This window comes from Ruegeria meonggei (assembly GCF_900172215.1).
GTDB classification, from domain to species: domain Bacteria; phylum Pseudomonadota; class Alphaproteobacteria; order Rhodobacterales; family Rhodobacteraceae; genus Ruegeria; species Ruegeria meonggei.
The window spans coordinates 57672-113239 of record NZ_FWFP01000008.1; the positions used below are offsets into that span (position 1 = coordinate 57672).

General features: G+C 59.1%; 59 protein-coding genes (2 of these 59 cut by a window edge). 27 read left to right on the forward strand and 32 right to left on the reverse strand.

The window, feature by feature from the left end; all coding sequences use genetic code 11:
• From RUM8411_RS14010 to RUM8411_RS14030, 5 genes are all read left to right on the forward strand, one after another.
• Positions 1–552, forward strand: partial view of a DNA polymerase III subunit gamma/tau gene (locus tag RUM8411_RS14010; RefSeq protein WP_085823334.1) — the final stretch only. 1200 nt of this gene lie to the left of the window's left edge; only the last 552 of its 1752 coding nucleotides appear in the window; its start codon lies off the left edge, out of view; the stop codon is at positions 550–552.
• Between the two features lie 234 nt (positions 553–786).
• Positions 787–1131 (forward strand): YbaB/EbfC family nucleoid-associated protein, encoded by a 345-nt coding sequence (locus RUM8411_RS14015; protein ID WP_085823335.1) that lies wholly within the window; start codon positions 787–789, stop codon positions 1129–1131.
• A gap of 64 nt (positions 1132–1195) precedes the next feature.
• Positions 1196–1789 carry a recombination mediator RecR gene (gene recR / locus RUM8411_RS14020; protein ID WP_085823336.1) on the forward strand — a complete coding sequence of 198 codons (594 nt, stop codon included), beginning with the start codon at positions 1196–1198 and terminating at the stop codon, positions 1787–1789.
• Positions 1790–1932: 143 nt separating this feature from the next.
• Positions 1933–2592 carry a hypothetical protein gene (locus tag RUM8411_RS14025; RefSeq protein ID WP_159453904.1) on the forward strand — a complete coding sequence of 220 codons (660 nt, stop codon included), beginning with the start codon at positions 1933–1935 and terminating at the stop codon, positions 2590–2592.
• 99 nt (positions 2593–2691) lie between these two features.
• Positions 2692–3180 carry a hypothetical protein gene (locus RUM8411_RS14030; RefSeq protein WP_085823338.1) on the forward strand — a complete coding sequence of 163 codons (489 nt, stop codon included), beginning with the start codon at positions 2692–2694 and terminating at the stop codon, positions 3178–3180.
• Here the strand turns inward: RUM8411_RS14030 and RUM8411_RS14035 are convergent.
• Complete coding sequence (locus RUM8411_RS14035) at positions 3177–3818, reverse strand: ribonuclease T2 family protein (RefSeq protein ID WP_085823339.1); 642 nt, start codon at positions 3816–3818, stop codon at positions 3177–3179. The genes RUM8411_RS14030 and RUM8411_RS14035 overlap by 4 nt on opposite strands.
• Positions 3819–3945: 127 nt before the next feature.
• Here RUM8411_RS14035 and RUM8411_RS14040 point away from each other — a divergent pair, with 127 nt between their 5' ends.
• Positions 3946–4704 (forward strand): DUF1013 domain-containing protein, encoded by a 759-nt coding sequence (locus tag RUM8411_RS14040; RefSeq protein WP_085823340.1) that lies wholly within the window; start codon positions 3946–3948, stop codon positions 4702–4704.
• Positions 4705–4756: 52 nt separating this feature from the next.
• Positions 4757–5146 (forward strand): hypothetical protein, encoded by a 390-nt coding sequence (locus tag RUM8411_RS14045; RefSeq protein ID WP_085823341.1) that lies wholly within the window; start codon positions 4757–4759, stop codon positions 5144–5146.
• Between the two features lie 41 nt (positions 5147–5187).
• Here the strand turns inward: RUM8411_RS14045 and RUM8411_RS14050 are convergent, their stop codons facing one another.
• Both RUM8411_RS14050 and RUM8411_RS14055 read right to left on the reverse strand, forming a co-directional pair.
• On the reverse strand, positions 5188–6219 hold the full coding sequence (locus tag RUM8411_RS14050; protein ID WP_085823342.1) for a permease: 1032 nt from the start codon (positions 6217–6219) through the stop codon (positions 5188–5190).
• Positions 6212–6520: an ArsR/SmtB family transcription factor gene (locus tag RUM8411_RS14055; protein WP_085823343.1), complete on the reverse strand. Its 309-nt coding sequence runs from the start codon at positions 6518–6520 to the stop codon at positions 6212–6214. Before RUM8411_RS14055 ends, RUM8411_RS14050 begins: the two co-directional genes overlap by 8 nt.
• A gap of 134 nt (positions 6521–6654) precedes the next feature.
• On the opposite strand from RUM8411_RS14055, the gene pdxR reads away from it, so the two are divergent.
• From pdxR to RUM8411_RS14095, 8 genes are all read left to right on the forward strand, one after another.
• Complete coding sequence (gene pdxR / locus RUM8411_RS14060) at positions 6655–8115, forward strand: MocR-like pyridoxine biosynthesis transcription factor PdxR (protein ID WP_085823344.1); 1461 nt, start codon at positions 6655–6657, stop codon at positions 8113–8115.
• 126 nt (positions 8116–8241) lie between these two features.
• The gene (gene xsc, locus RUM8411_RS14065; protein WP_085823345.1) at positions 8242–10020 is read left to right on the forward strand and encodes a sulfoacetaldehyde acetyltransferase; all 1779 of its coding nucleotides are present in this window, start codon (positions 8242–8244) and stop codon (positions 10018–10020) included.
• 5 nt (positions 10021–10025) lie between these two features.
• Positions 10026–11045, forward strand: coding sequence for a phosphate acetyltransferase (pta, locus tag RUM8411_RS14070; RefSeq protein ID WP_085823346.1), 1020 nt, complete (start codon positions 10026–10028; stop codon positions 11043–11045).
• An 82-nt stretch (positions 11046–11127) separates the two neighbouring features.
• Positions 11128–13941, forward strand: a complete 2814-nt coding sequence (locus tag RUM8411_RS14075) for a molybdopterin oxidoreductase family protein (protein WP_085823347.1) — start codon at positions 11128–11130, stop codon at positions 13939–13941.
• Positions 13942–14050: 109 nt separating this feature from the next.
• Entirely contained in the window at positions 14051–14818 is a 768-nt protein-coding gene (locus tag RUM8411_RS14080; protein WP_085823348.1) for a 4Fe-4S dicluster domain-containing protein, read from the forward strand.
• On the forward strand, positions 14818–15690 hold the full coding sequence (locus RUM8411_RS14085) for a dimethyl sulfoxide reductase anchor subunit family protein (protein ID WP_085823349.1): 873 nt from the start codon (positions 14818–14820) through the stop codon (positions 15688–15690). Before RUM8411_RS14080 ends, RUM8411_RS14085 begins: the two co-directional genes overlap by 1 nt.
• Positions 15691–15795: 105 nt before the next feature.
• Positions 15796–16257, forward strand: a complete 462-nt coding sequence (locus RUM8411_RS14090; protein ID WP_085823350.1) for a carboxymuconolactone decarboxylase family protein — start codon at positions 15796–15798, stop codon at positions 16255–16257.
• Between the two features lie 2 nt (positions 16258–16259).
• Positions 16260–17135, forward strand: coding sequence for a sigma-70 family RNA polymerase sigma factor (locus RUM8411_RS14095; RefSeq protein ID WP_370738040.1), 876 nt, complete (start codon positions 16260–16262; stop codon positions 17133–17135).
• 39 nt (positions 17136–17174) lie between these two features.
• Here RUM8411_RS14095 and dapA read toward each other — a convergent pair whose 3' ends face one another.
• Entirely contained in the window at positions 17175–18047 is an 873-nt protein-coding gene (gene dapA, locus RUM8411_RS14100; RefSeq protein WP_085823352.1) for a 4-hydroxy-tetrahydrodipicolinate synthase, read from the reverse strand.
• 133 nt (positions 18048–18180) lie between these two features.
• Between dapA and RUM8411_RS14105 the strand changes: the two genes are divergently transcribed.
• Entirely contained in the window at positions 18181–20145 is a 1965-nt protein-coding gene (locus RUM8411_RS14105) for a lytic transglycosylase domain-containing protein (RefSeq protein WP_085823353.1), read from the forward strand.
• Here RUM8411_RS14105 and RUM8411_RS14110 read toward each other — a convergent pair.
• Together RUM8411_RS14110 and mnmC2 are read right to left on the reverse strand one after the other, a co-directional pair.
• Complete coding sequence (locus RUM8411_RS14110) at positions 20119–20988, reverse strand: DMT family transporter (RefSeq protein ID WP_085823354.1); 870 nt, start codon at positions 20986–20988, stop codon at positions 20119–20121. The two genes, RUM8411_RS14105 and RUM8411_RS14110, sit on opposite strands and share 27 nt — an antisense overlap.
• The gene (mnmC2, locus tag RUM8411_RS14115; RefSeq protein WP_085823355.1) at positions 20985–21650 is read right to left on the reverse strand and encodes a tRNA (5-methylaminomethyl-2-thiouridine)(34)-methyltransferase MnmC2; all 666 of its coding nucleotides are present in this window, start codon (positions 21648–21650) and stop codon (positions 20985–20987) included. The genes RUM8411_RS14110 and mnmC2 overlap by 4 nt, the downstream gene beginning before the upstream one ends.
• Positions 21651–21699: 49 nt before the next feature.
• Between mnmC2 and RUM8411_RS14120 the strand changes: the two genes are divergently transcribed.
• A complete protein-coding gene (locus tag RUM8411_RS14120; protein ID WP_200818582.1) occupies positions 21700–22740 on the forward strand; it encodes an NAD(P)/FAD-dependent oxidoreductase in 1041 nt (346 codons plus the stop codon).
• On the opposite strand, the gene RUM8411_RS14125 is transcribed toward RUM8411_RS14120, so the two are convergent.
• The 4 genes from RUM8411_RS14125 to RUM8411_RS14140 form a co-directional block, all read right to left on the reverse strand.
• Complete coding sequence (locus RUM8411_RS14125; protein WP_085823356.1) at positions 22732–23532, reverse strand: HTD2 family dehydratase; 801 nt, start codon at positions 23530–23532, stop codon at positions 22732–22734. The two genes, RUM8411_RS14120 and RUM8411_RS14125, sit on opposite strands and share 9 nt — an antisense overlap.
• A gap of 49 nt (positions 23533–23581) precedes the next feature.
• Positions 23582–24124 (reverse strand): NADPH-dependent FMN reductase, encoded by a 543-nt coding sequence (locus tag RUM8411_RS14130; RefSeq protein WP_085823357.1) that lies wholly within the window; start codon positions 24122–24124, stop codon positions 23582–23584.
• 123 nt (positions 24125–24247) lie between these two features.
• Positions 24248–24913: a YiaD family glycine zipper/OmpA-like lipoprotein gene (locus tag RUM8411_RS14135; RefSeq protein WP_085823358.1), complete on the reverse strand. Its 666-nt coding sequence runs from the start codon at positions 24911–24913 to the stop codon at positions 24248–24250.
• A gap of 107 nt (positions 24914–25020) precedes the next feature.
• On the reverse strand, positions 25021–25725 hold the full coding sequence (locus RUM8411_RS14140; RefSeq protein ID WP_085823359.1) for a helix-turn-helix transcriptional regulator: 705 nt from the start codon (positions 25723–25725) through the stop codon (positions 25021–25023).
• Positions 25726–25828: 103 nt separating this feature from the next.
• Between RUM8411_RS14140 and RUM8411_RS14145 the strand changes: the two genes are divergently transcribed.
• Positions 25829–26014: a hypothetical protein gene (locus RUM8411_RS14145; protein ID WP_085823484.1), complete on the forward strand. Its 186-nt coding sequence runs from the start codon at positions 25829–25831 to the stop codon at positions 26012–26014.
• 2 nt (positions 26015–26016) lie between these two features.
• Here RUM8411_RS14145 and RUM8411_RS14150 read toward each other — a convergent pair whose 3' ends face one another.
• Positions 26017–26664, reverse strand: a complete 648-nt coding sequence (locus RUM8411_RS14150) for a pseudouridine synthase (RefSeq protein WP_085823360.1) — start codon at positions 26662–26664, stop codon at positions 26017–26019.
• Between the two features lie 98 nt (positions 26665–26762).
• Between RUM8411_RS14150 and RUM8411_RS14155 the strand changes: the two genes are divergently transcribed.
• Together RUM8411_RS14155 and RUM8411_RS14160 are read left to right on the forward strand one after the other, a co-directional pair.
• The gene (locus RUM8411_RS14155; RefSeq protein WP_085823361.1) at positions 26763–27173 is read left to right on the forward strand and encodes a nuclear transport factor 2 family protein; all 411 of its coding nucleotides are present in this window, start codon (positions 26763–26765) and stop codon (positions 27171–27173) included.
• A gap of 2 nt (positions 27174–27175) precedes the next feature.
• Entirely contained in the window at positions 27176–27880 is a 705-nt protein-coding gene (locus tag RUM8411_RS14160) for an SGNH/GDSL hydrolase family protein (protein WP_085823362.1), read from the forward strand.
• On the opposite strand, the gene rarD is transcribed toward RUM8411_RS14160, so the two are convergent.
• From rarD to RUM8411_RS14210, 10 genes are all read right to left on the reverse strand, one after another.
• Positions 27871–28776: an EamA family transporter RarD gene (gene rarD / locus RUM8411_RS14165; RefSeq protein ID WP_200818583.1), complete on the reverse strand. Its 906-nt coding sequence runs from the start codon at positions 28774–28776 to the stop codon at positions 27871–27873. The genes RUM8411_RS14160 and rarD overlap by 10 nt on opposite strands.
• A gap of 147 nt (positions 28777–28923) precedes the next feature.
• Entirely contained in the window at positions 28924–31377 is a 2454-nt protein-coding gene (locus RUM8411_RS14170) for a GcvT family protein (RefSeq protein ID WP_085823363.1), read from the reverse strand.
• Between the two features lie 89 nt (positions 31378–31466).
• On the reverse strand, positions 31467–32441 hold the full coding sequence (locus tag RUM8411_RS14175; RefSeq protein ID WP_234995240.1) for a GlxA family transcriptional regulator: 975 nt from the start codon (positions 32439–32441) through the stop codon (positions 31467–31469).
• 10 nt (positions 32442–32451) lie between these two features.
• Positions 32452–33345: a homocysteine S-methyltransferase family protein gene (locus RUM8411_RS14180; protein WP_085823365.1), complete on the reverse strand. Its 894-nt coding sequence runs from the start codon at positions 33343–33345 to the stop codon at positions 32452–32454.
• 12 nt (positions 33346–33357) lie between these two features.
• On the reverse strand, positions 33358–34410 hold the full coding sequence (locus RUM8411_RS14185) for an alcohol dehydrogenase catalytic domain-containing protein (RefSeq protein ID WP_085823366.1): 1053 nt from the start codon (positions 34408–34410) through the stop codon (positions 33358–33360).
• A 12-nt stretch (positions 34411–34422) separates the two neighbouring features.
• A complete protein-coding gene (locus tag RUM8411_RS14190) occupies positions 34423–34899 on the reverse strand; it encodes a cupin domain-containing protein (protein WP_085823367.1) in 477 nt (158 codons plus the stop codon).
• A gap of 16 nt (positions 34900–34915) precedes the next feature.
• A complete protein-coding gene (locus RUM8411_RS14195) occupies positions 34916–37363 on the reverse strand; it encodes a GcvT family protein (RefSeq protein ID WP_085823368.1) in 2448 nt (815 codons plus the stop codon).
• A gap of 15 nt (positions 37364–37378) precedes the next feature.
• Complete coding sequence (locus tag RUM8411_RS14200; protein ID WP_085823369.1) at positions 37379–37759, reverse strand: GFA family protein; 381 nt, start codon at positions 37757–37759, stop codon at positions 37379–37381.
• Between the two features lie 4 nt (positions 37760–37763).
• Complete coding sequence (locus RUM8411_RS14205; RefSeq protein WP_085823370.1) at positions 37764–38387, reverse strand: LysE family translocator; 624 nt, start codon at positions 38385–38387, stop codon at positions 37764–37766.
• Positions 38387–38956: a helix-turn-helix domain-containing protein gene (locus tag RUM8411_RS14210; protein WP_085823486.1), complete on the reverse strand. Its 570-nt coding sequence runs from the start codon at positions 38954–38956 to the stop codon at positions 38387–38389. The genes RUM8411_RS14205 and RUM8411_RS14210 overlap by 1 nt, the downstream gene beginning before the upstream one ends.
• A gap of 56 nt (positions 38957–39012) precedes the next feature.
• Between RUM8411_RS14210 and RUM8411_RS14215 the strand changes: the two genes are divergently transcribed.
• Positions 39013–39357: a DUF1294 domain-containing protein gene (locus RUM8411_RS14215; protein ID WP_234995241.1), complete on the forward strand. Its 345-nt coding sequence runs from the start codon at positions 39013–39015 to the stop codon at positions 39355–39357.
• A gap of 3 nt (positions 39358–39360) precedes the next feature.
• On the opposite strand, the gene msrC is transcribed toward RUM8411_RS14215, so the two are convergent.
• A complete protein-coding gene (msrC, locus tag RUM8411_RS14220; protein ID WP_085823372.1) occupies positions 39361–39813 on the reverse strand; it encodes a free L-methionine (R)-S-oxide reductase MsrC in 453 nt (150 codons plus the stop codon).
• 54 nt (positions 39814–39867) lie between these two features.
• Complete coding sequence (locus RUM8411_RS14225; protein WP_085823373.1) at positions 39868–41040, reverse strand: thiolase family protein; 1173 nt, start codon at positions 41038–41040, stop codon at positions 39868–39870.
• A 101-nt stretch (positions 41041–41141) separates the two neighbouring features.
• Between RUM8411_RS14225 and RUM8411_RS14230 the strand changes: the two genes are divergently transcribed.
• The 3 genes from RUM8411_RS14230 (at position 41142) to RUM8411_RS14240 (ending at position 43745) form a co-directional block, all read left to right on the forward strand.
• Positions 41142–41480 (forward strand): STAS domain-containing protein, encoded by a 339-nt coding sequence (locus RUM8411_RS14230; RefSeq protein ID WP_085823374.1) that lies wholly within the window; start codon positions 41142–41144, stop codon positions 41478–41480.
• A 32-nt stretch (positions 41481–41512) separates the two neighbouring features.
• On the forward strand, positions 41513–41953 hold the full coding sequence (locus RUM8411_RS14235; RefSeq protein ID WP_085823375.1) for an ATP-binding protein: 441 nt from the start codon (positions 41513–41515) through the stop codon (positions 41951–41953).
• Between the two features lie 214 nt (positions 41954–42167).
• Complete coding sequence (locus RUM8411_RS14240) at positions 42168–43745, forward strand: gamma-glutamyltransferase family protein (RefSeq protein ID WP_085823376.1); 1578 nt, start codon at positions 42168–42170, stop codon at positions 43743–43745.
• A 23-nt stretch (positions 43746–43768) separates the two neighbouring features.
• On the opposite strand, the gene hspQ is transcribed toward RUM8411_RS14240, so the two are convergent.
• Positions 43769–44095 carry a heat shock protein HspQ gene (hspQ, locus tag RUM8411_RS14245; protein WP_085823377.1) on the reverse strand — a complete coding sequence of 109 codons (327 nt, stop codon included), beginning with the start codon at positions 44093–44095 and terminating at the stop codon, positions 43769–43771.
• Between the two features lie 79 nt (positions 44096–44174).
• On the opposite strand from hspQ, the gene RUM8411_RS14250 reads away from it, so the two are divergent.
• Both RUM8411_RS14250 and RUM8411_RS14255 read left to right on the forward strand, forming a co-directional pair.
• Positions 44175–45056: an AEC family transporter gene (locus RUM8411_RS14250; protein WP_085823378.1), complete on the forward strand. Its 882-nt coding sequence runs from the start codon at positions 44175–44177 to the stop codon at positions 45054–45056.
• 60 nt (positions 45057–45116) lie between these two features.
• Positions 45117–45698 carry a transglycosylase SLT domain-containing protein gene (locus RUM8411_RS14255; RefSeq protein WP_085823379.1) on the forward strand — a complete coding sequence of 194 codons (582 nt, stop codon included), beginning with the start codon at positions 45117–45119 and terminating at the stop codon, positions 45696–45698.
• 12 nt (positions 45699–45710) lie between these two features.
• Here RUM8411_RS14255 and RUM8411_RS14260 read toward each other — a convergent pair whose 3' ends face one another.
• From RUM8411_RS14260 to RUM8411_RS14275, 4 genes are all read right to left on the reverse strand, one after another.
• Positions 45711–46307: a LolA family protein gene (locus tag RUM8411_RS14260; protein ID WP_085823380.1), complete on the reverse strand. Its 597-nt coding sequence runs from the start codon at positions 46305–46307 to the stop codon at positions 45711–45713.
• 40 nt (positions 46308–46347) lie between these two features.
• Complete coding sequence (locus RUM8411_RS14265) at positions 46348–49233, reverse strand: DNA translocase FtsK (protein WP_085823381.1); 2886 nt, start codon at positions 49231–49233, stop codon at positions 46348–46350.
• Between the two features lie 14 nt (positions 49234–49247).
• Positions 49248–50429, reverse strand: a complete 1182-nt coding sequence (locus RUM8411_RS14270) for an aminotransferase class I/II-fold pyridoxal phosphate-dependent enzyme (protein WP_085823382.1) — start codon at positions 50427–50429, stop codon at positions 49248–49250.
• A gap of 109 nt (positions 50430–50538) precedes the next feature.
• Positions 50539–51867: an amidase gene (locus tag RUM8411_RS14275; RefSeq protein WP_085823383.1), complete on the reverse strand. Its 1329-nt coding sequence runs from the start codon at positions 51865–51867 to the stop codon at positions 50539–50541.
• Between the two features lie 54 nt (positions 51868–51921).
• Between RUM8411_RS14275 and RUM8411_RS14280 the strand changes: the two genes are divergently transcribed.
• Entirely contained in the window at positions 51922–53184 is a 1263-nt protein-coding gene (locus RUM8411_RS14280) for an FAD-dependent monooxygenase (protein ID WP_234995242.1), read from the forward strand.
• Positions 53185–53209: 25 nt separating this feature from the next.
• Here the strand turns inward: RUM8411_RS14280 and RUM8411_RS14285 are convergent, their stop codons facing one another.
• The 4 genes from RUM8411_RS14285 to RUM8411_RS14300 all read right to left on the reverse strand — a co-directional run.
• Positions 53210–53395: a Trm112 family protein gene (locus RUM8411_RS14285; protein WP_085823385.1), complete on the reverse strand. Its 186-nt coding sequence runs from the start codon at positions 53393–53395 to the stop codon at positions 53210–53212.
• Positions 53392–54033, reverse strand: coding sequence for an LON peptidase substrate-binding domain-containing protein (locus tag RUM8411_RS14290; RefSeq protein WP_085823386.1), 642 nt, complete (start codon positions 54031–54033; stop codon positions 53392–53394). Before RUM8411_RS14290 ends, RUM8411_RS14285 begins: the two co-directional genes overlap by 4 nt.
• A 27-nt stretch (positions 54034–54060) precedes the next feature.
• Entirely contained in the window at positions 54061–54978 is a 918-nt protein-coding gene (trxA, locus tag RUM8411_RS14295) for a thioredoxin (protein WP_085823387.1), read from the reverse strand.
• 76 nt (positions 54979–55054) lie between these two features.
• Positions 55055–55568, reverse strand: the 3' portion of a protein-coding gene (locus RUM8411_RS14300) for an exodeoxyribonuclease III (RefSeq protein WP_085823388.1). 275 nt of this gene lie beyond the right edge of the window; only the last 514 of its 789 coding nucleotides appear in the window; its start codon lies beyond the right edge, outside the window; it ends in the stop codon at positions 55055–55057.

The following is a 55568-nucleotide window of genomic DNA, read 5'->3' on the forward strand; positions in this document are numbered from 1 at the left end:
GTACCCGTGCCGCCGCAAACGCCTTCTCAGGCCGCGTCGTCCGCCTATGCCGCTGCGCCGCGCGGCCCCGCCGGCGCCCCAACGGCTGCTCTGGCACAGGACACCCAAACGGCGCTTGCACGCTATCCGACATTCGAACATGTGGTCGAACTGATCCGAACGAACCGCGACGTGAAACTGCTGGTCGAGGTCGAAAACGGGGTACGCCTGATCTCATACCAGCCCGGTCGGATCGAGTTCACTCCGTCGGACAATGCCCCGACAGATCTGGCCCAAAGGCTAGGCTCGGCGCTGCAGCGCTGGACCGGCAACCGTTGGGCTGTGTCGATCGTGGCCGATGGCAACGCGGCCACAATTGCCGAGGTCAGGGACGCCGCCGATCTGGCGCTCAAGGCCGAAGCCGAGCAGCACCCGCTGGTTCAGGCCGTGCTGATGCAATTTCCCAATGCCCGTATCAAGCGGATCGAAACTCCTGAACAACGCGCGGCCAAGGTTGAAACCGAAGCCCTGCCTGAGGTTGAAGACGAATGGGACCCGTTCGAGGAAGATTGAAGCCTCAAACCGCTCAATTCGAACCCCTCCCGCGCCCGCCACGGGCCATCGGCTGACGCCGATTTCCCTGAGCGACCTTGGGCCCGGCAGCGCGGGCAAGGCCCGCGCTGCCGGGCCCAACGGGAGGAAAGGTCTTGCCAAAGACCTTGACGACGAGCGGGAGGGCGCTCTGCACTTGTGCCGCGCCAACCGCGCCCGTATTTAGGCCTCAAACCGGTTCATAGGAGAAAAACGATGCTCAAAGGTTTAGGCGGTCTTGGCGACATGGCCAAGATGATGAAATCCGCCCAGGATTTGCAGACCAAGATGACTGATATGCAGGAAGAGCTGAACACCATCATGGTCGTCGGCGAATCCGGTGCTGGTCTGGTCAAGGCAACTGCCACCGCCAAGGGTGAGTTGAAAGGTCTGGATATCGATCCGTCGATCTTCAACGGCGACGACAAGGAAGTGGTAGAGGACCTGATCCTGGCCGCGATCAAAGACGCGCAAACCAAGGCAGCGGAACGTTCGCAGGAAGAAATGGCCCGCCTGACCGAAAGCATGGGCCTGCCCGCAGACATCAAGCTGCCCTTCTGATAGACACTCCTGACGACACTTCGGCCGGGCGCATTTGCCCGGCCCTTTTGCAGGAGCACACGCAGTGAGTTCGAACAGCGATATCGACAATCTGATTGACCTGATGGCCAAGCTGCCGGGTCTGGGTCCGCGCTCGGCCCGTCGCGCTGTATTGCACCTGATCCGCAAACGCGCCCGGCTGCTGACGCCCCTGTCGGACGTAATGCAGCAGGTGGCAGCAACTGCCCGCGAGTGCCTGAATTGCGGTAATGTCGGCACCACCGATATCTGTGACATCTGCGACAGCGAGGTCCGCGCGACCGGAGAGCTGTGCGTGGTCGAAGACGTCGCCGACCTCTGGGCGATGGAACGCGCTGCGGTGTTCAAAGGTCGCTATCACGTTCTGGGCGGGACGCTGTCGGCACTGGACGGGGTTGGCCCGGACGAGTTGCGCATTCCTCGCCTCAAAGATCGGGTGACTGCCGAGGGGATTTCTGAGGTCATTCTGGCCCTGAACGCCACGGTCGACGGCCAGACCACCGCCCATTACATTGCAGATCAGTTGGAGGGGCAGGTGCGCCTGACCTCACTGGCGCAGGGTGTGCCGATTGGCGGAGAGCTGGATTATCTGGATGACGGGACGATTACGGCGGCGTTGAGGGCGCGGAAGGAATTGTAAGCCTTAACTCATTTAACTAATTCAATTAGCCCCGTCCCGATTTAATACCATCAAGAACTAAGGCACTATCTTTGTAAAAACTAGCATTCCACGTTTTTCGTATTTACTGGCTGCCAGTACTGTTTGCGTCAGTGATCTTGTTTTTGTTGGATATTTGGGGGCAAGGAAGTATTGGTCGATCTCTTGTGCCAACATTAATGGTTTATGGGTATCTGGCGTTCGCATTTCACTTCACGCTGCTCACCGGAACCACAGTTTCGGTTTTTCAATTTTTTCCCCAAAACTCTTCTCCAAGTTGGAGCTTCTGGGTCGCATTTCTACTTCCAATTTTTTTCCTTATTTTGGCAATGGTTACTACCATTTTCATAGTAAAATCCACGCTGCCAGACGAGGCGCTTTCCGGACGCGAAGCACTGGGTTACGCCATGCTCTTTTCCATTCCGTTGTTTGGCGTGTTACTCGCTGCGGTCGGCACAATGATTCCGGCTGCGACAATCCGGACTTCGACGGGTGTTCGCGCTGCTCTAAGGCGAGCCCGGAGGAGTTTTTGGTTTATTCTTTGGAGGCTTGTCACTGGACCTACGGTTTTTTCCCTGATTTTCATGGGCGTTGCGCTCACGTTGGATCAACAGGGCTTTGCCTCAGAAGTTCCAGAAACTTTCGCTGGTATCACAGTTTCAAATGCTGTGTACCAGACGGTGGCTGGGTTTCTGGGTATCTTCAACACCGCTCTTACTGCCTCTATCTTTTCAATGGCATACACGCGGGTCGAAGAAGGTAGAAAGCTACAGCTATCAAGTTGAACCTAAGCTATAGTTTGCGAAAGCGTTTATTGAAATCAACTCTGGAAGCTGGGTGATAGCTATCCGGATTCACAAGCTGCCATTCTAGGAAACGACCCCATGACCCGCCTTCTCGCCCTCACCTTCGCCGCCTTCACCGCTACCGCCGCATGGTCGCAGGAACTGATAGACAAAGGCTTTGTCGAAGGCTGGAACATCATGATGGACCCGGCTCTTGGCAACGGATGTCTGATCCAGACGATCTATCAGGACCTCTCGGTGGTGCGCATCGGATATGACGCACTGGATAATCGCGGGTATTTCGCCGTCTACAACAAGGCGTGGGGCGAGATCGAACAGGGTAAAAGCTATCCCATCCGGTTCGAACTGGACGGCAAGAGCTTTGACGCCAATGCTATAGGGTTCAATCAGCGCGACGTACCGGGGGCGACAGTGTTTTTCACTGACCGGAGTTTCGTCAAAGCCATCGCGCAGAACAAGACCATGACGGTGTACAATCCCGCCGGAGAGGTTGTCATGGCAATTGATCTGAAGGGCACTGCCAAGGCACTGGACTACGCCCGAGAATGCCAGAACAAAGAGCTTTAACGAATCGGATCAAACAGCGCGTCCTTGGCCGCGCAGTCGCGGATCACGTCTCGACCGCAAGGTACCGGCTCTAACTCGCGGGACAGGCACAGCCGCACTTCTTCGATATAGCCCTGCTTGCAGGTGATGGTGATCATGTCCGGCTCCAACGACGGATTGGCCTTGAGGAACGCATCTTCGACAACCGTGGCAGGCAGTTTGACGGAGGCTTCCAGTTTACGGAACACATCGGGCCGCCGGACCTGACCATAGGCTTGGCGGGACAATGCATAATAGTCCGGCGCGCTGAGGCCCGAACAGGTGCCATGCTTCTTCCACTGATGCCAGGCCAGCCCGGATGTGCCCTGAATATCCGTCATTTCCCGGGTCATGCGACGGGTCGGCGGGGCCTCGGACGTGCGGCAAAAAGCAGGCCAACCCTGATGGTATTGCGGCCAGAGCCCGTGCAGGATCCATCCGTGGTCATGGCGCGCGTCGCATTGATCTGAAGCGCGCGCATCGCCTTCGCGCGCGCACCAGTTCGGCGACCAGCTGAGCGCCAGCACGTAGTAGTCGAACTCACCCGCCTTTTCGCCATCCCCCAACGCCGCCATGGCGGTGACCATCCACAATATCAGCCCCAACTTCACCTGGCGCATTCACCTCTTCCCTTCTTGCCTTTGCGCGACTATATACGCCCCAAGTTCCCCGACAACGGAAACCTGCCCCAAGCCGGGGCCGCCGAATTCCGGCGACGGGAAAGATGTATTTATAGGAGACGGGCTGATGGCAAAACCGCTTATGGCCAAGGCGACAGCCGTATGGCTGGTGGACAACACCACGATCAGCTTCAAGCAGATCGCGGACTTCGTGGGGATGCACGAGTTGGAAGTGCAGGGCATCGCAGATGGCGATGTGGCCGCTGGCGTCAAAGGGTTCGACCCGATCGCCAACAACCAGCTGACCCAGGACGAAATCGACACTGCTCAGAACAACCCACTGTACAAGCTAAAGCTCAAGTTCAACCCGGCCGCCTCGGGCGAGGAAAAGCGCCGCGGCCCGCGGTACACGCCACTGTCCAAGCGTCAGGACCGTCCGAACTCGATCCTGTGGCTGGTCAAGTTCCACCCCGAACTCAGCGACGGTCAGATTGCCAAGCTGGTCGGCACCACCAAGCCGACCATCCAGTCGATCCGCGAGCGGACGCATTGGAACATTTCCAACATGCAGCCGATCGATCCCGTTGCCTTGGGCCTGTGTAAACAGTCCGAGCTGGACGCGATCGTACAAAAGGCCGCCGCCAAGAAAGCCGCTGAAGGTGGTGTGATGTCTGATGACGAACGCCGCAAACTGGTCTCGACCGAGCAGTCGCTGGAAATGGACGCCGCCCCCAAGATCCCGACCGCGATTGAGGGTCTGGAGACCTTCTCGCTGTCTGATGAGCCCAGCGAAGAGAAAGAAGAGCCCATCGTGGACGCCGACAGCTTCTTCAACCTGCCCAAAGGCGGAGCCGAGGATGAAGACGAAGACGAAACGCGCCCATAACGCTGGCATTGCCTCGGTCTGATCAGGCCGGGGCCTTTTCTATGAGACACCTATGTTGAACGTTCTGTCCAAAATCTTTGGTCCGCACCGCGCCGTTTCGATCTATGCCTTTGTGAAAACCTGGGGCCTGTCCGTGGTGGGCGGCGTTGGGGTGATCGTGGTTGCGGCCGCTTTGCTGCTGCTCAACGACAGTGGCGAGCACGAGCATGACTCGTTCATGACCGTTGCGGTCCTGTCGTCGACCGCGATCAACGGTGACCTCAAGAACGGCGTCATCGCGTCGGTGCGGCTACCAGATGGTTCGGCCACATCGATCACTTCGACCGAGGCCACCGTTTCGCAAACCGTCGGCACCAGCGCCTGTATCGAAAAACGCGTTTTTGTGGAAAGTGGCGAAGCCAGGTATCGCTTCAAACTGCCGCGCCATTGCGAAGCAAGCTAACAAGCAAAACCGCCCGATGGTCACACCGGGCGGTTTTTCATTCAGATCATTTGAAACAGGATGCCTGAAATAATGGCACCTGTAATCCCCAGCCCCAGATAGGTCGCAAAGACCCGTGGTTTGACCAGCGACCAGACTGCCGCCATGGCCGGGATGGAACTGACGGCGCCAGCGATCATGAAGGACATCGCAGCCCCGGCGCTCATCCCTTGTTCGGTCAATCCAGCCAAAAGCGGTGGCGCGACGTACGAGTTCAGGTATGCAGGCATTCCAACCAGTGCAGCGATCACGATGGGCACAATACCTTCGCCTCCGACCACGCGGGCAATCAGATCAGCCGGGACATAGCTGACCAACAGCGCCTCAAGCACATAGGCCAGTGCCAGCCATTTCAGCAGAAACAGACCGTTCTGGGCGAATTCGGCCCGGAACCGTGTGCGGCGCTCCGGCTCTTGCCAGAACTTCCAAACAGGTTTGTCGTCCTGCTTAGGGCCACAGCCGCAGCAGCTGGCGGGCTTGTATTCGCGCAGCGGCTGCGCAAATGCGCCGCCGCGCATCAAGGCCCGCACGGTGAACCCGCCAAACAGGCCCAAAGCCACGGCCGCAATCGCCTTGCCGATGGCAAAGGGCCAGCCCAACGCGCCCGCTGTGATCAGCAAGGTCGGCGGATCGATCAAAGGCGAGCTCAGCCAAAACGCCATTACTGCGGACAGTGGCGCGCCCAGCGCCAGCAATCCTGCGATGAACGGAATGACTTCGCAGGAACAGAATGGAGCCAACCCGCCAAACAGCGCCGCCAGCAGGATCATCCGCGTCTCGCGGCCCTCAAAGGCGCGGGCAACCATGACCTCGGCCCCGGTGGCCTTGAGGTAGGACAAAAGAAGAACGGCAAACAGGATGTACTGCCCGGTATGAGCCAATGCTTTGCCAGCAAAGATCACCACCTCGCCCCAGTTTCCGGGATCCAGAATGGCAACGGCGACCAGCATAGCCACAATCACCGCCCAAGGTGTCTTGATCAGGTCAAGCGCGGCCTTGGCCGAAACTTTCGGGTTTTGCGTCAGATCAGCCATCGTTTGCCGCCTTTCCAACCTCATCCGCGCAACATTCGCTGAGGATGAACTCTGCCAGGGTCCGCAATTCGCCGTAACTGGCGCGATTGATTGTGCTGCGCCCGATTTTCTCTTGTACGACCACGCCACCTGCCGCCAGAAATCGCAGGTGATGGGCCAGGGTCGACGGGGCGATGCCCGTCCGCTCTTGGATGTCACCAACGGTCAGACCGCCCTCACCGGCGCGGACCAGTGTCTTCAGAACCTTCAGCCGCGCCTCAGAACCCATGGCCGAGAATCCAGCTGCTGCTGTTTCCCACATCTTGCTTACTCCATTAAACTAGATTTATAGTTACTTAATTTTATAAAATTCTTCCGTCAACCGGCAGGGCGTATATTTTTGGCGAAAGTGTAAGTCCAGATTGCTCAACCTATAAGTCCACTCTATAAGGCCCTATGGGAATATCGGTCGACACCTTCTTTCTGGAACTTAACGGTCAGGGCACGCTGCAGGCACAGATCCAGCAGATGATTGCCGAGGGCATTCTGTCCGGCAGATTCCATGTCGGGGAAAAACTGCCCTCGTCGCGCAAACTGGCCGCACATCTGGGGGTCAGTCGGATCACCGTCACGCTGGCCTATACCGAACTGCTGGCCAATGATTACCTGACAGCAAAGGGCCGGTCCGGCTATTACGTATCGCAAAATGCGCCGGTCCCGCCGAAATACTCGCCGGTTCCGCGCGGCACAGAAACCGTGGATTGGGACAAAACACTGGCGCGCCGTTTCTCGGACGGGGACGTTCTGCCCAAACCCAGCAACTGGCGGGACTATCGTTACCCGTTCATCTATGGCCAGGCCGACCGGACCCTGTTCGATCATGCCAATTGGCGGCTGTGCGCAGTGCGCGCGCTGGGGCACAAGGATTTCGAATCCCTGACCGCCGATTACGTGGATCAGGACGATCCCCTTCTGATCGAGTTCATCGCCCGGCATACCCTGCCCCGCCGTGGCATCGCCGCCCGCCCCGAAGAGATTCTGATCACGCTGGGGGCACAAAATGCGCTTTGGCTGGCCTCGCGCATTTTACTGACCCACAACCGCAATGCCGTGATCGAGGACCCCTGTTACTATGCATTGCGGAGCCTTCTGGATCACTGGGACTGCACTGTAACCCCGCTCAGCGTGGATCGGGACGGTTTGCCGCCCGAAGCGCTGCCGGATCAGACCGACGTCATTTTCACCACCCCCAGCCACCAAAGCCCGACGACCGCAACCATGCCCGTCAATCGCCGCTCCCACCTGCTGGAGCGCGCCAAAGAGTTGGACGCCATGGTGGTCGAGGATGACTATGAATTTGAAATGGCGTTTCTGGGTGCGCCATCCCCCGCGCTGAAATCCATGGACCGGGACGGGCGCGTCGTCTATGTCGGCAGCTTTTCGAAATCGCTGTTTCCCGGATTGCGCCTTGGCTACATGGTCGGGTCCGAACCCTTTATCCGCGAGGCGCGGGCGCTGCGGTCGCTGGTGCTGCGCCACCCGCCGGGGCACATTCAGCGCACCGCAGCCTATTTCCTGTCGTTGGGCCATTACGACGCGCAAATCCGGCGGATGTCCAAAACACTGGCAAAGCGCCGCGATGCGATGGACACCGCCATTGCAGAACACGGGCTGACCGTTGCGGGGCGTGGTGTACTGGGCGGTTCATCCATGTGGATGTCCGCTCCTGACCATGTCGACATGACACGGCTTGCGCACAAACTGCAAAGTCAAAGCGTGCATATCGAACCCGGTGCTCCGTTCTTTTCTGGGCCTGAAAAACCGCAGAATTTCTATCGCCTCGGCTATTCGTCCATCGCAGCTGAGCGGATTGCGCCAGGTGTGAAGTTAATTGCGGACGCCATTCGCACCTCTTAGCGCGACACTGGACCTAAACCGCCGCACGTTCTGGCCCTAACGCCGCCCTGCCCCATGGGTCAAAACCATATCCAAGGGCTGGACTGATTATCCGGCTGCAACCCCTTTTGCGCGGAGAATACTCAGATGAAAATGACCACTGAAGAGGCCTTTGTTAAGGTTCTGCAATCGCACGGGATCGAACATGCATTCGGGATCATCGGTTCGGCGATGATGCCGATCTCGGATATTTTTGGAAAAGCTGGCATTACTTTCTGGGATTGCGCGCATGAAGGCTCGGGCGGGATGATGGCCGACGGATACACACGCGCCACCGGCAAAATGTCGATGATGATCGCGCAGAACGGCCCCGGGATCACCAACTTTGTCACCGCCGTCAAAACCGCCTACTGGAACCACACCCCGCTGCTGCTGGTAACTCCGCAGGCCGCAAACAAGACCATGGGTCAGGGCGGGTTCCAGGAAATGGAACAGATGCGCATGTTTGCAGACTGCGTCTGCTATCAGGAAGAAGTGCGCGACCCCTCGCGGATGGCCGAAGTTCTGAGCCGCGTTATCACCAAGGCCAAGCGCGCCTCGGCACCGGCACAGATCAACGTGCCACGTGATTTCTTCACTCAGGTTGTCGATATCGAACTGCCTGCCGTGGTTGAATTTGAACTGCCTTCCGGCGGCACATCAGCCGTTACCGAAGCCGCCGCGCTGCTGTCGGATGCCAAGAACCCTGTCATCCTGAACGGCGCGGGCACGGTTCTGTCCGCGGGCGGCATCGAAGCCTCGAAAGCACTGGCCGAGCGTCTGGACGCCCCGGTTTGTGTTGGCTACCAGCATAACGACGCCTTCCCGGGCTCGCACCCGCTGTTTGCTGGCCCGTTGGGTTACAACGGCTCGAAAGCCGGTATGGAGCTGATCAAAGAAGCGGACGTGGTTTTGTGTCTCGGCACCCGCCTGAACCCGTTTTCGACCCTTCCTGGCTATGGCATGGAATACTGGCCAGCGAATGCAAAGATCATTCAGGTTGATATTAACCCCGATCGCATTGGCCTAACCAAGAAGGTATCTGTCGGTATCGTTGGCGACGCAGCCACTGTTGCAACCAGTATCCTGGCACAGCTGTCGGACACTGCAGGTGACGAAGGACGCGATGCACGCAAAGCGAAGATCGCGGAAACCAAGTCGCGCTGGGCGCAGGAACTGACGTCGATGGACCACGAGCAGGACGATCCGGGCACCACCTGGAATGAACGCGCCCGTTCCGCCAAACCTGATTGGATGAGCCCCCGCATGGCGTGGCGTGCGATCCAGCAGGCCCTGCCGAAAGAAGCGATCATCTCGTCTGACATTGGCAACAACTGCGCCATTGGCAACGCGTACCCGTCCTTCGAAGAAGGCCGCAAATACCTAGCCCCCGGTCTGTTCGGCCCCTGTGGTTATGGCCTGCCATCGGTGATTGGCGCCAAAATCGGTTGTCCGGATGTTCCGGTTGTCGGGTTCTCGGGTGACGGCGCCTTTGGTATTGCCGTAACCGAACTGACCGCCATCGGACGTGACGAATGGCCCGCTGTTACTCAGATCGTTTTCCGTAACTACCAGTGGGGTGCGGAAAAGCGGAACTCGACCCTTTGGTTTGACGACAACTTCGTCGGAACCGAGCTGGACACTCAGGTATCGTACGCTGGTATCGCGCAGGCTTGTGGTTTGAAAGGTGTGGTCGCACGCACGCAAGACGAACTGACTGCAGCCCTGAATCAGGCCATTGAAGATCAGAAAAACGGTATCACCACTCTGATCGAAGCGATGATCAACCAGGAACTGGGCGAACCCTTCCGTCGCGATGCGATGAAAAAGCCGGTTGCGGTCGCTGGTATCTCGACCGACGACATGACCCCGCAGGCTGGGGCATAACCCGCGTGAAACCTCTGCGCGCCATTCTTGGCACGGCCTCCGCATCTGACAAAATCATCGCCCTGTCCGAGGGCGATGATCCACGTATTGTCGAAGGCGCGGTCATGGCCGTGAAAGAGGGTGTCGCGCAGATCGTTCTTGTGGGCAACTACGACAAGGTTTCGGCACTTCTTACGGCGCATTCGGGTTTCGACCCGAACCGGATTGAAATCCACGACCCCGATTCCTCTCCTTTGCTGCCTCAGTTTGCAGCAGCCTTGCTTGAACGCCGCAAGCACAAAGGCATGACAATTGAGATGGCGCAGGAGCAAGTCAAAAACCGCCTGTTCTATGCCGCCTTGCTGGTCGAAGAAGGCATCGTCGATGGTACAGTTGGTGGCGCAGTCGAGACCACGTCGGACACGGTGCGTGCCGCGCTGCAGATCATTGGGACAGCACCAGATGCCGCAATGGTGTCCAGTTTCTTTCTGATGCTGTTTTGTCAGGATCACCACGACGTCAAAGGTGTACGCGTCTTTGCGGATTGCGGCCTTGTGGTTGACCCGAATGCACAGGAAATGGCCGAAATCGCCCGCGCCTCTGCCGCGTCTTATACCGCGCTGACCGGAGACACTGCGCGTGTCGCCATGCTGTCTTTCTCGACCTCGGGCAGCGCCGAGCACCCAAAGGTATCCAAGGTTGTAGAGGCCACGCAGATTGCCCGCGCGTCAGACCCAGATTTGTTGATAGATGGCGAATTGCAGTTCGACGCGGCATTTGTACCCGAGGTCGCGGCTAAAAAAGCCGTCGGTTCACCGCTTGAAGGGCAGGCGAATGTCTTTGTGTTCCCAAGCCTGAACGCCGGTAATCTGGGTTACAAAATCGCCCAACGCATCGGCGGCGTCGAAGCTATCGGGCCGGTTCTGCAGGGTTTGGCCAAACCTGCCAATGATTTGTCTCGCGGGTGTACGTCCGAAGATATCCTGCACATGATCGCCGTCACTGCAGTGCAGGCACAAACGCACGAAACCGGAACAAAAAGCTAGAAGAGCCAGGGTATCGCGAAAAAATGTTCCGATTTGCGCCCAGATGTGGAAATGATCGAACCAAAGGCCGACAGGGGAAAAGATGAACCAGCCAAAAATTGACACGTCGCCCAAGGTCTCGGACGAAGTCCGCAAAACCACCTGTTACATGTGCGCCTGTCGCTGTGGCATCAATGTGCATATGAAGGACGGAAAGGTCGCCTATATCGAAGGCAACCGCGACCATCCGGTCAACAAGGGCGTGCTCTGCGCCAAGGGCAGCGCCGGGATCATGCAGGTTAATGCGCCGTCCCGGCTTCGCAAACCGCTGCGCCGTGTCGGCCCACGCGGATCAGGTGAATTCCGCGAGATAGAATGGGACGAAGCGATCAGCACCGCCGTCGGCTGGCTGAACGAATTGCACGAAACCGCGCCACAAAAGTTGGCCTTCTTCACCGGCCGCGATCAGAGCCAAAGCTTTACGTCGTTCTGGGCTCAGAATTTCGGTACGCCCAACTACGCCGCGCATGGCGGTTTCTGCTCCGTCAACATGGCGGCAGGCGGCATCTACACGATGGGCGGCGCGTTCTGGGAATTCGGCCAGCCCGACTGGGATCACACCAAGCTGTTCATGTTGTTCGGTGTGGCCGAGGACCATGACAGCAACCCGATCAAGATGGGGCTAGGCAAGATCAAGGCGCGCGGCGCGCGGGTGATCGGCGTCAACCCGATCCGATCCGGCTATAACGCAGTAGCCGATGACTGGGTCGGGATCACGCCCGGCACGGACGGGTTGTTCATCCTGTCGCTGATCCATGTGCTGATGAAGGCGGGCAAGATCGATCTGGATTACCTCAGCCGCTATACCAACGCGCCGGTTCTGGTGAATGCGTCAGATGGCCCAGAAAAGGGTCTGTTCCTGCGCGACGCGGATGGCAAGCCGCTGGTGATCGACCGAGTGACTGGCGAACCCACGGCCTTCGACAAGCCCGGTGTGCGCCCGGATCTGTCGGCCACCTATGAAAAGGGCGGCGTCACCCACCGCCCGGTGTTCCACCTGATGGCCGACAAGTACCTTAACGACGAACACGCGCCCGACGCCGTGGCCGAACGCTGCGGCATCCCGGCCAAGCGCATCCGCGCCATCGCGGCGGAAATTGCCCGTGTCGCCTTTGACGAGGCAATCGAGCTGGATCAGGAATGGACCGACTTCCGGGGTGAGACCCACTCCAAGATGATCGGTCGCCCGGTCAGTTTCCACGCCATGCGCGGGATTTCGGCCCATGCCAACGGGTTCCACACCTGCCGCGCCCTTCATGTGCTGCAAATCCTCCTCGGCACGGTCGAGGTGCCCGGTGGTTTCCGCTTCAAACCACCCTACCCCAAACCAGTCGAGGCGCATCCGACGCCCCATGGCGACCGCCGCCCCGGCCGCCCGCTGGAAGGCCCGCATCTTGGCTTCCCGCGTGGTCCCGCAGACCTGTTGCTGGACGAAATCGGCAACGCACAGCGCATCGACAAAGCCTTCACCTGGGAAAACCCGATGTCGGCCCATGGGCTGATGCATATGGTGATCTCGAACGCCGCTGCTGGCGATCCCTACAAGATCGACACGCTGTTTATGTATATGGCGAACATGTCTTGGAATTCCTCCATGAACACCAAAGGTGTGATGGAGATGCTGACCGCCAAGACCGAAGACGGCAAATATGTCATCCCGAATATCATCTACTCGGATGCCTATTCCTCGGAAATGGTTGCCTATGCCGACCTGATCCTGCCCGATACCACCTATCTGGAACGGCATGACTGCATCTCGTTGCTGGATCGTCCGATTTGCGAGGCGGACGCTGCCGCCGATGCGATCCGTTGGCCCGTGATTGAGCCCGACCGGGACGTACGTGGATTCCAGTCGGTGTTGGTCGAATTGGCCAACCGCATGAGCTTGCCGGGCTTTACCAACGAAGACGGTAGCCCCAAGTGGAAAGACTACGCCGATTACATCGTCAATCACCAGCGCAAGCCGGGCATTGGCCCTCTGGCCGGGTTTCGCGGAGAAAACGGCGACAAGGAAGGCCGCGGCGAGGTCAATCCGGACCAGTTGAACCGCTATATCGAAAATGGCGGTTTCTACGTCGCCCACATCCCCGACGGGGCCGATTACTACAAACCGTGGAATACCGCCTATCAGGACTGGGCCGTGGGGATGGGCATCTATGACAGCCCGCAGCCTTACCTGTTCCAGCTCTACTCGGAACCGATGCGCAAATTCCAGCTGGCCGCCGAAGGGCACGGAGACCGCCAGCCGCCCGAGAACCTGCGCCAGCGGATCAAAGACACGATGGACCCGCTGCCGATCTGGTACGAAACCGACCAGCAGGGCAACGAGGGCTTCACCATCAACGCCCTGACCCAGCGCCCGATGGCGATGTATCACAGCTGGGGCACCCAGAACGCCTGGCTGCGGCAACTGCATGGGCGCAATCCTCTCTATGTGCCGACCAAGCTGATGCGCAAACACGATCTGCAAGACGGCGACTGGGCTAAAGTCAGCTCGCCGCACGGCGAGATCACAGTGCCAGTGATGGAAATGGCCGCGTTGAACGACAACACCGTCTGGACCTGGAACGCCATCGGCAAACGCAAAGGCGCATGGGCCCTGCAGAATGATGCGCCCGAGGCCACCAAAGGCTTCCTGCTGAACCACCTGATCCACGAATTGCTTCCCCCCAAAGGGGACGGCATGCGCTGGGCCAATTCCGACCCTGTGACCGGACAAGCTGCGTGGTTCGACCTGAAAGTGAAACTTGAAAAAGCTGCACCGCCTTCAGATGCCGAAAGCCAGCCGGAATTCAACGCGCTTGAATCACCCGTTGGCACTGGCCCGAAAGATCTGGCGTGGAAGGTCGGCAAATGACCCGGATTCGCTCTTCATCTGGCCAAAAACATCCCGGGGGTGAATTGAGCCGCAGACTCAAGAGGGGGCTGGCCCCCTCCACCGCGCCCCAAAGCCGAGGTTTCCTGAAATGACCCAGCTACCGCAATCCACCGAGCGTAAAATGGGCCTGGTCATCGACCTGGACACCTGTGTCGGCTGCCATGCCTGTGTGATTTCCTGCAAGGGCTGGAACACAGAAAACTACGGTGCGCCCCTGTCGGATCAGGACGCCTATGGCGCCAACCCGTCGGGCACCTTCCTGAACAGGGTCCATTCCTACGAGGTACAACCCGCGCCGACCGACGCCCACCCCGCGCCCGCCGCCCAGTTGATCCACTTCCCCAAGTCCTGCCTGCATTGCGAGGACGCGCCCTGCGTCACCGTTTGCCCAACAGGCGCCAGCTATAAGCGGGTCGAGGATGGCATCGTTCTGGTCAATGAAAGCGACTGCATCGGTTGCGGATTATGCGCCTGGGCCTGCCCCTACGGCGCGCGGGAACTGGACGCGGCTGAGGGCGTGATGAAAAAATGCACCCTCTGCGTCGACCGGATCTACAATGAGAACCTGCCCGAGGTGGACCGCGTCCCATCGTGCGTACGTACCTGTCCAGCAGGTGCACGGCATTTCGGCGATCTCGGCGATCCCGACAGCGATGTCAGCAAACTGGTTGCCCAGCGTGAGGGCATGGACCTGATGCCCGAAATGGGCACCAAACCCGTCAACAAATACCTGCCACCGCGGCCCAAGGATCAGATTGAAGACCAGATCGACATTCTGGCCCCGCTTCTGGCCCCCATTGCCGAAGAACCCAAGGGTTTCCTCAGCTGGCTCGATAAGACTCTGGAGAAGCTCTGATGCATCCGGCCCCTTCTGTCATTCTATTCACCACCCTGTCGGGTCTGGGTTTTGGTCTGTTGTTCTTTCTGGGTCTCGGAATGCCGGACGTCAGCGGTTGGGTGGCGTTTGTGTTCTATGCCATCGCTTTTGGTCTGTCAGTAGGTGGATTGATGGCTTCGACCTTTCACCTGGGTCACCCGGAACGGGCGTTGAAGGCCTTTACCCAGTGGAAATCCAGCTGGCTTAGTCGCGAAGGCTGGTGCGCAGTCATCGCTCTGATCTTTATGGGCCTGTTTGCCATCGGCGCGGTATTCTTCGGTCAACGCTGGGGCGCGCTGGGTATCCTCGGCACACTGTTTTCACTGGCGACAGTTTTCACGACATCGATGATCTATACGCAGCTCAAGACCATCCCGCGCTGGAACATGAAACTGACACCCGCCATGTTCCTCAGCTTCAGCCTTGCCGGCGGTGCGCTGCTTGCGGGGCAGACAGGAGTTGCTGTGCCCTTGCTGGTGATCGCCGCAATGATACAGGCGCTGTACTGGTGGCTGGGCGACAAGGCTTTTGCGCAATCCGGAACCAATATGGGCACCGCCACAGGGCTGGGCCAGCGTGGCGCGGTCACAGCCTTTGAGCCCCCACATACCGGCACCAACTACCTGCTGCGCGAATTCGTCCATGTGGTTGGGCGCAAACATGCAGAAAAACTGCGGATCATCTCGTTTCTGCTGGCCTTCTTTGTGCCCGTTATCCTGCTGTTGCTGCCGTTCAACCACTTTTTTGCCCTGCTCGCCGTTCTGTCGCACCTGGCGGGGGTCGCCGTCTCTCGCTGGTTGTTTTTTGCGCAGGCTGAACATGTGGTCGGGTTGTATTACGGCAAACGCTGACTGAAAAAGAGCCTCAGATTCGAGGCTCTTTTTTTGTAACCCCATGTCACAAACCCAGTGACTCATACGTCCTGTTTTTGTTCAATCCCAAAACAGGAGAATACGATGTCCCCCCGGATCAATCACTTTGCCGTCGCACCCACTTTGCTTCAGCCCATGCTCGATATGGAGGAACGCCTGCGCGCCTCCGATCTGGAACACAGCCTGATCGAGCTGGTCAAACTCAGGGTATCGCAGATAAATGGCTGCGCCTATTGCATTCACATGCACACGCATGACGCCCGCAACAACGGCGAAACCGAAGATCGGTTGCATTTGTTGAACGCCTGGCATGAATCGTCGCTGTATTCGGAACGCGAACGGGCAGCGCTGATCTGGGCGGAATCCCTGACCCGCATCGAAACCAGCCGCGCGCCGGACGACGTCTATAACGCCATGGCGGTACAGTTTCCGCAGCCGGACCAGGTGGCGCTGACCCTGGTGATCACCACCATCAATGCATGGAACCGCCTGGCCATTGGGTTTGCGATGCCTCACCCGGAAACCAGAAAAGCCACGGCCGCGTGACCCTGCCCGGGGACCAGCCCAAGGACCGGGCCTTTGTCGACCTGCAACCGCGCCTGTTTGCGGTTGCATACCGCATGCTCGGATCGGTCAGCGATGCCGAGGATATTGTGCAGGATGCTTACCTGCGGTGGCAGCGCGTCGATCTCGAACAGGTGCGCGACAGGACTGGCTATCTCATACGTGTCGTGACCAGGCTCTGCCTGGATCACCTGCGCGCCGCCCGGACCATGCGCGAGGCCTATCCCGGAGAGTGGCTGCCGGAACCTCTGATTACCCCGGACGCGACCGAGCGATTGGACCGGGACGTATCCGTCGCGCTTTTGATGGCGCTGGAGCGGCTGTCGCCGCTGGAACGCGCTGCTTTCCTTCTGCATGACGTGTTCGAACATTCCTATGACGAGCTATCCCAGACGCTGCAACGCAGTCAGAGCAGCTGTCGTCAGCTGGTCAGCCGCGCCCGCAAACATGTTGAGCAGGTCAAACCGCGCGTCAGTGTTGACCGCGCGCATGGCGAAGAACTGGCCAAAGCGTTTTTCAACGCCGCCAAAAGTGGGGACACGCAGCACCTGACAAACCTACTGGCGCGGGATGTTCAGCTGCATTCGGATGGCGGGGGCAAAATCATCGCAACCCTGAATCCGATCTATGGGCGGGACAAAGTCACCCGGTTCTTCACCGGGCTGGCGCGAAAACCGTCTGCCCAGCAGACTTTTACTAGGGTCATTTGCTGGCTGAACGGTTTGCCCGCGGTCATAAATCGCGAACCTGGCGGGTCCGTGCAGGCCACGTCCCTAAAGATCGAGGATGGCAGGATCGTGGCCATCTACATGGTGCGAAATCCCGACAAAACCCGGCATCTTGAGCCGCTTTTAAGCTAAGCGGGCCTGCAGAACAGAGGCAGGCCCAAACATCAGAGCTTACACCAGACCCGCATAGGCCATGGCCGCATCGATGGCCGATTTGGTACTGCTTTCCAGCGGAGTCAGCGGCGAGCGAACTTCTTCGCTGCACAGCCCCAGCTTGCTGAGCGCGTATTTTGCTCCGACCAGACCCGGCTCGATAAAGATTGCCTCATGCAGAGGCATCAGACGGTCCTGATAATCCAGCGCTTTGGCATAGTCGCCAGCCAAAGTGGCCTGCTGGAATTCGGCGCACAGTTTGGGCGCGACATTGGCAGTGACCGAAATACAGCCCACGCCACCATGAGCGTTAAAGCCCAACGCGGTCGCGTCTTCGCCCGACAACTGACAGAAGTCAGGCCCACAGGCGGCGCGCTGCTGGCTGACACGTGCCAGATCGCCCGTGGCATCCTTGACGCCAACAATGCGCGGCAACTCTGCCAGCTCAGCCATGGTATCTGGCGTCATGTCAACGATGGACCGGCCGGGGATGTTGTAGATGATGATCGGAATACCCGCGCAATCATGCAGCGCGCGGAAATGGGCCAGCAGGCCCTTTTGCGTGGGTTTGTTATAATACGGAGTCACAACCAGCGCTGCATCCGCACCGATATTTTGCGCGAATCGGACGAACCGCATCGCCTCGACCGTATTGTTCGACCCGGCACCTGCGATCACTGGCACACGTCCAGCCGAAGCTTTGACAACCTCTTCGACCACGGTCTCGTGTTCTTCGTGGCTGAGCGTGGGGCTTTCACCAGTGGTGCCCACGGGCACCAGCCCGGTCGAGCCTTGCTGAATCTGCCACTCCACCAGATGTTTGAGCGTCTTCAGGTCCAACTCGCCGTTATTGAACGGGGTGACGAGGGCTGGCATTGAGCCTTTGAACATGACACGCTCCTTAGAGTGCAGTTTGTGTTTTTTGCGCTTTGGTCCATCACAATCTTAGCGATGTGTGTTGATCCCGGCGGCGCAAGGTTTATCCTGAATGGCTCTATCCTTGGTTGGTTGGGAAATGCAAGGCATGACACGCGTTCTGGCGCTTATGATGGCGATGATTCTGGGGTCATTGGGACAGGCACGGGCCGATGCGGCGGGTGATCTGCGGGCCGGTCTTTATGAAATGCGAAAAGGCGATTGGAACGCCGCTCTGCGCGAGTCGGGCGCACGGGGGTCGGTTTCGCGCGACATCATCGTCTGGCATTGGCTGCGCGAAGGCTTTGGCGGATCAGGCGACGTGCTTGTGTTTCTGGACCGTCGCCCGGACTGGCCCGGGTTGGCGTGGCTGCGGCGCAAAAGCGAGCCTGCCTTTACCGGGGCAGATCCCGACCGGGTGTTGAAGTTCTACGCCGACAATCCCCCGCAAACCGCCGAAGGGGCGCTGAACTATGCCGTCGCACTGAAGGCCAAGGGACGCCCAGGCGAAGCCGAGGCCGATATTGTCGCTGCCTGGCGGACAATGCCCATGGGGTCTGGGTTGCAAACAGACTATCTTGAGAATTTCGGCCCCCTTCTGAAACCCCACCACGCCGCCCGTCTGGACCGGATGCTGTGGGACAATCATCTGGTCAGTGCCGGGCAGATGCTATCGCTGGTCAGCACTGATGACCGCAAGCTGGCCGAGGCGCGTATTGCCCTGCAGAAACGTCAACCGGGCGTGGATGGGAAAGTGTCTGCGGTTCCGGAATCTCTGGCCGGATCGCCGGGGCTGGCGTTTGACCGCTTTGTCTGGCGCGACAAGAAAGAGCTGGATGACAGCGCAATCGACCTGATGCTGGCGCAATCGACCGGGCCTGACGCATTGGGTGAGCCAGATCAATGGGCCGAAGGACGCCGCCGTCTGGCCCGGCTTGAGATGCGTCAGGGTAACACAAGCCGTGCCTATGCGATTGCTGCCAACCATCACATGACCCCTGAAATGGGCTATGGTTATGCCGATCTGGAATGGCTGGCCGGGTTTCTGGCCCTGCGCAAACTGAACGACCCCGACACAGCCGTTCGGCATTTCCAGAATTTCTCGGGTGCGGTGCAATCGCCGATCTCAAAAGGGCGCGGCGGGTATTGGCTGGGCCGTGCCTATGCAGCGAAAGGTGATGCCGACAAAGCCTATGAAGCCTATTCCAAAGGTGCGGATTATCAGACCTCTTTTTATGGCCTTCTGGCCGCCGAACAGATCGGACGACCCTTTGACAGTGAACTGGCCAATCCCCGTCGGGCCCCGCATTGGAAACAGGCCGAGTTTGCCGATTCCAGCGTGTTGGACGCTGGTCTGCTGTTGCTTGCTGCGGGCGAAGACAACCTCTCGGAACGGTTTCTGACTCATCTGGTCGAGGGGTTGGACCCGGTACAGGCCGGCCAGCTGGGTGATCTGGCGATCGAACTGAAAGAACCGCATCTGGCCGTGATGATTGCCAAACGCGCGGCCAAGACAGGGGTTGTTCTGCCTGCGGCCTATTACCCGGTGCACCCGGTGGCCGATATCGGCCTGCCCATGGCCAAGGAAATGACGCTGGCCATTGCCCGCCGCGAAAGCGAGTTTGATCCGGTGGTGGTCAGCGGCGCGGGCGCGCGTGGCCTGATGCAGGTGATGCCCGCCACAGCCAAACTGGTGGCCAAAGAGCTGGGTATTCTCGGTGGCCACAAGACAGGCAAACTTACTTCGGACTGGCAGTACAACGCCAAGCTGGGAGCGAACTATTTGTCCGGTCTGGCTGCGGATTTCAACGGCAATGTGGTGATGATGTCCGCCGGCTATAACGCCGGACCGCGCAGACCGATCTCGTGGATGAAACGTTATGGCGATCCCCGCGCAGGCGAGATTGAAGTGGTCGATTGGATTGAGACCATCCCCTTTAGCGAAACCCGCAACTATGTAATGCGCGTGTCGGAAAGCCTGCCGGTCTATCGTGCCCGTTTGGGCCAGCCTGCACTGCCGGTCCCGTTTTCACAGGAGCTTATCGGCTCAACTCTGGCGTCTTTCGCGCCATAGGGTAAACAAGCCCGCCGAAACCACCAGAGCAGCACCAACCACTACCGCTGGCCGCAGAGACTCTCCAAAAATCGAGATGCCCAAAATCGAGGTCCAGACCAGGTGGAAATAGGCAAAAGGCTGGACGGCGCTGGCCTCGGCCATTTCATAGCATTTGATCAGCAACCAGTGGCCGAGAACACCGCAGACACTCAGCACCGCCATCCAAATCCAATCGCTGCTGGCCATCGGCTCCCAGTACCACATGCCGACCAGCGTCATCGCCACAGCACCCGACACCCCGGTCCAGAAAAAGCTGGTGGCGGCGCTGTCCTTGCGGGCAGCGTAGCGCGTCAGCAACCCGTACAGCGCAAACATCAACGCTGAGATCAGGGGCACGATGGCCCAGGGATTAAATACCCCGACGCCAGGTTGCAGGATGATCAGAACCCCAGCGCATCCAACACCGATTGCGGACCAGCGTCGCCACCCGACCGTCTCGCCCAGCACTGGCCCGCTGAGCGCGGCCACCAGCAGCGGATAGCAGATAAACACCGCCATTGTGTCGATCAGCCCAAGAACCGTGAAAGCAAAAACGGCAACACAGATTTCAGCCGCCAACAATACGCCACGAAACACCTGCAGCCCGATCTGGCTGGTTTGTGCAGCGGCCCTTAACCCTCCGGGTGCCCGTGCGGCCAGCGCGATAACAAAGGCCGCAAAAAACCAGTAGCGGATCATCACGACCATGTAGGTGTTATAGGTTCCAGCCAGATGGCGTGAGATCCCGTCTTGCAGTGCAAACACCACTGTGGCCGCGATCATCAGCAGGATGCCGGCGCGGCTGTTGTTCTGTTGCGTCATGGTTTGACAGCGCAGGTCATGTGGCGCTTGCGACCATAGCCCGGTGTGCGGGTAACGGTGAACCCCGCATCCGCCAAACCCCGCCGCACGAACCCGGCAGCCGTATAGGTCGCCGCCGTGCCACCAATGGCGGTGTGATCGGCAACCTGTTGCATCAGGTCAGACCCCCACAATTCCGGGTTCTTGGCAGGTGAGAACCCGTCCAGAAACCACGCATCCGCGTTAGCGGTCCAGCCCGACAGGGTCTGCCGCGCATCGCCTTCGATAACCTCAAGGTGCAAGGTCCCCAGGTCGCACTGTCCCCCTTGCCACTGGTCAAGAAACCGGTCAGCCCAGGGCGCAAGCTCGGGGAAGGCCTGCAGCGCGCGGGCCATATCGCTGGGCTCCATCGGATAGGCCTCAAAACTGGTGAAGGACAGCGGTGTGGTCTGGCCGGATGCCTCCCATTCGAACCAAGCGGTCAGCATGTTCAGACCGGTGCCAAATCCTAGCTCGGCAATGTGAAACCCCGACGCAAATCGCGCGGGCAGATCATTTCCTGCCAGAAACACATAACGCGTCTCTTCCAACCCGTTTTGCAACGAGAAATAGGGATCATCGAACCGGTCCGAGACGGGAATCTGCCCGTCTCTCCACGTCAGATTGGCATGCTGGTCTGCCATCGGGGAATCCTGTAGCTAAGCGGCGCGACACTGAACAAGGATAAGGGGAATGGCAATGGTCGATGTGACGGTGCGCGGCGCGGGCATCTTTGGCCTGTCCATCGCCTGGACGTGTGCCAGGCGCGGCGCAAAGGTGCAGGTTGTTGACCCTTTTGGCCCCGGTGCGGGCTCCAGCGGTGGACTTGTGGGCGCACTGGCCCCGCATGTGCCCGAGAACTGGAACGCCAAAAAGGCCTTTCAGTTCGACAGCCTGATCATGGCAAAACCGTTCTGGACACAGATTGAGGCAACCGGCGGCGTCTCGTCTGGCTATGCACGGCTGGGTCGGCTGCAACCCATTGCCGACGCCCGCACGCTGGAGCTGGCCCATGCGCGCGCGGTGAGCGCCGCCACGCTGTGGCAAGGGCAGGCCGACTGGTGCGTGGTTGAAACGGTTGAAGCCGGCGCATGGTGCCCGCCCAGCCCGACCGGATTTGTGATCCATGACACGCTGAGCGCCCGCATGCACCCCCGCCGTGCCTGTGCCGCACTTGTGGCAGCGCTGGCGGTGATGGGGGTCGAGGTTCAGACAGACGCGCTTGATCGGGGGCAGGTCGTCCACGCCACCGGGCTGGCGGGCCTGCAAGAGCTCAACCAGGCCTTCGGCAAGACTGTGGGCAATGGCGTCAAAGGTCAGGCCGCGTTGCTGCGGTTCGATGCAGGCGACGCACCGCAGTTGTTCGCGGATGCCGTACATTTTGTACCACATGCCGACGGGACGCTGGCGATTGGGTCCACGTCCGAGCGCGACTATGACGACCCAACCAGCACCGATGCCGCGTTGGATGACGTACTGGAGCGCGCCACGCGGGCTGTGCCTGTTCTGCACGGCGCCGAGGTTATCGAGCGTTGGGCCGGTGTCCGTCCGCGCAGCAAAAGCCGTGCGCCGATGCTGGGCGCACACCCGCTGCATCAGGGCCAGTTCATCGCCAATGGCGGTTTCAAGATCGGTTTTGGCATGGCCCCGAAAGTGGCCAAGGTTATCGCTGATCTGGTGCTGGATGGTCACGACACCATACTTGAGGATTTTCGCCCCGAAGCCTCACTCTGACCGCGGCACAGCCTCGGCCGTCATGCATTGCCGCCCGTCGGGGCCACGTACCCACAGGACTGACCCGTTGCGGCACAAGCTCACCGTTTCAAAATGCATCACGGGTGAAAACGCGCGGAACGAGAATTGCGCCAAAGGACCCATGGCATCTTCGGCAAGCAGCATCAAAAATTGCGCCAGCAACGGGCCATGCACGACCAATCCGGCATAGCCTTCGACCTCACGCGCATAATCCAGATCGTAGTGAATGCGATGCCCATTAAAGGTCAGCGCTGAATAGCGAAACAGCAGGGTTGAATCAAAGCACAGCTCTCTGTGGTCGGTTTCATCGGTGCGGGCATCCGGCGGGGTAGGTTTTACCTCAGACACCGAGGGGTCCTGCCGATAGACCAGATCCTGCCACTCTGTCAGGCATCGGACATCGCCTTGCCATATCTCATGACGCAGAGTGACAAAGCCCAGCGGTCCGCTGCGGCCTGTCTTGGCCGTCGCGCTTTTGCAGACCGAGCGCCGCTGCGCCTTAGTGCCAGCAATCAACGGTGCGTGAAACCTCAACCGTCCTCCGGCCCACATCCGGCGCGGCAGATCCATGTCGGGGATCAAGTCGCCACCAACCTTTGGATGCCCATCCCGACCCAGCGCCTGCGGCGGCTGCGGTGACCAAAAATACAGCTGGTGAAAGAACGGGGGCAGCGCAGTCCCCGTCGCAACAGAGACCTGATGCCCCAACGCCACTTGCAGCGCAGCGGCGCGGGCCGGATCAATTGCGTCGGTCTGTGTTTGTTCGGTCATGTCGGCAGACTAGGCAGACCCCGTCTGAGGAACAAGTGTCAGGATCAGGCTAAAAACCGGCCTCAACCCGCAACTTCTGCATCAGGGTTTGCAGTGCACTTTCATAACGGTCGCTGGTTAGCCTTCCCTGCGCATCAAACTCGTTTGAACTGCTTGCCAAATGAATTTCCGGACCCTGCAGAATACGCGGCTGGAACGGCACCATATAGCCACGCAACACCATCTGTGCCCGCTCACCGCCCGCACGTCCGGCAGCCGCAGACATCACCGCAACAGGTTTGTCGGCCCAAGGGCGTCCCGCTGTTCGGCTGACCCAGTCCAGCGCGTTTTTCAGAACGCCCGATGGCCCCTTGTTGTATTCCGGCGTGGAAACGATGACCGCATGGGCCTGCGCGATCTGATCGGCCAGCACCTGCACTGGCGCGGGAATGCCTTCACCGTCTTCTAGATCTCCATCATAAAGCGGCAAGTTCAGATCGGCCTCGATATAGGTGCCGGGCGCGAATAACCGGGCCGCCTCGCGCAGCAATTTGCGATTGGTGGCGCTTTCGCGCAATGAGCCGGACAGGCCAAGCAGGATCGGTTCGGACATGAGGGAACTCCATCAAGGTGTTTTCCCGTATTTAGACCGTAACGGGCCCACGCCAAATACCACATGACGCGCAGTCAATGTGCATAGAAGGGGCACCTTCATCGGTGCCCCTCCATTTTATGTTCACCCGTTGGGGATGATCTCGATATCGACCCGGCGGTTCCGGGCCTTGCCCTCAGCCGTCAGGTTCGAGGCGGCAGGGCGGTTTTCACCCAGACCGATTGTTGAAATACGGGCGCCGTTCACACCGTTGGCCTGCAGGATATCGGCAACAGATCGGGCGCGGCGTTCAGACAAGCCTTGATTGTACGAGGCCTCGCCATCGCTGTCGGTATGGCCGATGACCTGAACGCTTGAATTGGGATACCTCACCAGGTTTTGCCCAACGCGCACCAGATCGGCCCGCAGCGGCGGACGCACGGTCGAGCTGTCGGTGTCAAAGGTGATGTCATTGGGCACGGTAACGATCAGACGGTCGCCTGCATTGACAATGGTGATACCATCATTGGCCAACTGTTGGCGCAGCTCGGTCGCCTGACGGTCCAGCTGGTTGCCGATCAGACCACCACCCGCGGCCCCGATGGCGGCCCCAGCCAGCGCGCCCAGACCGGGGTTCGAATCATTGGCAATCGCGCCAACACCCGCCCCGACCAAACCACCCAGAAGCGCGCCTTGTTTGGCATTCTGATTGGGATCGGACGGCAGGTTCAGCGTGCCGGGGTCTGTGCAAGCCCCCAGAATCATGGCCGAGCAAAGCCCGGCGGAAAGGACAAACTTGGAAATCGTCATGGAATCACCTTCTGCTCCGTGACCCGTTTACCGGGTAGTTTTTGTTTGGGGCAGTATATCACGGGGGTTGATCTAGGTCTCAAGCAACAATCCGGTGAGATCGGCAATTACCTGCCACTTATTGCGCTCTGGGCGGTGTCATCCCAGCGATTTTGCTCTTGCCAGATCGCCCGCAGGGGTTTGCCCTGCCCGCAAAAATGATCGTCAATCAGCTCGCAGGCCCAGATCCGGTCGGTCCGAAAATGCCGAAATCCGTTTCGCAGCTCGCACCAGGCAGCCAGCATGGTGCATTCGATGTGATAGATCAGCGCAACAGGACGGACGATTCTTTCGCTCTGCTGGTCCGCTGAATTGACATAGGTGATGCGAATCTTGCGCTCCTGCCGGATGGCCTCGCGATAATTCACCACGGGGATGCAACCCTTTTCCGGGTCATCCATCGGTGCCCCCCATGGCGCCACCTGCAACCAATCCGCAGGCGCGCGCAGGGCTTCGATCTTGCGACACACCCGATCCGCCGCCTGTTGCAACGTGCTGTCGCCGGTGCGCGCCAGCATCGACAGGCCGACCCAAAGCGCCTCGACCTCTTCTGCGTCAAAGTTCAACGGTGGCAGGTCATAGCCGCGCCGCATAAGGTACCCGACCCCGGCCTCGCCTTCGATCGGGGTGCGTTGCGCCTGTAGCGCGGCGATATCCCGATAGACCGTGCGCACGGACACTTCGAGCTTTTCTGCCAGCGCTTCAGCCGTCACAGGGGCATCAGTTGCACGCAAAATCTGAATGATTTCAAACAGGCGGGTCGAACGACGCATAAGTTTCTCCGGGTTATCTGCTGACACTTTAGCACACCCCCCTGACAAGGGGGTGTCAGCAGTGATGGTTGAGACTGGGTCTATAACGCAAAAGGAGAACACCATGCCTAGCCTCGACAATCACGTGATGATGACCCTGAAACTAGGCCGCTGGGCACAGGACCACAGCTTGCGCGCATTTGAGATCGAACGCGAGATCATGGCGAGCCGTCAACCCTGCGCCCCCAGGACCCGGAGGAAGCGCTTTTCATTGGGCAATCTGAAGATGTTGTGGACCAGCGCGACCTAGGATCAGAAATCAGGTTTGGCGCGGAACTTCATCGAAACGCCGCCTTCGGGGTTCTTCAGGCGCAGTTCCTCGGAATGCAGCATTAGGCGGGGATAGTCACGCGCCGCGCCCTTGGCATAAAACGGGTCACCCAGGATCGGGTGGCCCAGCGCCAGCATATGTACGCGCAGCTGGTGCGACCGGCCAGTTTTTGGGAACAGACGCAGGCGCGTTTCCTCGTCCCCAAGTTTTATCACCCGCCAATCTGTGACCGCGAACTTCCCCGTTTCATGGCATACCATCTGACGCGGGCGGTTAGGCCAATCAACGATCAGGGGCAAATCCACAGTTCCGGTTTTTTCCGCAACCCGCCCCAAGACCCGGGCAACGTAGGTTTTGCGGGTCTGGCGCTTTTCGAATTGTAGACCCAGATGTCGCTGTGCATGCGGCGTTTGGGCAAAGACTATGACGCCGGACGTGTCCCGATCCAGTCGGTGCACCAGCAGCGCATGCGGAAAGGCCGCCTGTACACGGCTCAGCAGGCAATCGGCCAGATGCTCTCCGCGCCCCGGCACAGACAGCAGCCCCGAGGGCTTGTTCACCACGATCAGGCTCGCATCTTCGTGCAACACGTCCAAGGGTGTTTTCGGGGGATCATAGGTCTCGCTCATGCGCGCCTGCCTATCGCAGCGCGCTGCCTCCCGCAACGTCGGGCTTGCCTGCGCGTATCTGGTCGGCAAAGCTCAAACCCAAAGCGGAAGGAAAGACCATGCACCCCACAATCGAACGCATGCAGGAAGTTGTCGCAAAAGGCGATGAAAACCTGATCCATGACCTACTGGCGGAAGATGTTCGGTTTTCCCCGCCGACCTATTACAGCACCTGGACAGGCCGCGCCCCGGTCGCAGCTGTTCTGGGCCATGTGGGACAGGTGTTTTCCGATTTCCGCTATCGCCGCATTATGGGCGATGGCAACGATTGGGCGCTGGAGTTTCAATGCAAGATTGGCGATCTGGACGCTGTCGGGGTCGACCTGATCACTCTGAACGACGACGGCCTGATTCAAGAGTTTGAAGTGGCCATGCGTCCGTACAAATCCATCGGCGCCCTACGCGATGCGATGATGGCACGGGTGACAACCGACGCGCGGTTCCTCAAGTTCAGAGAAGCACTGAGCTGACCATGCCTGTTGCCACGGACCAGCTGTTGCGTGTGCCGCTGCTGCCAGTTCTGGCGGCGCAGGGCCTGTCGGTGCGCCGCAAGGCCCAGTTGCTGCCTGAACCCATTGGTCCGCGCGAAGGGCGCGCAGGGCGCGGACCCCGACTGCGTCTGCTGATTGCCGGTGACAGTTCAGCCGCAGGCGTGGGCGCGGGTACACAGGCCCAGGCGCTCTCAGGACATCTCGTTGCCAGGCTGGCTAAGCACTACACTGTCGAATGGCAGCTTGAGGCCACGACGGGGCACACCACGCAGGACACGATTGACCGCTTGCACGGCTTGACCGGACAGTTCGATATGGCCCTTACGGCCCTTGGCGTGAATGACGTGACCCGGGGCGTGACACATGCGCGCTTTGTCGCCCGTCAGACGCGATTGCTGGGTCTTTTAACCACGCAATTGGGCGTGCGGCGGGTTGTTGTCACCGCGGTGCCTCAAATGAACCGCTTTCCCGCTTTACCGCATCCGCTTGCTTGGGTTCTGGGGCGACAGGCCGCGCGATTGGATCAGGGGCTAATGCAAGTCGTAGCCGGGTTCCCTCAGGCCCGACACCTGTCGCTGGACCTGCCGGACGACCCGGCACTTGCCGCACCAGACGGGTATCATCCCAGTCCAAGAACCTATGCCATCTGGGCCGATGAAGCCGCGCGCCTTATGCGTCAGGCCTGAGCCCGCATCTGCCGGATCATCGGGATTGAATACACGACCAAAGCCGCCCAAATCAGCGGGAATGCAATCATGCGACCCCGGTCGATCTGCTCTCCGAATACGGCAATGGCGGTGATGAAGATCATAGTTGGGGCAATGTACTGCAGAATACCCATGGTCGAAAGGCGCACCAGTTTGGCACCGTTGGCATAGACCAGCAACGGTACTGCCGTCACGATGCCTGCCCCTGCCAGCAACAGGGTGTCCTCGGCAACCAGTCCAAAATGCCCTGACCCCTGCGCCCCTAGCCATGTCACATAGGCCAACGCCGGGATCAGTAGGATCAGCACCTCCAACAGAAACCCCTGGTTGGGGCCGATGGGAAGCGACCGCTTGAAAAACGCATAGAAACCCCAGCTGAGCATCAACCCAAGCGCTGCCCATGGCAGGCTTCCGGCCTGCACCACAAGAACCAGCACACCCATCGCAGCCAGCCCGACCGCAACCATCTGCGTTTTGTTCAACGGCTCGCGCAGCAGGAGTGATCCAAGCGCAATACTAAACAACGGATTGATGTAATAGCCCAGCGCTGCATCCAAAGCATTGCCACTGGCAATCGCCCAGACATAAATCGCCCAGTTCACCGAAATCAGCGCCGCCGTCAGGCAGGCCATCCCCAACATCTTGGGATCGCGTAAAGCAGCCCTCAGGTCCCGTGTCCGCCCCAGCGCAATCAACAAAAGCCCCGCCAAAGGCACGGACCAGATGATCCGATGCGCCACAATCTCAACCGGGCCGATATGCGCCATGGCCTTCATGTAAAGTGGCAGAAACCCCCATAGGACATAGGCGGTGACAGCCAAAGCCAACCCCTTTGGCGTATCAGCATTCTGTGGGGGTGTTGTCACGTCTGCCATGGCAGGCCTCCGGCTTGTTCCGTTCGTCTTTACGGCAAATCTGACCGGATTGGGAACTGCGAAAACTGTGAAGAGGGCCATCAGCAATTCTGATATGTCGCCCCAAAAACAATCGAGCCGGGGCGCGTCAGCGCCCTGACAATTGGATTAGACCTTCACTCGCTCTGACTTGGGGTCATACATCGGCTTCAGCGAGGCTTCGGCCTTAATCTTTACGCCACACACATCGATCTCATAGGTCGAGGCCAGCACATCCGCTGCCTTTTCCCCCTCGCAGGGCACATAGCCCAGGCCAACGGCGCCACCCAACGTGTGACCGTAATTGCCTGAGCTCAAATAGCCGACATACTCGCCGTTCCGCACGATGGGTTCATTGTGAAACAACAGCGGTTCCGGAGTGGTCAGTTTGAACTGCACCAAGCGGTTCTTGGGTCCGCTTTCTTTGCGCGCAATCACCGCCTCGCGTCCGATAAAGTCGCAGCCCTTATCAACCTTGACCGCAAAACCAAGCCCTGCGTCGACCACATGGTCTTCGCAAGTGATGTCGTGCCCAAAGTGACGGAAGCCTTTTTCAATCCGGCAGCTGTCCATCATGTGCATACCACACAGCTTCAGATCCATATCCTGCCCGGCCTCGTGCAGCGTTTCGAACACATGTCCGGCCATATCCGAAGAGACATAGACCTCCCACCCAAGCTCGCCGACGTATGTGACCCGATGCACACGCGCCAGGCCCATACCGATCTCGATCTCTTGTGCTGTTCCAAACGGGTTGGAGGTGTTCGAAAAATCAGCGGGTGAGACTTTTTCCAACAATGCCCGCGCGTTCGGCCCCATGACCGCCAGAACACCTTCGCCTGCAGTGACATCCGTGATCACCACATTGAAATCGCCTGCATTGCGCATCATCCAGGTCTGATCTGCCAGACGGGTCGCCGCAGGTGTCACAACCAGATACGAGGTTTCTGCCAGGCGGGTGACCGTTACGTCTGCCTCAATCCCCCCGGTGCGGTTGAGGAATTGAGTATAGACGATTTTGCCATTGGGCACTGCGTAATCGCCGCCGCCGATGTAGTTCATGAACCTTTCGGCATCCGGCCCTTCGACGCGAATTTTTCCGAACGATGACATGTCGTACATGCCGACATTCTCACGCACAGCGCGATGTTCGGCGGCAGAGTTTTCGAACCAGTTCTGACGTTTCCAGCTGTATTGGTACTCGCGCTCCTGCCCCTCATTCGCAAACCAGTTGGCACGTTCCCACCCTGCCAGCTCGCCCATAACCGCGCCCTGTTCTAACAGGTGGTGGTGGAACGGTGTTCGGCGCACACCGCGCGCGGTGGCCTTTTGACGATAGGGGTAGTGATCCGCGTATAGCAGTCCCAGCGTTTCTTTTGACCGCTCGAACAAGTACTTTTTGTTGCCCTGAAACGGTTGCATCCGGCTGATATCGACATCGCCCAGATCGAAGGGTTTCGCACCCGCATCCATCCATTCTGCCAGCGCCATGCCTGCGCCACCAGCGGACTGAATACCGATCGAGTTGAACCCAGCAGCCACCCAGACATTGTCCATCTCAGGTGCCAGGCCCAGATGGTAAGCGTCATCCGGGGTAAAGGATTCGGGACCGTTGAAGAACGTATGAATCCCCGCCTCGGCCAACATGGGCATCCGGTTACAGGCAGCCTCGAGAATGGGTTCGAAATGGTCAAAGTCTTCGGGCAGCTGGTCAAACTCAAAACTGTCCGGAATACCCTCTGCCGCCCAGGGTTTCGCATTGGGTTCAAACGCCCCCAACAGGATTTTACCTGCGTCTTCCTTGTAATACGCACATTCATCAGGAACCCGAAGCACTGGTAGTTGGGTCAGACCGTCGATGCCCTCGGTGACAATGTAAAAATGCTCGCACGCGTGCAAAGGCACATTTGAACCGGCCATCCGACCGACCTCATGTCCCCACATGCCAGCGCAGTTCACCACCATGTCGCATTCGATATGACCGGATGCGCTGCCATCATCGGCCACCCAGTCCACGCCGGTCACCTTGCGACCCTGCTTGACGATATCGGTGACTTTTGTCCGTTCTTTTACGATGCCGCCACGCTGTCTTGCCCCTTTGGCTAGGGCCAGGGCGATATTTGCCGGATCGCCCTGCCCGTCCAGTGGCAGATACACCGCGCCCTTGACGTCTTCGATGTTCAGATGGGGATACAGTTCCTGCACCCGTTCGTTTGAAATCTCTTCAACCTCGACCCCAAAGGCGCGGGCCATTGCAGCCTGGCGATAGATCTCTTCTTTGCGCTCTTCGGTCAGGGCGACGGTGATCGACCCACAGCGTTTGAACCCGGTGGCAACGCCGGTCTCAGCCTCAAGCGCTCCGTAAAGTTCCTGACTGTATTTTGCCAGTTTGGTCATGTTGGCGGTGGCCCGCAGCTGAGCGATCAAACCCGCCGCATGCCATGTCGTGCCACTGGTCAGCTGCTTACGCTCCAACAGCACAACGTCGCTCCACCCCTTTTTGGTCAGATGATACGCGACCGAACATCCGATGACGCCGCCGCCGATGATGACCACTCGGGCCTTGCTGGGAAGATCAACCATCCTGAAATCTCCGCTATGTCAGGTTTGGGGCAAAATGCCATGGAAGATCGACAATAAATGCACCAAAAACGTCAAGGCAGTGGCGATTTTCACCGATGTGATGCGGCCCGTTTTTCCCGCCGCAGTACAAAGGGCGTGACACCGAAAAAGCTTTTGTAAACCGACGAGAATCCGTTGGGAAATCCACAGGCCAATCCGATTTCCCGGACGCTGATCGTGGTGTTCAACAACAGGTTATTGGCCTTGGCCAGGCGCATCTCACGATAAAAGCCGTTCGGCGTGGTGCCGAAGAAAGTCTTGAACTTACGCTCAAGCGAACGGTTCGACAGGTGCAATGCTTCGACAATCTGTTGAATCGGCAGCGGATCTTCGATGTTGGCCTGCATCAGCTTGATGCACTGATCCAGCTTGGCATCCCCTGTCGCCGTCAGTTGCGCCCCCGAAAACGGCTGCATCGACGAAAAGTCGCGGATGTTTTCGTGCAGCATGATATCGGCAACCGTCATCTTGGCCGGCCCCGAGATATGGCGACCGATGATGGCCAGCGCAACATCCGTCGTCGCCCCCATCCCGGCACAGGTCACAACAGAGCCCTGTTCGGTAGCAATCGACAGCTTGGCCTCGAAGCGGGCGCCACGTTCACGCAGGAAAGAGGCGTTTTCCCAGTGGGTTGCCATATCGGCAGTGCCGCGTTCGTCGATGTAACGGCTGGCGGCTTCGGCCAGCAAAAACACCTGCGCATCGCGGAATGTATAATCGGAAACCACCCGCCCCAGGGACAAGTCGGGATGATCCGGATCGGTGTTGCCAACCACAAACAGGTAATCGGCCTTGGGGTGGGATGGAATCCGCTCGGTCTGGACAGTTGCATCACTGCTGCTGGCAACCGGGCCGCCCTTAAGGGACCGATATGTAAAGGTGAAGGGTGGGCTGGGGCAGACGCGATTGGCCAGTCGCAACACCTCGACCAGCGAGGCCAGCTCCAGTAGCACATAGCCCGGTGCGACCACGATATCGAAATGGGTCTGAACCATGCCCGGCAAATTTTCTTTGGGTTTCCGCATCATCCGCGCCTCAGACGATCCGATGCCCGGCGGCGCGCAGCCGCTGGGCCAGTGTCTGGATATGGTCGGGGCCGACCTCACAACAGCCGCCAACAATAGTAGCGCCCTGTTCCACCCATCGCATGGCGTGATCCGCATAAGCATCCGGTCCAAGATCGAGACGCTGTTGCAGTGCATCGACGGTTGGGGCCTCTTCCAGAAAGCCCTGGGTAATCCCGGTAAAGCCATTGGCATAGGCCCCAAATGGGGGGCCCATCCGTGCAATGATCTCCAATGCGGGCAGCACGGCCTCGGGTCGGGTGCAATTGATCAAAACGGCCTGGGGCGCATAACTGGCCACAACTGGTGCGATATCGGACAGGGCCTCGCCCGAGCGCAGACGTGTGCCATCACCGTCCATCACCGAAAGCGCCAGCCAGACCGGTTTGCCCGCCTGCGCGGTGCCCTGCATGGCCCCTTCGGCCTCCTGTACCGACGACACGGTTTCGATCAGGAACAGATCGACGTGATCCGACATCAGATCCACAAGCTCGGCGAATTTCCCGGCGGCCTCGTCCACATCCGGTTTCAGGTCGGGTCTGTACGAGGCAAGAAGCGGCCCGAGCGCCCCGGCGATGCGCCCACCTGTGGCGCTGCGAGCCTGCTCGGCCTGCGACAGTGCCGTGTTGATCAGGTTAGCAAGCTGATCTTCTATCCCCTCACGCACCAGACGTGACCGGTGGACGGCATAGGTGTTGGTGGTGGCAACCGTCGCGCCACGCTGAAAGTATGCCCTGTGAACATCGCCCACGAGATCCGGTTGGTCGATCATCACTTGGGTCGACCACAGCGGCGTGGGACTGTCACCGCACAGTTTGACCAATTCCTGCCCGATGGAACCGTCCAGAAGAGTGATATCTGCCATGTTTCAGCCTCCTCAGGGGATCAGAACAAGTTTTCCCGGCAATGCCTTGGATTGGAAATCCTGCTGCGCAACCGAGATGTCTTTCAATGGGTAGGTTTTCGAGACCAAAGGCCTGATCCGCCCGGCATTCATCAGCTCAACCAACCGTCCGAAAACCTCAAACGCCTGATGGGTGCAGCCGTGAATGGTAATGTCGCGCAGATATATATCGCGCAGATCGGCCTGAACCATCGGGCCAGCAATGGCACCCGAGACCGCATAGTGCCCGCCCGGTTTCAGCGCCAGGATCAGGCCAGCCCAGGCGGGTCCGCCCACAACGTCGATCACTGCATCAAACCTGTCCTCAGGCAAGGGCGCGGTCCGGTCAAAGGTGCCGACGGCACCTTGCCCGACGACAGTCTCAGCCTTGTTCGGGCTGGTCACGCCCCAAACCCTGGCCCCGCGCAACGCGGCCAGTTGGACAGCCGCCAGACCAACCCCGCCCGAGGCCCCGGTAATCAGCACGTTCTGTCCCGATGTAACGCCCGCGCGGGTCAACAGATTCTCGGCCGTGCCAAAGGCGCAAGGGATGGCGGCAATCTCAACGTCTGACAGGGGCGACGCGGACACGTCATACAAATCTTGTGCCTCGACCAGGCAATATTGCGCAAAGGCCCCGTCCATTTCCGAGCCCAGCGCGATGAAGCCAGTTGGGTTGCCCGGTCGCGGGCGTGGCAGGTTGATTGGGCAGGTCACGCGCTGACCGGACTGAAACCCCGCCTCTGGCCCAACGCTTTCGACAATGCCACACAGGTCGCCGCCCTGAATGCGCGGGAAATGCAACGCACCGCCCCAACCTCCGGCATCAACGTTCTGATCAACCGCATCGGTTGCGCCGGTTACCTCGGACGCATACCAGCCGACCCGCGTATTGATATCGGTGTTGTTCACTCCGGCCGCCGCCACCCGGACCAACACCTGACCGGGGCCCGGAGAAGGAACCGGAATATCGTCGCGCCATTCAAGCGCCTCGGGGCCGCCGTGATGCGTCAGGTAGACGCCACACATGTGTTTGGGAGCTGCCATCGCAAACAGCCTTCAGTTTTGATCGTCTGGATGGGGTGGAATCGGCCCCATGGGTATGATGTCATAGCGGGCGTTCAGCGTGGCCATCTTTGTCTCATCCCCAAAGTCCGCCTCGGTCATCGTCGCCATCTCGGAGAGGAACCCGTCAAACCCCGAGGGCTGAAAGATCATCAACATCCGTGCCGGGGCAGCCCCGGCCACACGACATGCATGCGGTACTCCCGGCGGAACGTGCATGGTGGTGCCCGGCCCGCAGCGATGACAGTCGCCATCGACATAGAAATCCACCTCCCCTTCGAGGAAATAGAAAGTTTCGGCGTGGCTGTCATGACGATGAAGGCCAAGCGCAAAGCTGGCCTTCAGGTTGTCTTCCATGAGCGTGTAAGCACCATTCGTATCCTGACCGGAAACCTTGACGAAGGTGTGGTCGTTTTCCCAGTCGTAGTTGGGACCCTCACCGGGTCCCAGTTTGGAATATCGCAAGCTCATGGTGTCTCCATCGCTGTTACGCGCGCAACCGATCGTTCGAAGGGTCCCAAAGCGGTTGGTCTTTCTCTACCACAGCGCGGCATTTCTGACCGTAGATTTCCACTTCAAGCTCGGCGCCCGGGTTGGCCAGTTCGGCCTTGATCATACCCAGCGCGATGGATTTGCCAACGCGGTAGCCCCAGGCCCCCGACGTGGTCTCGCCCACGATCTCGCCGTTTTGCCAGATGCAGGACATGTAAGGCGCGTCACAATCACCGGCATCGACGGTCAGCGTCACAAAGGCCTTCTTAGCCCCCTGCTGCTTTTCGTTCAGGATCGCAGCCTTACCCGGGAAATCCTGCGGCTTGTCCAGTTTGACGAAACGCTCCAACCCGCCTTCCAGCAACGAGTAATCGGTCGACAGATCGCCCTTCCACGCGCGGTAACCCTTTTCGATGCGCAGCGAATTTAGGGCATACATCCCAAACGGTTTGGCCCCGGCATCAAGGATCGCGTCATAGATCGCGGGCATGTCTTCATTCAGCGCATGCACCTCCCAGCCCAGCTCACCAGCAAAGGAAACACGGATCAGGAAAGCAGGCTTGCCCGCAACCGTGGCAGACTGGTGCGTCAACCAACCGCTGGACAGATCCGCGTCAGCCAGGCCTGACAGAATCTCGCGCGATTTGGGTCCGGTCACGATCAGGGTGTCGCGGGTGGTTGTCACGTCCTTGACCGAAACGGTCACGGGCATCGCATTGACCAGGATATCGCGATCGTGCCACTGCGCGGTGGCCGCAGTGATCATGATGAATTCCTCCTCGCCCAGACGGATGCAGGACATTTCGGTCAGGATGCGACCGCGCTGGTCCGAGATGTAGACCAGATTGATGCGACCGATCTTGGGCAACCCACCGGTGATCAGCCCGCGCAGCGTCTCGGCTGCACCGTCGCCTTTGACCATGAAACGGGAAAATCCCGGCAGATCGAGTACACCGCAATGATCGCGCACGGCCTCGCATTCTTCTTTGATGCGCTGCTCCCACGGGCCCGCGCGGCCCCAGGTATGCGTGGCCTCAAGCGACGTGTCGTCGCCCGGCTGCGCGAACCAGTTGGCGCGCTCCCATCCATTATAGACGCCCATCACACCGCCCTGTTCTTTGACCGTGTCATGGACCGGCGACAGCTTTTTGTCGCGCGCGGCAGGCCATTCATGATGGGGGTAATGCATGGCGTATTCATTGCCATACACCTCCATGCCTTTTTGGTTGCAATAGTCCTGATCGGTATAGTCGGTGTACCGGCGTGGATCGACGGCCCACATATCCCACTCGGTGTGACCATCGACGATCCATTCGGCCAGCACCTTGCCTGCGCCGCCCCCCTGCGCGATGCCAAAGGTAAAGCTGTGCGCCTCAAACGCGTTCTTCACACCCGGCATCGGGCCGATCAGCGGCAGACCGTCTGGTGCATAAGGGATCGGCCCGTTGATCACCCGGCCCACGCCAGAGGTGGCCATCAGCGGCACCCGATCCATCGCGTCGGTGACAATGTCCTCGATCCGGTCCAGATCGTCATTCCACAGCTGGAATGAGAAGTCTTCGGGCATCGGGTCATCCTCGGTCATCCAGTGGCCCTTGCAGTTGGGCTCGTACGGACCAAGGTTGTAGCCATTCTTTTCCTGCCGCAGGTAGTAAGAGATGTCGACGTCGCGCAACAGCGGCAGCTTGCCACCGTGCTCTTTGGACCAGGCTTCGATTTCGGGTATTTCGTCGGTCAGCAGGTATTGATGGCTCATGACCATCGCAGGCACGGTGCGGCCGCCATAAGGCTTGAACCATTCGCCGACACGCTGCGCATAGTACCCGGCGGCGTTTACCACATAGTCACAGGCGATGTCGCCTTGATCGGTGTGCACGGTCCATGTGCCGTCGTCATGTTGCGTCACATTGGTTGCCGGGCAAAAGCGGATGATCTTCTGGCCCATATCGCGGGCGCCTTTGGCCAGCGCCTGTGTCAGCTGTGCCGGGTCGATATCGCCATCGGTCGGATCGTACAGCACACCCTCTAGGTCATGGGTTTCAAGGAACGGGTAGTTCTCTTTCGCTTGGTCCGGCGTCCACATTTCCATCGGAATACCCTGATAGCGACCCATCGCCATCGCGCGTTCGAACTCCTGCATCCGTTCTTTGCTATGCGCCAAACGGAGTGAACCCGAGACATGGTAATTCATCGGATAGTCGACCTCTTCGCCCAATCGCGAATACAGCTCAGTTGAATAGCGCTGTATGTTCATGATCGCCCACGAGGTCGAAAAAGTAGGTACGTTACCCGCCGCGTGCCATGTCGATCCGGCGGTCAGTTCGTTCTTTTCGAGCAGAACGCAATCGGTCCAGCCCTTTTTGGCCAGATGGAAAAGGGAGGAGGCCCCCACCACACCGCCGCCGATGATGACAACGCGGGCTTTTGTCGGAAAATCACTCATGTGTCTTGATCCCTATTACTGTGCCTCTTGGGGCAGATCGTCTGTGATGTCATAGTAATCGCCCTTGTCGGCCACAAAGATGTGCCGGGCGAGTTTCAGGCCCGTGGGCTCGCGCAGCGCGCCCATGGAAATAGAAATCGTGTCCTCGTCATTGTGCTGCCAGAACAGGAACGACCCGCAGGCGTTGCAGAACCCGCGCCGGGCGATGTCTGACGCGCGGAACCAGGTAAGTGTGTCACTTGCCGTAAAGCTCAGCTTGTCCTGATGGGCCGAGGTAGAGGCCCAAACATGACCCGATTGCTTTCGGCATTGACCGCAATGGCAGGCCGAAGGCTGGGAAAGGGTGCCATCGATGGTAAATGCAACAGCACCGCACAGGCAGGATCCGGTATGCATTGATTTATCCTCTTGCTGAAGGTGCGGTACTGGCCCCCAGCAACACGCCATAGATCATGAAACAGGTCGCCATGACACGACGGACCCAGGTATTGAAAACAGCCCCAAGGGCGGCCTTGCCCATCACAGCACCCAGTACCGTAAACCCGGTGTAGCTGAGCGTTGTCAGGACCAGCGCAGTGGGCATGATCACTGTCATCTGCTGCCAGATCGGCACGTCGGGCTGCACGAATTGCGAAAACGCAGCCAGATAACCCGCAACGCTTTTGGGGTTGATCGTGGCGACGGCCAGCGCGTGCAGATAGACGTGGCGCGCGGGTCGTTCTGACGCGGGCGCTGGTTTGGTTGCGTTCATCCACCCCCGCACGCCGAGCCAGATCAGAAACCCTGCGCCCACCAGCTTGGCAATAAAGAACGCCGTAGGCGAGGTCGCGATCAACGCCGTCACGCCCAGCGCCGACAGGATCAAAAAGCCACTGGCCTGTGTCAGGATTGCCAGAACGCCCAGCATGGCCTTGGGAAACGGCAGGCTCATCCCGTTTGAGATGCAATTCACCGCATTCGGCCCTGGTGTGGTCACAAACACCACCCAGAACAGCGCGAATATGGTCCAGGCCTCAAAGCTCATCAGTACACCGGCGGAGCAATGACCCAGACGGCCACGGCAAGCTCATCATAAGGGTTGGCCCATTGATAGGGCTCATTCTTGATGCGGAACGTGTCGCCCGGCCCGACCGAGAACTTACGCGCGCCGATCGTCAGGTCAAGACGGCCAGACACCATATAACCAACCTCCTGAGTGGGACGATCTGCAGGCGTTTGCATTTTCGAATGCGGCTTGAACGTTGAATGCACCATCTCAAAATCGTCACTCAGATCGGGCGAAAGCAATTCTTCGATCAGCCCTTCGTCGCCTGACCCCATGGGACGGCGCGCACCCGCGCGGACGATATAGCCTTGTTCGTCTGCAGGCGCCGCCGAATGTGCAAACAGCATCGACATCGGCACCCCCAGACATTCGGCAATCTGCCGCAAGTCCGAGATCGAGGGGTCGGACATGTCCCGCTCAACCTGACTAAGCCACCCGACCGACCGGTTCAGCCGTTCGGCGATCTCGGTCAGGGTCAGCCCACGGGCTTTGCGCAAGGCCCGGATATCGGCTCCGAGTGTTGCGCTGTGCGGGGCTTGGCTGTTCACGGGGTCCTCCGGCGATGGTGAAATTTTTCCTTCATTTTTCACGATGGCCCGAATCGGTGAAAATTCCAAGGATTTTTTCACTTGGAACTGTAGCCCGGTTTGACTATGCGTCTGGCATGTGGATTGCGGTGATATACCTGTGGGCCGTCAACGGTCTGACATTGCTGGCCTTTGGCTGGGACAAGATGCAGGCCAGACGCCGCAAACGGCGTGTGCCCGAGCGTCGATTATTGTGGCTGGCTGCCCTGGGCGGCAGCCCCAGCGCTGTGTTGGGACGGTGGATTTTTGGCCACAAGACTCGCAAAACCCGTTTCACGGTCTGGCTGTTTGCGATCGTGCTGGTTCAGGGCACGGCCTGCTATGTCACCCTGGACCAGATGCCCGGCCTGTGGGCGCAATAGTGTCTACCGCGCAAACACCGCATTCAAAATAGCGCCCAGTTTTTCCGCATCGCCCTGACAAAACGCGTCTGGCTGATCGCTGTCGATATCGAACACGGCAAAGATTTCTCCCTGTGCATTCCGCACCGGCAGAACCAGCTCTGACCGCGTGGATGTGGCACAGGCGATATGGCCGGGAAACGTTTCAACATCCGGGACCAGCTGTGGCTCACCTGTGCGCGCCGCCGCACCGCAGACACCGCGGGAAAACGGGATCACCAGACAACCGTGGCCGCCCTGATAGGGGCCGATTTTCAGCGTTCCGGGCGCGGTCACGCGATAGAACCCGGTCCAGTCAAAGCGGGTATCGGAATGATGCACCTCGCACGCAACAGTCGCCATCAACGCGATCTCGTCGGTTTCACCTTCGGTCAGTGCGGCGATGGTTTTGGCAAGCGTGTTGTAATCTAGGGTCATGAGTGTCTTTTCCGGCAGAGAACCCCTTTCGAGTATGCCGAAAAAGACAAGGCGTCAAACCCGTTCGATGGCGATTGCCGTGCCTTCGCCCCCGCCTATGCAGATGGCGGCGACACCGCGTTTGAAGCCTCTCTTTTCCAGTGCATTCAGCAAAGTGACCATGATCCGCGCACCCGATGCCCCTATGGGATGGCCCAGCGCACAGGCCCCACCATTCACATTCACCTTGTCCCGCGACAGGCCCATTTCGTGCATGAAAGCCATCGGCACCACGGCAAAGGCTTCGTTGACCTCCCACAGGTCGACCTCTTCCTTCGCCCATCCGATCTGAGACAGCAGTTTTTGCGCTGCCGGGACTGGAGCCGTCGTGAACAGGCCCGGTGCCTGCGCGTGGCTGGCATGGCCCATGATCCGGGCGCGCACGGTCAGGCCCTGCGCTTCGGCCGCCTCGGCCGAGGCCAGAACCAAAGCCGCCGCCCCGTCTGAGATCGACGAGGAATTCGCCGCCGTGACAGTGCCGTCCTTGCGAAAGGCCGGTTTCAGCGTCGGAATCTTGTCCGGGCGCGCGGATTGGGGCTGTTCGTCCTCGGCAAAACGAAGCTCGCCCTTGCGGGTCCGGGTGACGACCGGCGCGATCTCATCTGCAAACGCACCGGTTTCCTGCGCGGACAGGGCATTGGACAGCGATTGCAGCGCATATTCATCCTGCGCCTCGCGCGTGAACTGATAGGCCTCGGCGCAATCCTCGGCGAAGGTGCCCATCAAGCGGCCTTTGTCATAGGCGTCCTCGAGCCCGTCCAGAAACATGTGATCGACCACCTGACCGTGGCCAATGCGCGCGCCACCGCGCATCTTGGGCAGCAGATATGGCGCGTTGGTCATGCTCTCCATCCCACCGGCCACCATCGTATTGGCATACCCCAAAGCGATCTGATCAAAGGCCATCATTGCCGCCTTCATGCCCGATCCGCACATCTTGTTGAGTGCGGTCGCAGGCACCTCTTCGCCCAGCCCCCCGGCAAACCCGGCCTGACGTGCCGGCGCCTGACCCTGCCCGGCAGGCAGAACGCAGCCCATCAGCACCTCATCAACAGTATCAGTTCCGGCACCGTCCAGGGCGGCGCGAATGGCGGTACCGCCCAGATCCGCCGCGGCAACACCGTCGAACATTCCCTGAAACCCACCCATGGGGGTGCGCGCTGCTCCGGCGATAATGACCTGCTTCATTTGGATGCTCCTCTTCGTTTTCCGTTCGATGGATACCGAATGGTAGGAATTGCCGTCTAGCGTATTTCTACCAGTGATTTCAGATTAAAGGACCGTCGCGCATGGCCCTGACCAGCACAACAACCGACGCCACCCAGATCATCAAGGTTCAAGCGGACCGGATTGATGCGTCCATGGCGATACAATTCAAGGAGGACATGCGCAACGAGGCCGAAGGTGGCGCCACGCGGGTTGTACTGGACCTGACCAGCGTCGAATTCATCGATTCCAGCGGGTTGGGTGCCATTGTCGCCTCGATGAAGCAGCTTGGAAACGATCGAAGACTGGATCTGGCGGGGCTGCATCCTTTTGTCGAAAAGGTGTTTCGTCTGACCCGCATGGACACGGTGTTCAAACTGTACCCCACGCTGGATGACGCCTTGTCGGCAACAGCAGACTGACTTTTCTGTTTCTCTGAATAGGCGCAACGCCCATGTGTGACGGCAAATGTTTGGATTTGATCTTTGCAGCGACGGAATCCGAGGCCAGCGCCGGGATTGCGCAGCTTAGCAAATGCCTTGAGACGCAAGGCCTTCCGCCGCATAAGGCCAGCGATGTAAAGATTGCGCTGGCTGAAGCAATCAACAATGTGGTCGAACACGCCTATGCCGACGTCACCCCTGCAAAAGTCCAGGTACGATGCCGTCTGCACAAAAACTGGCTGGAGATTCTGATTGCCGACACGGGCAACCCCCTACCGGGATTTCGTGTGCCAGACGGCGTTCCCGCACCTTTGGGTTCGACCATCCAAGGCTTGCCCGAAGGCGGGTTTGGCTGGTTTCTGATCCACGAACTCACCAGTGACATCCGCTATGAACACAGCGAAGGTTGCAACAGATTATCGCTGCGGTTCGACTTCCCGGAATCCCCTTAGCGGCAAGAAAAGGTCATAATAAGGCCCAGATCGAACCATTGTCGCGCCGCAAAGGACGGTCAAACATGTACTCGTAGCTCAGATAGCTTCCCTCGGCGCCACGTGTCACAGCCCCCACCCAGTGAACGGCGCCGAGGATTTTCCCCTTCATGTGACTGGACAACCGCAAAGCACGCGATACTTTCGGCGCGTTCAATAGGGGAAGAACAGCGTCATGCGGGATTTTCACACACCGGGCCGGTCCGAAGTTCTGGCGACCGAAGGCATGTGCGCCACATCTCATCCCTTGGCGGCCAAGGTGGCCGTGGACATTCTTGCTCAGGGCGGCAACGCAATGGATGCCGCCATCGCCGGGGCAGTTGTTTTGGGGATTTGCGAACCGCAGATGACCGGATTGGGCGGTGATTGCTTTGTTTTGTACAATCGGGCGGGCGAAGATGACATTCGCGCGCTGAACGGCTCGGGCCGCGCGCCCTCGGCGACAAACGCCGACACGCTGCGGTCGCGGGGGCTGTCGGCAGTGCCCCTGAATACGGCGGACGCGGTGACTGTGCCCGGCGCGGTCGATGCGTTCTGCCATTTGGCTGAAACCGAAGGCAAACTGGGTCTGGACGTTCTTCTGCAACCCGCCATTCACTACGCGGAAACCGGCGTTCCGGTTGCCCCAAGGGTGGCGCTTGATTGGAAGATCGCCGCGCAGACGCTGCAAGGCGCGGCGCGCAAACATTACCTGATCAGCGGCCAAGCGCCTGAAATCGGTCAGGTTTTCCGCGCGCCAGGTCAGGCCGAAGTTCTCCGCCAGATCGCCAGAAACGGCCGGGACGCGTTCTATTCCGGAGAAATTGCCGATGACATGATCGGCGCTCTCACCCAACTAGGTGGCGTACATACGGCCGGGGATTTTCTGGCCACCAAATGCTCAGAAGCCCAACCCCTCATCGGGGAATACCAGGGGTTGGATCTGGTTGAGCATCCGCCAAACGGACAGGGTGCCACAGCCATTTTATTGCTGAACATCCTGAAGAACTTCGACCTTGCCAGTATGGATCCCTTTGGGGTCGAACGTATCCATATCGAAGCTGAAGCCTCGAAACTCGCCTATGACGCGCGCAACCGGTTCATAGCTGACCCCGACCACATGACACATGCAGATCGGTTTCTTGACCAGGAACTGGCCGACAAATTGGCCGCTTTGATCGACCCAAAACGCGCGATGCCAACTGCTGCTCCGTTGACCGAGGCCATCCACAAGGACACCGTCTATATCACTGTGGTTGATAGGGATCGGATGGCGGTATCGCTGATTTACTCGATTTTTCACAGCTTCGGCTCTGGCATTGCGTCCGAGAGATATGGGCTGTTGCTACAGAACCGCGGCTCTGGGTTCACGCTGCAGGCCGGACATCCGAACGAGCTGGCGGGCGGCAAACGCCCTATGCACACAATCATTCCGGGAATGTTGAAACAAAATGGCCGCGTCCTGATGCCATTCGGCGTGATGGGCGGCGCATATCAACCCACCGGGCACACTCGGTTTGTCTCGAATATGGTCGATCACGGTCTTGGCCTACAGGCCAGCATCGATGCACCAAGGGCTTTTGCCGACAAGGGTGTTTTAAAACTGGAGCGGGAAATTTCGCGCATGACCGCTCAACAATTAGGCGATATTGGACACAAAGTAGAAATACCGGAAACACCGTTGGGTGGAGCACAGGCGATCCGAATCTGTAAAAACGGCACTTTAATGGGGGCAAGTGACCCGCGAAAAGACGGATGTGCACTTGGATACTGACCTGTACCTACACACGTGCGACGTTAGTTCAGATGAAAATGGAGAGGATAGCCACCGTTTTCAAACGGGCCAAACATATCTGGAATATCGGGATGCTCAACTGGTTCGCCAGATTGGTCGGCAATCAGATTTTGTTCAGAAACATAAGCAACATAGAAGGATTGATCGTTTTCTGCGAGCAGATGATAAAACGGCTGATCCTTGATCGGGCGGCTATCTTCCGGAATCGCCTCGTACCATTCTTCGGTATTTGAAAATTCCGGGTCCACGTCAAAAATCACCCCTCGGAAGGGATGTTTTTTGTGGCGGACCACCTGGCCCAGGCGGTACTTGGCTTGTGTCTTCAGCATTTGTCGGCCCCCAATGGTCTTATTACCTCTTTCCGGGCGGAAATGCCAATCATTGATCTGAAATTAGGGGAAACAGTCTGTGAACCTTCTGCTGACAGTATTCGAAATCGTTGCGCCGGTTTTTTTGTTGGCAGGGATTGGTTTTACCTGGGTCAAGCTGGGATTCGAATACAGGTTGGAGTTCGTCACGCGCCTGGGTGTGACCCTGGCGGTGCCCAGCTTGATATTTGTTGCCCTGATGCAAACCGAAATTCCGGCAGGTGAACTGACCCGGTTTACCTTGGCCGCGATTGTCGGCCATATTGGACTGGCTTCGGTATTTGAGCTATTCGTGCGGCTTCGTGGGCTGGATCGCCGAACCTATTTGTCACCGCTGATTTTCGGGAATACCGGTAATTTGGGTCTGCCCCTGTGCGTATTTGCCTTTGGCCAGGCCGGGTTGGGCTATGCGGTTGTTTTTCTGGCGGTTACCGCTTTGCTGTCCTTTACCTACGGCATCTATCTGGTGGCCGGAAAAGGCGGCTTTGGAAAAGCCGCGCGCGAACCGATGGTCTGGGCCACGTTGCTAGGGGCTGTGTTTTTATGGCAGGGCTGGCAAACGCCAGTGTTCCTGACCAACACGTTGGAATTGCTGGGCCAGATGGCGATCCCGATGATGCTGATCACCGTCGGGGTCGCAATCGCCCGTCTGACAACGCGCAGTCTGGGTCAGGCGATATGGCTGTCACTGCTGAAACTCAGTGTTTGCTTTGCTCTCGGTTGGGGGTTTGGCACCATTTTCAGCCTGGAGCCGATCGCCTTTGGCGTTTTACTTTTGCAAATGTGTACGCCGGTAGCCGTGACATCTTATCTGCTGGCCGAACGGTTCGACGCGGATGCAGACGCTGTAGCGGGCATGGTCATGGTCTCAACCGTGCTGTCTGTGGGTGCTTTACCTCTAATTCTAGCTATTGTTCTGTAACGATTGTGATTTCCTAAAAGCTCAATCTGCGCTAGAATAAAGAAAAAAGGCACGAGGCACATGAGCAGAATTCTTTTCGTACTCTTCGGGGTGCTGCTTTTGGCATCCTGTGGTGGTGGGTCCAAACAACCCCCCTCCAAACTCAACGATGCGTGCAGCATTGCGCGAGAGCGTCCCGATTATATCAAGGCATTCAAAAGCACTGAGCGGAAATGGGGCGTCCCGGTTCACGTTCAGATGGCGACGATCTATCAGGAAAGCCGCTATAAGCATGACGCGCGCACACCGCATAAATATGTTCTGGGCGTGATCCCGATGGGCCGACAAAGCAGCGCTTATGGGTTCAGTCAGGCGCTGGACGGCACATGGGACGAATACCAGCGCGAAACCGGCAAACGCCGTGCCAAGCGGGACAGGATTCGCGATGCGTCGGACTTTATCGGCTGGTACATGAACAAGACCAATCAGCGCAACGGCATCAACCTGGGCGACACGCGTAATCAGTATCTGGCCTACCACGAAGGCCACACGGGCTATGCACGCGGCAGCCATTACAGCAAGACCTGGCTACTGAATGTCGCCAACGATGTGGATGCGCGCGCGCAACTGTATCAGGCGCAGCTGGCGGGTTGCCGCCATTGAAAGAAACGCGGGTCAGCGATTGGCTGACCCGCTTCTTTTTGATTTCGAGAACAAGCTGTTATTGAAGTTGCCACCCGTACTGAGCTGACCCAGCAACACGGTTGTCTGGCTGCCAGCGTTGTCGTGAATGACCCACTTGCGCAGCTCGACGGGATCGCCGGTGAACATCAACTCGATCCGGCCGGATTCGGGGTTTTTCGGGTCCTGCGCAGTGACAACCGTCGCCGTGCCGTCAAAGTCGTGACCCACAACCATATTGGCCTGCCCCAGGTTCACATTGCGCGCCAACACAAGTGACAGTGGCGTCCGCTTCAGCGGGTATTGTTCCGGCGGCTGGTTGGACTTGGGATCGAAGATCTGCACCGTCCCGGCACGCGCCAGAACAACCGCGCTGCTGGGCGGGTCATATTCGAACCGCATCTTTCCTGGCCGCTCAATCCACAGCTTACCGGTGCTGAGCGAGCCGTCATCGTTGACTTGCGTGAACGTGGTCTCAACGGTCTTGAGATCGTTCAGATAGTTGGAGATCTGCGACAATGGCAACTTGTCCGCGGCCCACGCGGCGGGGGCGGCCAATGTCAGGGCAAGGGCAAAAGCAATCTGTTTCATGAGGTATCAGATAGGCTTTTTGCCCCTGTTATTAAATATCCTATTGCTCGGGGACGAGGATTTCGCGCTTACCGACATGATTTGCCGATGAAACAACGCCTTCATCTTCCATTTGCTCAACAAGCCGCGCAGCTTTGTTATAGCCAATGGCAAGTTTCCGCTGAATATACGAGGTCGAGCATTTGCGATCCTTGATCACAATCGCCACCGCCTGATCGTACAGGGCGTCTTCTCCGTTGGTGTTGCCACCGGTGTTCAGGCCCAGAACAGCGTCGATATTGTCAGCTTTGTCCTCGGCCGGGCCATCCAACACGGTATTCACGTAATCGGGCGGGCCGAACTGTTTCAGGTGGTTGACGATTTCCTCAACCTCTTCGTCCGAGACAAACGGGCCGTGGCAGCGGGTGATCTTGGCGCCACCTGCCATATACAGCATGTCGCCCTGCCCCAGCAGTTGCTCGGCCCCCATTTCACCCAGAATGGTCCGGCTGTCGACTTTCGAGGTCACCTGGAACGAAATCCGGGTTGGGAAGTTCGCCTTGATGGTGCCAGTGATCACGTCGACCGACGGGCGCTGCGTCGCCATGATCAAGTGAATACCCGAGGCTCGTGCCATCTGCGCCAGACGCTGGATGCAGGCCTCGATTTCCTTGCCCGCAACCATCATCAGGTCGGCCATCTCATCGACGATGACGACGATATAGGGCATCGCCTCAGGTGCGAATTCTTCGGTCTCGAACATCGGCTCGCCCGTTTCATCGTCGAACCCGGTCTGCACCGTGCGGCTGAACATCTCGCCCTTGGCCAGCGCGTCTTTCACCCGGCCGTTGTAACCTGCGATGTTACGCACGCCCATCTTGGACATCTTGCGATAGCGATCCTCCATCTCGCCCACGACCCATTTCAGGGCGACAACCGCCTTTTTCGGGTCGGTCACAACGGGCGACAGCAGATGCGGGATGCCATCATAGACAGACAGTTCCAGCATCTTGGGGTCGATCATGATCAGGCGACACTCATCCGGCGTCAGCTTATATAGCAGTGACAGGATCATCGTATTGATCGCCACCGATTTACCGGACCCCGTGGTCCCCGCGATCAGCAGGTGGGGCATCTTGGCCAGGTTGGCCACAACGGATTCACCACCGATATCCTTGCCCAGCGCCAGCGGCAGCGCCTGGTTGCCATCGCCAAAGTCCCGGCTGGCGAGGATTTCGCGCAGCACCACCATCTCGCGGTTCTCGTTTGGCAGTTCGATCCCGATGACCGACCGTCCGGGCAAGGTCGAAACCCGCGCCGACAGGGCTGACATCGACCGGGCAATATCATCCGCCAGACCGATCACTCGGCTGGCTTTCAAACCCGGGGCCGGTTCCAACTCGTACATGGTGACAACAGGGCCGGGGCGGACGCTGACGATCTCGCCTTTGACGCCGTAATCATCCAACACGTTTTCCAACATGCGTGCGTTTTCCTCCAACGCCTCATCGCTGAGGTGGTGGCGTTCAATGCTGGACGGGTTCGACAGCAGGCTCAGCGGTGGTAGTTCGAAATCCGAATGCTTGTCTTCGAAAGACAGGGCGGGCTGTGCCTCGGCCTGGGCCCTGCGCGAAGGCGGTGGGGTACGGCGCACGGGCTGTGCAACCACCGGCTTGCGTGGCTCGGCCACAGGGATTTTCATCGCCGGTTGCGCCTGAGGGGCTGGTTCTGGCGCGTCCTCGAATACGGGCTCATCCTCGAAATCCGGCTCGGCGGCATAGTCATGATGCAGCGGTTCCTGCCATTCCGGGGCGGGATCTGCCGACAGCATTGGCTCGGGCGGCAACCCAGCCGAGGTTACCGGCGGCTCAGGCGGCAGATCATCAGCGGCTCCAGAGTTCAGAATCAACGGGTCCGGCCCTCTGCCGCGCCCTTTGGTCAGTGGCAAGTCCGGATTGGGCTCGGGTGTCATTTCACCTGTTGCGACCTTGCGACTGCGGACGGCTGCCGAGATCTTTGAACGGATACGATCTTCGCCCGGCATCTCATCGAAACCGGAAACAGGTTCGCGATCAATCAGCTCGGGTTCCGGCATCGGCTCGGGGCGGCGGATCAGGTCAGGAATACGCGACAGTAGACCGATTTTTGCAGGCTCCGACACCGCGGGCTCGTATTCTTCGAATACTGGGTCTTCATAGGCCAGTTCGTCATCAAACATAGCATCAGCACGGGCAGTTTTACGCTCTTCCCATTGCGCATGTCGGTCGCGCGCGGCCTGCGCGGTGGCAACCGCCCCGCGGCCCAGCAGATTCATCAGCATGTCGTAGGCCATGACAAGGCCAAGCAGAAAGGCGCGAAAACCCTTGCGTACATCAGCCTTGGTAAAGCCCAGAACAAAGACGCCTAGCGCCAGCATCCCGGTTGCCATGGCCAGCGACATCAGCTTGACCATAAAATGTGAGGAAATCGGCAAAAGTGTCAGCAACGCCCCCATGACCGTGTCGCCAAACAGACCACCCAGACCAAAACTATGGGTCGAGCGCCAAGCCTCATCCGGTACCAGCGTTGCAGCATAGACCGCAACGATTGCAATCCAGATAGGCGCAAAGATCAGACGGGCCACAGCGCGCTCTTCGCCGAAATGCCCGGCAAACCGTACGCCCCAGCCGATCAGAACAAGCGCGATGCTGAAGCTACCCCATCCAACGATCATGAACAGAGGCGCGGCAATCGAGGCCCCTATCCGCCCCATCCAATTCTGCACAGGCGCATCAGTTGACACCATCCAGTTCGGGTCATCCGGCGTGTAGGACCAGATCATCGCGGCAGAAGCCAACCCCAACAAGATCAGGGCAAGCCCGATCAGCTCCTTGCTGCGCCGCTCGATGGCGGCCTGCGTGGTGCTGTCCAGCAATGGATCGCGGTTGCGCGCATTATATGATGCCATTTTGCCCTCGTACCTCACGAATAGATGCAGTCGCGGAGCTTGATCAGCCCCTGCCGCATCTCTGTTTTTGGGGCCACCATGGCGACCCTGATAAATTGCTCGCCCGGGTTTTTCCCCGGATCACCTTGAGAAAGATATGCGCCGGGCAGCACCCGAACACCGGTTTGCTGCCACAGGTTCAATGCGGTTTCTTCACCATTTTCGACCGGCAGCCACAGGAAAAACCCGGCCTCGGGCGGCATGTAACCCTGTAGACCCGCAAAGACCTGATCTGCAATCTCGTACTTTTCTTGATAGAGCGCGCGGTTTTCGACCACATGCGCCTCATCTGCCCAGACTTTTGCAGCAGCGGCCTGAAGGGGCGTCGGCAACGGTGCGCCCGCATAGTTGCGCAATTGCTTGACCCGCTTGATCGTCTCTGGACCGCCTGCAATCAGACCGGACCGCAGCCCGGCCAGGTTCGACCGTTTTGACAGCGAATTGAACAGCGTGACCAGCTCAGGATCGGCGCCAAGCTCTTGTGCGACACTCAGAACACCTGTGGGGGCCTCATCGCGGTAAATCTCGGAATAGCATTCATCGGCGAAAATGCGGAAATCGTATTTTTCAGCCAACCGGATCAGTTCGGCCCAGTACGTGCGCGATGCAACGGCCCCCTGTGGGTTGGCGGGCGAACAGATGTAGGCCACAGCAGTGCGGTTCAGTACCTCCTCGGGCAGACCAGCATAATCGGGCAGATGATCGGTGGCGGCTGTGGCGGGTACAAAAACCGGCTCGGCCGCGACCGAGATCGAGGCGACCATATAGACCTGATAAAACGGGTTCGGGCACAGAATAACCGGTCTCTCGCCGTTCTTCTGCTCTGGGCACAGCGCCATGGCAGCGTTGTACAACCCCTCGCGCGTGCCGTTCAGGGCCATGACATTGGTGTCGGGGTCCATCGCCAAGCCATAGCGGCGCTTGATCCAGTCGGTGATCGCCCCGCGCAATTCGGGCGTGCCTTCGTTTGGCGGATAGCCCAGAAACCCGGCAGCATTATCCGCAATCACGTCCGTCACCCAGGACGGAAAGTCATGCATGGGCGCGCCGATGGTCATGTGAATGACGTCTCCACCCGGTTGGTGGTGATCCAACAGGGTGCGCAGACGCGGGAACGCATATTCCGGTAGGTTCGAAAACCGCTCGGGGAAATTCATAACTACTGCCTCAATACCGGGATCATTTTCGCCCCGTTTTTTTAGCAGGTTACAGAGCCAGAGCCACTTCGTCCAGACAAAGAGGTGCCGAATCAGGGGATTGTGGCATTCAGGCCAATGCCGCTTCGGCCGCGGATCCAAGCCTTAACAGGGCCTCTTCCGAGCCCGGATAGCCCATCATCATCACCCCGCAACCCGGTGTCCCGGTGGGCAGCGTCAGCGCGGCCAGCCCCATCAGGTTACCGATGCGCGTATTGCGCAGGGCCAGCAGGTTTTCGGTGACATAGTAGTCATGATCATTCATCAGCCGATCCAGATTCGGTGGTAGAATCGGTGCAGTAGGGGCCAAAACAGCGTCAAACCCGGCGGTTGCGGCATCCCACGCCGCCCGGCACGCCTTGAGTTTCGACCAGGCCGCGATGTAGTCGGGGCCAGAGACATCACGACCCGCCCGGAATCGTTCCAGAATTTCAGGATACATCGCCTCGGGGTTGGCTTCGATCACATCGCGCCACAGGCCGTAGGCCTCGGTCGTGTACAAAACGCCAGACAGGCCCATCGCCTCGTTCAATTCCGGCACTTCCAATGGGACGATTTCCGCCCCGGCATCACGCAGGCGGTCCAACGCGTCATCAAAGGCCTTGCCCGGCGCAGCGCGTAGATCATCCTTGGCGACGTTTTGCAGATCGGCAAAGCGGCGGCCTTTCAGGCTGGCCCCACGCAAATCCGCAGGACTGCCGCCCTCCAGTAAGGCCAGCATATGCGCGGCATCCTCAACCGAACGCGTCAGGGGGCCAACCGTATCAAACCGCAGACACAGCGGCACAGTGCCCTCAAGGCTGACACGCCCGGCAGTGGTTTTCAGACCGACCAGGTTGTTCCAGGCCGCGGGGATACGCACGGAACCGCCGGTATCCGACCCGATTCCGCAGGCCGCCAGGCCCCACGCGACGGAAGCCGCGGCTCCCGAGGACGAACCACCCGACACCGCGTCAACGTCGTCGACACAGGGCGGCGTCCCCGTGATTGGGTTCAGGCCCAGACCGGAAAAGGCCAACTCACTCATATGGGTTTTGCCAAGACAGACGGTGCCCATCGCGGTGGCGTTGCGCACGACCTGCGCGTCGGCTTCGGGCACGCGCCCTTTCAACAGGGCCGAGCCGGACTCGGTCGCAGTGCCGGCTGTGTCGAACAGGTCTTTCCAGCTGATCGGTACACCGTCCAGCAGGGATCGGCGCAGTCCCAGGCTGGCCCGCGCCTGCGCAGCCTGCGCCTCAGACCGGGCTCGGTCGTGGGTGACGCGGGCATAGATTCGGTCCTGATGTGGGTGCGCGTCGATGGCGGACAGGTACGTTTCCGTCAGCTCAACCGGATCAATGCGCCCCATGCCAATGCCGCGGCCCAGATCACATGCCGTCATGCTCAGCCAGTCCTGCATCCCTGCCCCCTTCGAAATCCTGTGGTGTATCGGACGGTAGCGACAGGACCGCACATGGACAATCCCGAAAGGGCGCGCATATTGCGAGCCATGGAACACATGTCGGATATTCTGATCGTAGGCGGCGGCCTGAACGGCCCGGCCCTGGCTTTGGCACTGGCGCAAACGGGTCATACGGTCACCGTGATTGATGCGCTGGACGAAAAGCTGCGCAAGGACGCGGCCTTTGATGGCCGCGCCTATGCGCTGGCGCTGGCCTCTCAGCGTTTGTTGGACGCGACCGGAGTTTGGGCGAGGATTGCGGATCAGGCCCAGCCCATGCTTGAGATCAAGGTTACCGATGGGCATGCCGGCGCTGGTCCGTCGCCGTTCTTCATGCATTTCGATCATGCCGAGATTGAAGAAGGTCCAATGGGCTACATGGTCGAAGACCGCCACCTGCGTCGCGCTTTTCTGGAGGCGATGGTCGAAGAGTCGCGCATCTCGCAGATCAGTGGCAAGACCGTCGTTGCGCAAAAGGCGGACGAGACCGGCGTCACCCTGACCCTGAACGATGGCGCCACCCTGACCGGCAGCCTGCTGGTCGGATGCGACGGGCGCCGTAGCGGCACTGCAACTCGCGCGGGGATCAAACGCAGCGGTTGGGATTACGGCCAGACCGCTTTGGTCTGCGCCATCGAGCACGACCTGCCCCATCACGGCATCGCGCATCAGTTCTTTATGCCCCCCGGTCCGCTGGCCATCCTGCCGCTGACCGACAATCGCAGCTCAATCGTCTGGAGCGAGCGCACCGAAATGGCCAAGCGTATCAACGCCCTGCCCGAGGATGACTATCTGCAGGTTCTGCGCCCTCGCTTTGGCGATTTTCTGGGCGACATCCGCCTGCAGGGCGATCGATTCACCTATCCGCTGAACCTGACAATCGCCAATTCCTTCATCGGTGATCGTATGGCCCTGGTTGGCGACGCGGCCCATGGTATGCACCCGATTGCCGGACAGGGCCTGAACGCAGGGCTACGCGATGTCGGCGCGCTGGCCGAGGTGCTGACACTGGCCGGTCGGCGCGGCGAGGATATCAGCTCGGTACTGGTTCTGGAACGCTATCAAGAGTGGCGGCGGTTCGACACCGCAGCACTGGCGATGGCGACGGATGTGTTCAACAAACTGTTTTCGAACGACAATCCGCTACTACGTGCGGGTCGCGATTTTGGAATGGGGCTGATAGGCTCTCTGCCCGGGTTACGCCGCGGCTTCGTACGTGAAGCGGCCGGACTGACCGGAGACCTGCCAAAACTGCTGCAAGGGCGGGCGATTTAGGTCCCGCCCGCGTTTACGGATACGGTCAGTCCAATTCGCGCGCTTCATCCACCAGCATCACCGGGATACCATTGCGGATGGGGAACGCCAGACCGGCAGCTTTGGACACAAGTTCTTGTTTGTCAGCGTCGTAGTGCAGGGTCGTATGGCTTTGCGGACAGATCAGCGCCTCAAGCATATGGCGATCAAAGGCGTGTTCGTTTTCGGTCATTGTAGTTTTTCCTCGTTCGATCCGCCGCGCATTGCGAACTCAATCAGGGTAACCAGCGTTTCACGCCGGGTGCGCAGGCAGGGCGCTTCCAGCAGCGCCTGTTTTTCCTCGGGGTCGAAATCCAGCAGCATAGACAGGGAGTTCAACAGCAATTCATCATCCGCATCCTTGAGCGTGTCCCAATCTGTGGACATCTGGCGGGACGAAAAGTACCGCTCCAGTAGTGCCAGAAAGTTGGTGCGGTCGAAATTATTGTCATGTTCGGCTTTGCCCAGATCACGATCAAACCCGTCCCACGAGACGGTGCACCGCCGATAAGGTGTAAAAGCGTCCTGTTCCGCACGGATACGAAAACGCGAAATCCCGGTCAGTGTAATCAGATACCGGCCGTCTTCGGTTTCGGAAAACTGTGTGACGCGACCGGCGCAACCAATCAGATGCAGCTTGTCTTCGTTGCTCTGACAGGGATTGGGCTGCACCATGCCGATCAATCGTTCCTGCGTTTTGAGGGCATCGTCCAGCATTTGCAGGTATCGCGGCTCAAAAATATGCAGCGGCAGGCGCGCGCGGGGCAGCAACAGCGCCCCGGGCAATGGAAAAACGGATACCGTTTCCGGAAGGTCAGCGGGATGCATCATGTACCCGAGTGTAGCTCTGATCCCGAATTAGGCAAATATCATCGAACTGAGCTTGCGCCGCCCGTTCAGAACAATCGGATCGTTCGGCTTGAGCGCGTCAAAAATCGTGAACAACTGCGCCTTGGCGGCCCCGTCATTCCACTCGCGGTCGCGGCGGAACAGCTCCAGCAATTGCGCCACAGCCTCTTCCACATCGCCATTGGCATGCAGCGCCTGTGCCAGATCGAACCTGGCCTGATGGTCACTGGCGTCAGCCTCGACCGCAGCGGTCAAATCGGCCAACGGACCGGCATCTGCCGCCTGTCTGGCCAGTTCCAGCTGGGCATGCGCCGCCTCGACTTCGGCCGAAGTCGAGATCTCGGCAGGCGCGCCATTAAGAATGGCCTCGGCCTGGTCCAGATCACCCGACGCGATATGCGAGCGCACCAATCCCCCATAGGCAGCGGCGTGGTTTGGGTCTTCGCCCAGAATGGCGGCAAAGGTCTGCGCGGCATCAACGGCTGCGCCATCGGCCAACATTTCCTCGGCAGCCTGCACGGCGTCTTCCAACTGGCCGCCGGGGCTTTCGCCGCCTGCTGCTTCGATCACGCGGTCCACAAAGGCCTTGATTTCGGACCCGGGCACCGCGCCCTGAAACCCGTCCACAGGTTGGCCTTTGAAAAAGGCATAGACGGTCGGGACAGATTGGATACGCAGTTGCGACGCGATGGCCTGCGCCTCGTCCACATTGATCTTGACCATCTTCACCGCACCTTTTGCGGCCGTCACGGCCTCTTCCAAAAGGGGTCCGAGCGTTTTACACGGGCCGCACCACGGGGCCCAGAAATCGACGATGATCGGCGTGTCCTGCGATGCCTCAATGACATCGGCCATGAACGTAGCCTCGGACCCGTCCTTGATCAGATCAGCGGCAGCAGAGCCGGCGGCGGCGTTCAAAAGATCCATGGCATTCACACTTTCATTCTGGTTTGCGCCCTATATGCAACCCCAGGGGTCAGAAACCAAGGGCCGAGTTGCGCAATTACAGGTCGAATGTCGCAAAAACCGGAGCGTGATCGCTGGGTTTTTCCCACCCGCGCGCGTCGCGCAGGATACGGCTGGAATGCCCCGAGTTCGAGATATCTGGCGTGGCCCAGACATGATCCAGACGCCGCCCTTTGTCTGCAGCATCCCAATCCCGCGCGCGATAGGACCACCAGCTGTAAAGCGGTCCTTCAGGAATGTCCTGGCGGGTAATATCCACCCAGCCACCTGCACCTTGCGTTTCGGCCAGTTGATCGACCTCAACCGGTGTATGCGAGACAACCTTGAGCAATTGCTTATGCGACCACACATCATCTTCGCGCGGAGCGATGTTCAGATCACCGACCAGAATGGATTTCTGCGGTTTATCCGCATGGAACCAATCGCGCATTTCGGTGAGATAATCGAGCTTTTGGCCAAACTTCTCGTTCTTCTCGCGATCTGGCACATCACCACCGGCGGGGACGTAGAAATTGTGAATGGTCACGCCATTCTCCAGCCGTCCGGCAATG

Coding starts and splice junctions, on each gene's coding strand:
- RUM8411_RS14015 (WP_085823335.1), top strand. CDS start 787: ATGCTCAAAGGTTTAGGCGGTCTTGGCGACATGGCCAAGATGATGAAA.
- RUM8411_RS14030 (WP_085823338.1), top strand. CDS start 2,692: ATGACCCGCCTTCTCGCCCTCACCTTCGCCGCCTTCACCGCTACCGCC.
- RUM8411_RS14035 (WP_085823339.1), bottom strand. CDS start 3,818: ATGCGCCAGGTGAAGTTGGGGCTGATATTGTGGATGGTCACCGCCATG.
- RUM8411_RS14040 (WP_085823340.1), top strand. CDS start 3,946: ATGGCAAAACCGCTTATGGCCAAGGCGACAGCCGTATGGCTGGTGGAC.
- RUM8411_RS14045 (WP_085823341.1), top strand. CDS start 4,757: ATGTTGAACGTTCTGTCCAAAATCTTTGGTCCGCACCGCGCCGTTTCG.
- RUM8411_RS14050 (WP_085823342.1), bottom strand. CDS start 6,219: ATGGCTGATCTGACGCAAAACCCGAAAGTTTCGGCCAAGGCCGCGCTT.
- RUM8411_RS14055 (WP_085823343.1), bottom strand. CDS start 6,520: ATGTGGGAAACAGCAGCAGCTGGATTCTCGGCCATGGGTTCTGAGGCG.
- pdxR (WP_085823344.1), top strand. CDS start 6,655: ATGGGAATATCGGTCGACACCTTCTTTCTGGAACTTAACGGTCAGGGC.
- xsc (WP_085823345.1), top strand. CDS start 8,242: ATGAAAATGACCACTGAAGAGGCCTTTGTTAAGGTTCTGCAATCGCAC.
- RUM8411_RS14075 (WP_085823347.1), top strand. CDS start 11,128: ATGAACCAGCCAAAAATTGACACGTCGCCCAAGGTCTCGGACGAAGTC.
- RUM8411_RS14080 (WP_085823348.1), top strand. CDS start 14,051: ATGACCCAGCTACCGCAATCCACCGAGCGTAAAATGGGCCTGGTCATC.
- RUM8411_RS14085 (WP_085823349.1), top strand. CDS start 14,818: ATGCATCCGGCCCCTTCTGTCATTCTATTCACCACCCTGTCGGGTCTG.
- RUM8411_RS14090 (WP_085823350.1), top strand. CDS start 15,796: ATGTCCCCCCGGATCAATCACTTTGCCGTCGCACCCACTTTGCTTCAG.
- dapA (WP_085823352.1), bottom strand. CDS start 18,047: ATGTTCAAAGGCTCAATGCCAGCCCTCGTCACCCCGTTCAATAACGGC.
- RUM8411_RS14105 (WP_085823353.1), top strand. CDS start 18,181: ATGACACGCGTTCTGGCGCTTATGATGGCGATGATTCTGGGGTCATTG.
- RUM8411_RS14110 (WP_085823354.1), bottom strand. CDS start 20,988: ATGACGCAACAGAACAACAGCCGCGCCGGCATCCTGCTGATGATCGCG.
- mnmC2 (WP_085823355.1), bottom strand. CDS start 21,650: ATGGCAGACCAGCATGCCAATCTGACGTGGAGAGACGGGCAGATTCCC.
- RUM8411_RS14120 (WP_200818582.1), top strand. CDS start 21,700: ATGGCAATGGTCGATGTGACGGTGCGCGGCGCGGGCATCTTTGGCCTG.
- RUM8411_RS14125 (WP_085823356.1), bottom strand. CDS start 23,532: ATGACCGAACAAACACAGACCGACGCAATTGATCCGGCCCGCGCCGCT.
- RUM8411_RS14130 (WP_085823357.1), bottom strand. CDS start 24,124: ATGTCCGAACCGATCCTGCTTGGCCTGTCCGGCTCATTGCGCGAAAGC.
- RUM8411_RS14135 (WP_085823358.1), bottom strand. CDS start 24,913: ATGACGATTTCCAAGTTTGTCCTTTCCGCCGGGCTTTGCTCGGCCATG.
- RUM8411_RS14140 (WP_085823359.1), bottom strand. CDS start 25,725: ATGCGTCGTTCGACCCGCCTGTTTGAAATCATTCAGATTTTGCGTGCA.
- RUM8411_RS14145 (WP_085823484.1), top strand. CDS start 25,829: ATGCCTAGCCTCGACAATCACGTGATGATGACCCTGAAACTAGGCCGC.
- RUM8411_RS14150 (WP_085823360.1), bottom strand. CDS start 26,664: ATGAGCGAGACCTATGATCCCCCGAAAACACCCTTGGACGTGTTGCAC.
- RUM8411_RS14155 (WP_085823361.1), top strand. CDS start 26,763: ATGCACCCCACAATCGAACGCATGCAGGAAGTTGTCGCAAAAGGCGAT.
- RUM8411_RS14160 (WP_085823362.1), top strand. CDS start 27,176: ATGCCTGTTGCCACGGACCAGCTGTTGCGTGTGCCGCTGCTGCCAGTT.
- rarD (WP_200818583.1), bottom strand. CDS start 28,776: ATGGCAGACGTGACAACACCCCCACAGAATGCTGATACGCCAAAGGGG.
- RUM8411_RS14170 (WP_085823363.1), bottom strand. CDS start 31,377: ATGGTTGATCTTCCCAGCAAGGCCCGAGTGGTCATCATCGGCGGCGGC.
- RUM8411_RS14175 (WP_234995240.1), bottom strand. CDS start 32,441: ATGCGGAAACCCAAAGAAAATTTGCCGGGCATGGTTCAGACCCATTTC.
- RUM8411_RS14180 (WP_085823365.1), bottom strand. CDS start 33,345: ATGGCAGATATCACTCTTCTGGACGGTTCCATCGGGCAGGAATTGGTC.
- RUM8411_RS14185 (WP_085823366.1), bottom strand. CDS start 34,410: ATGGCAGCTCCCAAACACATGTGTGGCGTCTACCTGACGCATCACGGC.
- RUM8411_RS14190 (WP_085823367.1), bottom strand. CDS start 34,899: ATGAGCTTGCGATATTCCAAACTGGGACCCGGTGAGGGTCCCAACTAC.
- RUM8411_RS14195 (WP_085823368.1), bottom strand. CDS start 37,363: ATGAGTGATTTTCCGACAAAAGCCCGCGTTGTCATCATCGGCGGCGGT.
- RUM8411_RS14200 (WP_085823369.1), bottom strand. CDS start 37,759: ATGCATACCGGATCCTGCCTGTGCGGTGCTGTTGCATTTACCATCGAT.
- RUM8411_RS14205 (WP_085823370.1), bottom strand. CDS start 38,387: ATGAGCTTTGAGGCCTGGACCATATTCGCGCTGTTCTGGGTGGTGTTT.
- msrC (WP_085823372.1), bottom strand. CDS start 39,813: ATGACCCTAGATTACAACACGCTTGCCAAAACCATCGCCGCACTGACC.
- RUM8411_RS14225 (WP_085823373.1), bottom strand. CDS start 41,040: ATGAAGCAGGTCATTATCGCCGGAGCAGCGCGCACCCCCATGGGTGGG.
- RUM8411_RS14230 (WP_085823374.1), top strand. CDS start 41,142: ATGGCCCTGACCAGCACAACAACCGACGCCACCCAGATCATCAAGGTT.
- RUM8411_RS14235 (WP_085823375.1), top strand. CDS start 41,513: ATGTGTGACGGCAAATGTTTGGATTTGATCTTTGCAGCGACGGAATCC.
- RUM8411_RS14240 (WP_085823376.1), top strand. CDS start 42,168: ATGCGGGATTTTCACACACCGGGCCGGTCCGAAGTTCTGGCGACCGAA.
- hspQ (WP_085823377.1), bottom strand. CDS start 44,095: ATGCTGAAGACACAAGCCAAGTACCGCCTGGGCCAGGTGGTCCGCCAC.
- RUM8411_RS14255 (WP_085823379.1), top strand. CDS start 45,117: ATGAGCAGAATTCTTTTCGTACTCTTCGGGGTGCTGCTTTTGGCATCC.
- RUM8411_RS14260 (WP_085823380.1), bottom strand. CDS start 46,307: ATGAAACAGATTGCTTTTGCCCTTGCCCTGACATTGGCCGCCCCCGCC.
- RUM8411_RS14265 (WP_085823381.1), bottom strand. CDS start 49,233: ATGGCATCATATAATGCGCGCAACCGCGATCCATTGCTGGACAGCACC.
- RUM8411_RS14270 (WP_085823382.1), bottom strand. CDS start 50,429: ATGAATTTCCCCGAGCGGTTTTCGAACCTACCGGAATATGCGTTCCCG.
- RUM8411_RS14275 (WP_085823383.1), bottom strand. CDS start 51,867: ATGCAGGACTGGCTGAGCATGACGGCATGTGATCTGGGCCGCGGCATT.
- RUM8411_RS14280 (WP_234995242.1), top strand. CDS start 51,922: ATGGACAATCCCGAAAGGGCGCGCATATTGCGAGCCATGGAACACATG.
- RUM8411_RS14285 (WP_085823385.1), bottom strand. CDS start 53,395: ATGACCGAAAACGAACACGCCTTTGATCGCCATATGCTTGAGGCGCTG.
- RUM8411_RS14290 (WP_085823386.1), bottom strand. CDS start 54,033: ATGATGCATCCCGCTGACCTTCCGGAAACGGTATCCGTTTTTCCATTG.
- trxA (WP_085823387.1), bottom strand. CDS start 54,978: ATGGATCTTTTGAACGCCGCCGCCGGCTCTGCTGCCGCTGATCTGATC.